General features: G+C 64.7%; 49 protein-coding genes (2 of these 49 running past the window's edge). 28 read left to right on the plus strand and 21 right to left on the minus strand.

Annotated features, from left to right (window positions below):
• The 7 genes from IVB40_RS24880 to IVB40_RS24910 form a co-directional block, all read left to right on the plus strand.
• Positions 1-196: the 3' end of an RsiV family protein gene (locus IVB40_RS24880; RefSeq protein ID WP_247819589.1), read on the plus strand. It extends 575 nt beyond the left edge of the window; 196 of the gene's 771 nt are visible here — the last part of the coding sequence; its start codon lies beyond the left edge, outside the window; its stop codon occupies positions 194-196.
• Positions 197-322: 126 nt separating this feature from the next.
• Positions 323-1,315, plus strand: a complete 993-nt coding sequence (locus IVB40_RS24885; protein ID WP_027569050.1) for a tripartite tricarboxylate transporter substrate binding protein — start codon at positions 323-325, stop codon at positions 1,313-1,315.
• 89 nt (positions 1,316-1,404) lie between these two features.
• The gene (locus tag IVB40_RS24890) at positions 1,405-1,899 is read left to right on the plus strand and encodes a tripartite tricarboxylate transporter TctB family protein (RefSeq protein ID WP_247359885.1); all 495 of its coding nucleotides are present in this window, start codon (positions 1,405-1,407) and stop codon (positions 1,897-1,899) included.
• A gap of 4 nt (positions 1,900-1,903) precedes the next feature.
• Positions 1,904-3,418: a tripartite tricarboxylate transporter permease gene (locus IVB40_RS24895; RefSeq protein ID WP_027569048.1), complete on the plus strand. Its 1,515-nt coding sequence runs from the start codon at positions 1,904-1,906 to the stop codon at positions 3,416-3,418.
• A gap of 51 nt (positions 3,419-3,469) precedes the next feature.
• Positions 3,470-4,459, plus strand: a complete 990-nt coding sequence (gene meaB / locus IVB40_RS24900; protein WP_247816613.1) for a methylmalonyl Co-A mutase-associated GTPase MeaB — start codon at positions 3,470-3,472, stop codon at positions 4,457-4,459.
• On the plus strand, positions 4,456-5,109 hold the full coding sequence (locus IVB40_RS24905) for a pyroglutamyl-peptidase I (protein WP_247816614.1): 654 nt from the start codon (positions 4,456-4,458) through the stop codon (positions 5,107-5,109). The genes meaB and IVB40_RS24905 overlap by 4 nt, the downstream gene beginning before the upstream one ends.
• A 104-nt stretch (positions 5,110-5,213) precedes the next feature.
• The gene (locus IVB40_RS24910; RefSeq protein WP_247399240.1) at positions 5,214-6,584 is read left to right on the plus strand and encodes a TIGR03808 family TAT-translocated repetitive protein; all 1,371 of its coding nucleotides are present in this window, start codon (positions 5,214-5,216) and stop codon (positions 6,582-6,584) included.
• 30 nt (positions 6,585-6,614) lie between these two features.
• On the opposite strand, the gene IVB40_RS24915 is transcribed toward IVB40_RS24910, so the two are convergent.
• The 4 genes from IVB40_RS24915 to IVB40_RS24930 all read right to left on the minus strand — a co-directional run bounded on the left by IVB40_RS24915 (position 6,615) and on the right by IVB40_RS24930 (position 10,739).
• The gene (locus tag IVB40_RS24915) at positions 6,615-7,277 is read right to left on the minus strand and encodes a TIGR03809 family protein (protein WP_247816615.1); all 663 of its coding nucleotides are present in this window, start codon (positions 7,275-7,277) and stop codon (positions 6,615-6,617) included.
• A gap of 479 nt (positions 7,278-7,756) precedes the next feature.
• On the minus strand, positions 7,757-9,463 hold the full coding sequence (locus IVB40_RS24920; RefSeq protein ID WP_247816616.1) for a S8 family serine peptidase: 1,707 nt from the start codon (positions 9,461-9,463) through the stop codon (positions 7,757-7,759).
• Between the two features lie 14 nt (positions 9,464-9,477).
• Positions 9,478-10,173 (minus strand): hypothetical protein, encoded by a 696-nt coding sequence (locus tag IVB40_RS24925; protein WP_027569041.1) that lies wholly within the window; start codon positions 10,171-10,173, stop codon positions 9,478-9,480.
• The gene (locus IVB40_RS24930; protein WP_007593582.1) at positions 10,170-10,739 is read right to left on the minus strand and encodes a sigma-70 family RNA polymerase sigma factor; all 570 of its coding nucleotides are present in this window, start codon (positions 10,737-10,739) and stop codon (positions 10,170-10,172) included. The genes IVB40_RS24925 and IVB40_RS24930 overlap by 4 nt, the downstream gene beginning before the upstream one ends.
• A 434-nt stretch (positions 10,740-11,173) precedes the next feature.
• On the opposite strand from IVB40_RS24930, the gene IVB40_RS24935 reads away from it, so the two are divergent.
• Together IVB40_RS24935 and IVB40_RS24940 are read left to right on the plus strand one after the other, a co-directional pair.
• Positions 11,174-12,331: a GGDEF domain-containing protein gene (locus IVB40_RS24935; RefSeq protein WP_247399247.1), complete on the plus strand. Its 1,158-nt coding sequence runs from the start codon at positions 11,174-11,176 to the stop codon at positions 12,329-12,331.
• A 63-nt stretch (positions 12,332-12,394) separates the two neighbouring features.
• Positions 12,395-13,498: a DUF2336 domain-containing protein gene (locus tag IVB40_RS24940; RefSeq protein ID WP_247467447.1), complete on the plus strand. Its 1,104-nt coding sequence runs from the start codon at positions 12,395-12,397 to the stop codon at positions 13,496-13,498.
• A gap of 10 nt (positions 13,499-13,508) precedes the next feature.
• On the opposite strand, the gene IVB40_RS24945 is transcribed toward IVB40_RS24940, so the two are convergent.
• Together IVB40_RS24945 and IVB40_RS24950 are read right to left on the minus strand one after the other, a co-directional pair.
• Complete coding sequence (locus tag IVB40_RS24945) at positions 13,509-14,147, minus strand: DUF1109 domain-containing protein (RefSeq protein ID WP_247467445.1); 639 nt, start codon at positions 14,145-14,147, stop codon at positions 13,509-13,511.
• 2 nt (positions 14,148-14,149) lie between these two features.
• On the minus strand, positions 14,150-14,695 hold the full coding sequence (locus tag IVB40_RS24950; protein ID WP_027569038.1) for a sigma-70 family RNA polymerase sigma factor: 546 nt from the start codon (positions 14,693-14,695) through the stop codon (positions 14,150-14,152).
• 288 nt (positions 14,696-14,983) lie between these two features.
• Between IVB40_RS24950 and IVB40_RS24955 the strand changes: the two genes are divergently transcribed.
• From IVB40_RS24955 to IVB40_RS24980, 6 genes are all read left to right on the plus strand, one after another.
• Positions 14,984-15,649: a hypothetical protein gene (locus tag IVB40_RS24955; RefSeq protein ID WP_247816617.1), complete on the plus strand. Its 666-nt coding sequence runs from the start codon at positions 14,984-14,986 to the stop codon at positions 15,647-15,649.
• Between the two features lie 162 nt (positions 15,650-15,811).
• Complete coding sequence (locus IVB40_RS24960) at positions 15,812-16,591, plus strand: enoyl-CoA hydratase (RefSeq protein ID WP_247467440.1); 780 nt, start codon at positions 15,812-15,814, stop codon at positions 16,589-16,591.
• Between the two features lie 184 nt (positions 16,592-16,775).
• On the plus strand, positions 16,776-18,206 hold the full coding sequence (locus IVB40_RS24965) for a TolC family outer membrane protein (protein ID WP_247467437.1): 1,431 nt from the start codon (positions 16,776-16,778) through the stop codon (positions 18,204-18,206).
• A 25-nt stretch (positions 18,207-18,231) separates the two neighbouring features.
• On the plus strand, positions 18,232-18,789 hold the full coding sequence (locus tag IVB40_RS24970) for a hypothetical protein (protein ID WP_247816618.1): 558 nt from the start codon (positions 18,232-18,234) through the stop codon (positions 18,787-18,789).
• Positions 18,790-18,840: 51 nt separating this feature from the next.
• Positions 18,841-19,803 carry an amidohydrolase family protein gene (locus IVB40_RS24975; protein WP_247426087.1) on the plus strand — a complete coding sequence of 321 codons (963 nt, stop codon included), beginning with the start codon at positions 18,841-18,843 and terminating at the stop codon, positions 19,801-19,803.
• A 200-nt stretch (positions 19,804-20,003) separates the two neighbouring features.
• The gene (locus IVB40_RS24980) at positions 20,004-20,630 is read left to right on the plus strand and encodes a LysE family transporter (RefSeq protein WP_247816619.1); all 627 of its coding nucleotides are present in this window, start codon (positions 20,004-20,006) and stop codon (positions 20,628-20,630) included.
• A 9-nt stretch (positions 20,631-20,639) separates the two neighbouring features.
• Here the strand turns inward: IVB40_RS24980 and IVB40_RS24985 are convergent, their stop codons facing one another.
• The 3 genes from IVB40_RS24985 to IVB40_RS24995 all read right to left on the minus strand — a co-directional run bounded on the left by IVB40_RS24985 (position 20,640) and on the right by IVB40_RS24995 (position 26,585).
• Positions 20,640-23,756, minus strand: coding sequence for a CusA/CzcA family heavy metal efflux RND transporter (locus tag IVB40_RS24985; protein ID WP_247816620.1), 3,117 nt, complete (start codon positions 23,754-23,756; stop codon positions 20,640-20,642).
• A 38-nt stretch (positions 23,757-23,794) separates the two neighbouring features.
• A complete protein-coding gene (locus IVB40_RS24990) occupies positions 23,795-25,039 on the minus strand; it encodes an efflux RND transporter periplasmic adaptor subunit (RefSeq protein ID WP_247467430.1) in 1,245 nt (414 codons plus the stop codon).
• Positions 25,040-25,184: 145 nt separating this feature from the next.
• Positions 25,185-26,585 carry a CoA transferase gene (locus IVB40_RS24995; protein WP_247816621.1) on the minus strand — a complete coding sequence of 467 codons (1,401 nt, stop codon included), beginning with the start codon at positions 26,583-26,585 and terminating at the stop codon, positions 25,185-25,187.
• Between the two features lie 54 nt (positions 26,586-26,639).
• On the opposite strand from IVB40_RS24995, the gene IVB40_RS25000 reads away from it, so the two are divergent.
• Together IVB40_RS25000 and IVB40_RS25005 are read left to right on the plus strand one after the other, a co-directional pair.
• Complete coding sequence (locus IVB40_RS25000; RefSeq protein ID WP_007593600.1) at positions 26,640-26,927, plus strand: hypothetical protein; 288 nt, start codon at positions 26,640-26,642, stop codon at positions 26,925-26,927.
• 161 nt (positions 26,928-27,088) lie between these two features.
• On the plus strand, positions 27,089-27,859 hold the full coding sequence (locus IVB40_RS25005; protein ID WP_247816622.1) for an SDR family oxidoreductase: 771 nt from the start codon (positions 27,089-27,091) through the stop codon (positions 27,857-27,859).
• A 115-nt stretch (positions 27,860-27,974) separates the two neighbouring features.
• Here the strand turns inward: IVB40_RS25005 and IVB40_RS25010 are convergent, their stop codons facing one another.
• Genes IVB40_RS25010 through IVB40_RS25020 form a run of 3 tightly spaced genes read right to left on the minus strand, consistent with a single transcriptional unit; the run spans position 27,975 to position 33,617 of the window.
• Positions 27,975-31,343, minus strand: coding sequence for an error-prone DNA polymerase (locus IVB40_RS25010; protein WP_247816623.1), 3,369 nt, complete (start codon positions 31,341-31,343; stop codon positions 27,975-27,977).
• The gene (locus IVB40_RS25015) at positions 31,340-32,932 is read right to left on the minus strand and encodes a DNA polymerase Y family protein (RefSeq protein WP_247816624.1); all 1,593 of its coding nucleotides are present in this window, start codon (positions 32,930-32,932) and stop codon (positions 31,340-31,342) included. Before IVB40_RS25015 ends, IVB40_RS25010 begins: the two co-directional genes overlap by 4 nt.
• Positions 32,829-33,617, minus strand: a complete 789-nt coding sequence (locus IVB40_RS25020) for a DNA repair protein (protein WP_027569026.1) — start codon at positions 33,615-33,617, stop codon at positions 32,829-32,831. Before IVB40_RS25020 ends, IVB40_RS25015 begins: the two co-directional genes overlap by 104 nt.
• A 164-nt stretch (positions 33,618-33,781) precedes the next feature.
• Here IVB40_RS25020 and IVB40_RS25025 point away from each other — a divergent pair, with 164 nt between their 5' ends.
• The 3 genes from IVB40_RS25025 to IVB40_RS25035 all read left to right on the plus strand — a co-directional run bounded on the left by IVB40_RS25025 (position 33,782) and on the right by IVB40_RS25035 (position 38,186).
• Positions 33,782-35,017: a putative DNA modification/repair radical SAM protein gene (locus IVB40_RS25025; protein WP_247816625.1), complete on the plus strand. Its 1,236-nt coding sequence runs from the start codon at positions 33,782-33,784 to the stop codon at positions 35,015-35,017.
• Positions 35,017-36,459 carry a UdgX family uracil-DNA binding protein gene (locus tag IVB40_RS25030; protein ID WP_247816626.1) on the plus strand — a complete coding sequence of 481 codons (1,443 nt, stop codon included), beginning with the start codon at positions 35,017-35,019 and terminating at the stop codon, positions 36,457-36,459. The genes IVB40_RS25025 and IVB40_RS25030 overlap by 1 nt, the downstream gene beginning before the upstream one ends.
• 98 nt (positions 36,460-36,557) lie before the next feature.
• Entirely contained in the window at positions 36,558-38,186 is a 1,629-nt protein-coding gene (locus tag IVB40_RS25035) for an inorganic phosphate transporter (RefSeq protein ID WP_247816627.1), read from the plus strand.
• Between the two features lie 75 nt (positions 38,187-38,261).
• Here IVB40_RS25035 and IVB40_RS25040 read toward each other — a convergent pair whose 3' ends face one another.
• Positions 38,262-39,434 (minus strand): M20 aminoacylase family protein, encoded by a 1,173-nt coding sequence (locus IVB40_RS25040; protein WP_027569022.1) that lies wholly within the window; start codon positions 39,432-39,434, stop codon positions 38,262-38,264.
• Positions 39,435-39,634: 200 nt separating this feature from the next.
• Between IVB40_RS25040 and IVB40_RS25045 the strand changes: the two genes are divergently transcribed.
• The 5 genes from IVB40_RS25045 to IVB40_RS25065 all read left to right on the plus strand — a co-directional run bounded on the left by IVB40_RS25045 (position 39,635) and on the right by IVB40_RS25065 (position 44,210).
• Positions 39,635-41,254 carry a GMC family oxidoreductase N-terminal domain-containing protein gene (locus tag IVB40_RS25045; protein WP_247816628.1) on the plus strand — a complete coding sequence of 540 codons (1,620 nt, stop codon included), beginning with the start codon at positions 39,635-39,637 and terminating at the stop codon, positions 41,252-41,254.
• A 188-nt stretch (positions 41,255-41,442) separates the two neighbouring features.
• A complete protein-coding gene (locus IVB40_RS25050) occupies positions 41,443-42,387 on the plus strand; it encodes a metallophosphoesterase (protein ID WP_027569020.1) in 945 nt (314 codons plus the stop codon).
• A gap of 23 nt (positions 42,388-42,410) precedes the next feature.
• The gene (locus tag IVB40_RS25055; protein ID WP_027569019.1) at positions 42,411-42,746 is read left to right on the plus strand and encodes a cupredoxin family copper-binding protein; all 336 of its coding nucleotides are present in this window, start codon (positions 42,411-42,413) and stop codon (positions 42,744-42,746) included.
• Between the two features lie 157 nt (positions 42,747-42,903).
• On the plus strand, positions 42,904-43,452 hold the full coding sequence (locus IVB40_RS25060; RefSeq protein WP_247467401.1) for a sigma-70 family RNA polymerase sigma factor: 549 nt from the start codon (positions 42,904-42,906) through the stop codon (positions 43,450-43,452).
• Positions 43,449-44,210 (plus strand): anti-sigma factor, encoded by a 762-nt coding sequence (locus IVB40_RS25065; protein ID WP_027569017.1) that lies wholly within the window; start codon positions 43,449-43,451, stop codon positions 44,208-44,210. Before IVB40_RS25060 ends, IVB40_RS25065 begins: the two co-directional genes overlap by 4 nt.
• Positions 44,211-44,225: 15 nt before the next feature.
• On the opposite strand, the gene IVB40_RS25070 is transcribed toward IVB40_RS25065, so the two are convergent.
• Entirely contained in the window at positions 44,226-44,630 is a 405-nt protein-coding gene (locus IVB40_RS25070) for a GFA family protein (protein WP_247359912.1), read from the minus strand.
• A gap of 114 nt (positions 44,631-44,744) precedes the next feature.
• On the minus strand, positions 44,745-46,136 hold the full coding sequence (gene hpnO, locus IVB40_RS25075) for an aminobacteriohopanetriol synthase HpnO (RefSeq protein WP_247816629.1): 1,392 nt from the start codon (positions 46,134-46,136) through the stop codon (positions 44,745-44,747).
• 141 nt (positions 46,137-46,277) lie between these two features.
• Here hpnO and IVB40_RS25080 point away from each other — a divergent pair, with 141 nt between their 5' ends.
• On the plus strand, positions 46,278-46,910 hold the full coding sequence (locus IVB40_RS25080) for a DUF2147 domain-containing protein (protein ID WP_247426047.1): 633 nt from the start codon (positions 46,278-46,280) through the stop codon (positions 46,908-46,910).
• Here IVB40_RS25080 and IVB40_RS25085 read toward each other — a convergent pair.
• Complete coding sequence (locus IVB40_RS25085; protein ID WP_247816630.1) at positions 46,878-49,466, minus strand: MMPL family transporter; 2,589 nt, start codon at positions 49,464-49,466, stop codon at positions 46,878-46,880. The genes IVB40_RS25080 and IVB40_RS25085 overlap by 33 nt on opposite strands.
• Before the next feature lie 460 nt (positions 49,467-49,926).
• Between IVB40_RS25085 and ispH the strand changes: the two genes are divergently transcribed.
• Entirely contained in the window at positions 49,927-50,853 is a 927-nt protein-coding gene (ispH, locus tag IVB40_RS25090; protein ID WP_027516858.1) for a 4-hydroxy-3-methylbut-2-enyl diphosphate reductase, read from the plus strand.
• Between the two features lie 35 nt (positions 50,854-50,888).
• Positions 50,889-52,049: an adenosyl-hopene transferase HpnH gene (gene hpnH, locus IVB40_RS25095; RefSeq protein WP_027569013.1), complete on the plus strand. Its 1,161-nt coding sequence runs from the start codon at positions 50,889-50,891 to the stop codon at positions 52,047-52,049.
• A gap of 171 nt (positions 52,050-52,220) precedes the next feature.
• Here hpnH and IVB40_RS25100 read toward each other — a convergent pair whose 3' ends face one another.
• The 5 genes from IVB40_RS25100 to hpnC all read right to left on the minus strand — a co-directional run.
• Positions 52,221-52,970: a phosphorylase gene (locus tag IVB40_RS25100; protein WP_247359916.1), complete on the minus strand. Its 750-nt coding sequence runs from the start codon at positions 52,968-52,970 to the stop codon at positions 52,221-52,223.
• Entirely contained in the window at positions 52,967-54,934 is a 1,968-nt protein-coding gene (shc, locus tag IVB40_RS25105; protein WP_247816631.1) for a squalene--hopene cyclase, read from the minus strand. The genes IVB40_RS25100 and shc overlap by 4 nt, the downstream gene beginning before the upstream one ends.
• Before the next feature lie 76 nt (positions 54,935-55,010).
• Positions 55,011-56,264 carry a hydroxysqualene dehydroxylase HpnE gene (hpnE, locus tag IVB40_RS25110; protein WP_247816632.1) on the minus strand — a complete coding sequence of 418 codons (1,254 nt, stop codon included), beginning with the start codon at positions 56,262-56,264 and terminating at the stop codon, positions 55,011-55,013.
• The gene (hpnD, locus tag IVB40_RS25115; protein WP_247359919.1) at positions 56,264-57,103 is read right to left on the minus strand and encodes a presqualene diphosphate synthase HpnD; all 840 of its coding nucleotides are present in this window, start codon (positions 57,101-57,103) and stop codon (positions 56,264-56,266) included. The genes hpnE and hpnD overlap by 1 nt, the downstream gene beginning before the upstream one ends.
• Positions 57,093-57,671: the 3' portion of a squalene synthase HpnC gene (hpnC, locus tag IVB40_RS25120; RefSeq protein ID WP_247816633.1), read on the minus strand. Its footprint extends 306 nt past the window's final position; 579 of the gene's 885 nt are visible here — the last part of the coding sequence; the start codon falls outside the window, past its right edge — the gene reads right to left on this strand; the stop codon is at positions 57,093-57,095. Before hpnC ends, hpnD begins: the two co-directional genes overlap by 11 nt.

Below are 57,671 nucleotides of genomic sequence, written 5' to 3' on the forward strand. Positions count from 1 at the left end.
GCTCGCGCCCTCAACCGACGCGGGCAAGAGTTCAGGGCTCACCTTCCACTATCCGCCCTACGCAGTCGGCCCCTGCGCCGAGGGCGAATATGTCGCATTCGTGCCGTGGGAAACGCTGAAGCCCTATCTCACCGCGGAAGGCACCCGCATCTTCGGCGGCGCGCGGCCGAAGAGCGACGCGGACGAGCCGCAGTGATCGTGTTGAGCTACAAGTTGCTCGCAGAGCGTTGGTAGCGCTACCTTGCAGGGGCGCTGCAAAGCCGACTAGAATGTCGCCATTGACAAGAGCGCCCGAAATCATGGGCGCCGCTGGGAGGCATTGATGTCCAAGATTACGCGCCGCACCTTTGCGGCTTCATCTGCCGCAGTCGCGGCATCCGCCGCATTCGGCCTCACACCCGCACTTGCACAAGCGTACCCGGCGCGGCCCGTCACCGTGATCGTGCCTTGGGGCGCGGGCGGCGGTACCGACGCGACTGCGCGCATTGTCGCGGCGCTTCTGGAGAAGGATCTCGGCCAGCCCTTCAACGTGGTCAATCGCACCGGCGGCTCCGGCGTCGTCGGCCATACCGCGATCGCGACCGCGCAGCCCGATGGCTACACCATCGGCATGCTCACGGTCGAAATCTCGATGATGCACTGGCAAGGGCTGACCGAGCTGGCGCCGAAGAGCTACACCCCGCTGGCGCTGATGAACGAAGATCCCCCGGGCATCCAGGTCTCCTCCTCCTCGCCTTACAAGACGGTGAAGGAACTCGCCGAAGCCATCAAGGCGGCCCCTCCCGGCAAGTTCAAGGCTTCCGGCACCGGCCAGGGCGGGATCTGGCACCTCGCGCTGGTCGGCTGGATGCAGGCGATGGGCCTGCCCGCCAACCAGGTCGCCTGGGTGCCGTCGAACGGCGCCGCACCCGCGATGCAGGACCTCGCCGCCGGCGGCCTCGACCTGACCACCTGCTCGGTGCCGGAAGCCCGCGCCATCATCGAGGCCGGCAAGGCCAGGAGCCTTGCCATCATGGCGCCGGCGCGCAATCCGATCTTCAAGGACGTGCCGACGCTGAAGGAGGCGATGGGCATCGACTACGCGACCGGCGCCTGGCGCGGCATCGCCGGGCCGAAGAACCTACCGCCGGAGATCGCAACCAAGCTCACCGCGGCGCTGCAGAAGGTCTACGACTCCGCCGAGTTCAAGGACTTCATGAGCAATCGCGGCTTCGGCACCGTGTGGGGCGATGCCGGCCAGTTCGCAAGCTTCATGGACAAGGGCGACGCCCAGATGGGCGAAGCGATGAAGGCGGCGGGTCTGAGCAAGGCGTGACCCTGGAATCATTTCCCGACTACACGCGCTGATCGCCTCTCTCTCCTCCCGCGCGGGGAGAGAGAGAATACCTCACATAGGATTCTCCCATGCGTCTTCCCGACTCGGTCACGGGATCGTTTCTCGTCGTGCTCGGCACAGCAGCCGCCTATGGCGGCTGGCTGCTGCCGCCGGTGCCCGGGCAGCCGGTCGGCCCCAACGTATTTCCGCTCGTGATCGGCATTGGGCTTGCGCTGTGCGGGCTCGCGATCGTGTTCGGGATCGGCCACACCTTCGAGGAGGCGGAAGAGCTGATCCCGCTCGAGGCTGGCCAGGCAGCGGCTGCCCCGCCGCCACAGGGAAAGTTGTACAGCCTGCGCGCGCTGCTGCCCCCGGCGCTGCTGCTGTTCTACGTGGTCGCGGCCGACCGGCTCGGCTTCATCATCACCGCGGCGATCATGGTCTACGTCACCTCGACCGCGTTGGGGGCGAAGTGGAAGCTGGCGCTGCCGCTCGCAGCGCTGTCGCCGTTCGCCATCCACCTGATCTTCGGCAAGCTGCTGCGCGTGCCGCTGCCCGCCGGCCTGTTGCCGACGCCCTGGTGACCCCATGCTGAAAACCCTGATTGAAGCGTTCGCACTGATCTCCACCTGGGAGGTCATCATCGCGATGTTCGCAGCCTCGGTGTACGGGCTCGTGATCGGCTCGCTGCCGGGCCTGTCGGCGACGATGGCAACCGCCCTGCTCGTCCCCGTCACCTTCTACCTCTCGCCGATCGCGGCGATTGCGACCATCGTCGCCGCGTCTTCGATGGCGATCTTCTCCGGCGACATTCCCGGCGCGCTGCTGCGCATCCCGGGAACGCCCGCCTCCGCCGCCTATGCGGACGAAGCCTACGCCATGACCCGCAAGGGGCAGGCCGAGCTGGCGCTCGGGGCCGGCGTGTGGTTCTCGGCCGTCGGCGGCATCGCCGGCGTGCTGTCGCTGATGATCCTGGCGCCGCCGCTGGCCGAGATCGCGCTGTCGTTTTCGACCTTCGAGTATTTCTGGCTGGCGCTGCTCGGCCTGATGTGCGCGACGCTGGTGGCGCGCTCCTCGCCGGTAAAGGCAATCGCCGGCATGTTCCTCGGCCTGCTGGTCTCCTGCGTCGGCATCGAGAATCCCGGCGGCGTGCCGCGCTTCACCTTCGGCCTCACCGATCTGTTCGGCGGCATCGAGCCGATCCCCGCGCTGGTGGGCGTGTTCGCGGTGGCCCAGGTGATGCGCGCAATGCTGACCCCCGAGCCGCCGCCGCTGCCGCGGCGCAAATTCGGAAGCATCATGGCCGGCCAGTGGAAGCTGACCAAGAAATACCATTGGCAGATGACGCGCGGAAACATCGTCGGCATCATCATCGGCGTGCTGCCCGGCGCCGGCGCCGACATGGCCGCTTGGGTGTCCTACGCGATGTCGAAGCGCTTCTCCAAGGAACCGGAAAAGTTCGGCACCGGCCATGTCGAAGGCCTGGTCGAGGCCGGCGCCAGCAACAATGCCAGCATCGCCTCGGGCTGGGTGCCATCATTGCTGTTCGGCATCCCCGGCGACACCATCGCGGCGATCGCGATCGGCGTGCTCTACATGAAGGGGCTGAACCCGGGACCGACGCTGTTCACCGAGAAAGCGTCGAGCATGTACGCGATCTATCTGATGTTCATCATCGCAAACATTTTGATGATCCCGCTCGGCATCGCCATGATCCGGGTTGCCGCCTACATCCTGCTGGCACCGCGCTCCGCTATCATGCCGATCATCATGCTGTGCTGCGCGGTCGGCTCGTTCGCGATCGGCAACAACATGTTCGGCGTCGTCACCGTCGCCGCCTTCGGCGTGATCGGCTATGTCATGGAAGCAAACGGCTATCCCGTCGCCGCGATGGTGCTCGGCATCGTCATGGGCACCATGGTCGAGCAGGCTTTCGTCACCTCGCTGATCAAGTCGGACGGCAGCATTTTGCCGTTTTTCGAACGCCCGGTCGCTGCGATCCTCGCTGCCATGGCGATCGGGGCGCTGCTGTGGCCGGTGATGGTCTGGGCGTGGCGGAAGGTGAAACCGGTGCGGACGGGGGTGGCGGCGACATCCCGGTGATATCGGGCGGGCGGCCCTCGCCTGCCCCGCGGGGGCGTTGTAAAGCAGGGCATGGTTGAGAAAAAGCCTTCACTGGACATCAAATCCCTCGCCCATGACCTTCGCGCCGGCAGCCGCGCGGCGCTGGCGCGGGCCATCACGCTGGTCGAGAGCCGGCGCAGCGATCATCACGCGCTGGCGCGCGAGCTGGTGCAGATGCTCTTGTCCGATACCGGCAGGGCGGTCCGCGTCGGCATCACCGGCTCGCCCGGCGTCGGCAAGTCCACCACCATCGACGCGCTCGGCACCCATCTCATCGAGCAAGGCCACAAGGTCGCGGTGCTCGCGGTCGATCCGTCGTCGGCGCGGAGCGGCGGCTCGATCCTCGGCGACAAGACGCGGATGGCCCGCCTGTCGGCCTCCGACGACGCCTTCATCCGGCCCTCGCCGGCCTCGGGCACGCTCGGCGGCGTCGCGGCCAAGACACGCGAGGCGATGCTGCTGTGCGAGGCGGCCGGCTTCGACGTCGTGCTGGTGGAAACGGTCGGCATCGGCCAGTCCGAGACCGCGGTCTGCGACATGACCGATTTCTTCCTGGCCTTGATGCTGCCGGGCGGCGGCGACGAATTGCAGGGCATCAAGAAGGGCCTGGTGGAGCTCGCCGACATGATCGCGATCAACAAGGCCGACGGCGACAATCTCAAGCGCGCCAACATCACCGCCGCCGATTATCGCGGCGCGCTGCATATCCTGACGCCACGCTCCGAGCACTGGCATCCGCCGGTCGAGACCTATTCGGCGCTGACCGGGGACGGCATCGCGAAGATCTGGCAGAAAGTCCTCGATCACCGCAAGGCGATGAATGCATCCGGCGACTTCGCCGCACGGCGGCGTGAGCAGCAGGTGAAATGGATGTGGTCGATGCTGGAGCAGCGCATGCTGGCACGGTTGCGCAGCGAGGCGTCGGTGCGGACCAAGGTCCGGAAGATCGAGACTGAGGTCGCCGACGGCCATCTCACGCCGGCGCTCGCCGCCGAAAAGATCCTGGAGTTGCTGCAATGAGCGCCAAGCTCCGCATTCTCCTCACCGGCTTCGGCCCGTTTCCCGGCGCACCCTACAATCCGACCCAGCCACTGGTCGCCCGGCTGGCGCAATTGCGCCGACCCGCACTCGACGATGCCGCGATCTCCAGCCACATCTTCCCGGTCACCTATGCTGCGGTAGACCGGCAATTGCCGGAGGTGCTCGCGAAAGAGAAGCCGGATGCGCTGCTGATGTTCGGCCTCGCCGCACGCACACCCTATCTGCGCATCGAGAGCCGCGCGCGCAATGCCGTCACCATGCTCTGGCCCGATGCCGCCAACACCCGCTCGAGCAAGCGCGGCATCGCCGGCAATGCGGACGCGCTGACGTTCGGCCCGCATACCGCAAGGCTGCTGCGCGCCGCGCGCCTCACCGGCATCGACGCGCGCCCCTCGCGAGATGCCGGCGCCTATCTCTGCAATTACCTGAGCTGGCGCGCGATCGAAAACGTCAGGGCCGGCGGGCCGCAGCTTGCGGCGTTCATCCATATTCCCCTGCTCGCGCGCAGTGGCGCCGTGCGCCGCAAGGGCGCGCCGCGGATCACGCTGGAGGAACTGGTGGACGCCGGGGAAGCGATGCTGATGGAGATGGTACAGCTGGCACGGAAGGCTCGGAACACGACTGCGTAAACATTTAACCCTACCGTGAACTATCCTCATGGCCCCAGCCGCGCGGTCCCGTTTTTGCGCTACCTAACCGCTGCGGGCCCCCGCGTCCGCCGGAGGACGCATCCATGGACCTCAATCGCCGCCATCTCATCGGAGCATCGACCGCAGGCATCGCCGGCGCGCTCGCGATACCAGCCGACGCCGCGCGCGCAGCGCCGCTGACGTCGCTGCTCGGCCGCGATGCCACGCAATATGGAGTGCGGCCCGGCAGCAGCGAGGATCAGACCCGCGCGCTCCAGCGTGCGATCGACGAGGCCGCGCGGGCGCAGATGCCGCTGGCGCTGCCACCCGGCATCTACCGCACGGGACTGTTGCGTCTGCCAAACGGCGCGCAACTGATCGGCGTGCGCGGCGCAACAAAATTCGTTTTCACCGGCGGGGCGTCGGCGATCCAGAGCGACGGCTCCGATGCAATCGGCATTTCCGGCATCACCTTTGACGGCAGCGGCATTCCGCTGCCGACGCGACGCGGGCTGATCCAGATCCTCGGCGGACGCGACGTCCGCATCACCGATTGCGCGATCACCGGCTCCGGTGGCAGCGGCATCTGGCTCGAGCAGGTCTCCGGCGACATCTCGGGCAACATCTTTACCAACATCGCGGTGACGGCAGTGGTGTCGTTCGACGCCAGGGGTCTCAGCGTCTCCCACAACACCATCACCGGCACCAACGACAATGGCATCGAGATCCTGCGCACGGCCATCGGCGACGACGGCACGCTGGTCGCTGATAACCGCATCGAGGACATCAAGGCCGGTCCCGGCGGCTCCGGCCAGTACGGCAACGCCATCAACGCGTTCCGCGCCGGCAACGTCATCGTGCGCGGCAATCGCATCAAAAATTGCGATTACTCCGCCGTGCGCGGCAACTCGGCCTCGAACATCCACATCACCGGCAACAGCGTCAGCGATGTGCGCGAGGTCGCGCTCTATTCGGAATTCGCTTTCGAGGCCGCGGTGATCGCCAACAACATCGTGGACGGCGCCGCCGTCGGCGTCTCCGTCTGCAATTTCAACGAAGGCGGCCGCATCGCCGTGGTCCAGGGCAACATCATCCGCAATCTGATCCCGAAGCGGCCGATCGGCACCGCGCCGGATGACGATGCCGGCATCGGCATCTACATCGAGGCGGATTCATCAGTCACCGGCAACGTGATCGAGAACGCGCCGTCCTACGGCATCGTCGCCGGCTGGGGCAAATATCTCCGCGACGTCGCCATCACGGGCAACGTGATCCGCAAGGCACTGGCAGGCGTCGGCGTGTCCGTCGTGCCCGGCGCCGGCACCGCGCTCGTCAACAACAACATGATCTCGGAAACCCCGCGCGGCGCCGTGGTCGGGCTCGATCACGCGCGCGCCGTAACGTCCGACCTGTCGGCGGACGGCGCTCAGCGGTTTGCGCAATTGGTCGTCGGCGGGAATGCGGTGCGGCGGTAGCTGCGGCTCCTCGCCTCTGGCTCTCGAACGCTAGAACGCGTTCCGCAGCAGCGGGTACTTCGCTTCGAGGCCGTCGAGGCTGAAGGTGAACTCAACCAGACGTTCGGGGGCTGCGACAATTTCGGCTGCCGGCGGAGAGAACTGCGGCAGAAGCACCGCCATCGCAGCCAGCGCCTTGGGCGCTGCCGGCACCTTGGGCCCCGTCATCGTGACGGGCGCGGTGGGCGGCGCCATGGCAGCCGGCACTCTGAGCGGTGCCATCGGGGCAGGCGCGGCGACCGGCGCGGTCGGGGCTTCGGTGATTTCGGCGAGAACGCCCGGCTTCGGATCGAGCCTGACCGGGACGGCGGTCTCCGGGGCGATGTGCACGGCCTTCGGTTGCACGGTCTGCGCCTGGGGCTCGCGCGGAAACATGCGGGGCATAGTCGCCGGCGACCAGCCGAATGCGGGCGACACGCTCGCGGCCGCCGTGGCGACATCAGCGCCGGTGGCAAGCGCGCGCCAGGTCTGGACGGCGAGCTTCGCTTCCTGGATGTTTTCGAGAAATGCGATTTCGGAATGATAGCGGCGCCAGCGCCCGGTCTCGAACATCTCGGAGAGATGCACCAGCCGCTGCTCGGCGAGAGCGCACCAGCGTGCCGCAACGTCGCGGCCAATAGCAACGTCGCGAATAGCCTCTTGGCGATGTGTCATAAATCAGCCCGTCAGGAGAAAATACGGACGCGACGCAACGCACACGAATCAATTTAGACGCGACGTGAATATTTTGTGGAAAAGTTTTGACTTGTCCAGCAACGACGATGATTTCGTCGCCAAACTCCGTAGTCGTGCGGAGATTCAAGAGGTTTTGGAGTCAAGCTTCGCACAAGCATAGCGCGCTTGCGGCGTGCCGGCGGAGCGGTAGCGTTGAGTGAGCTACAACCTCTCAACCGGAAGCTGATCTCGCGTAGGGCTTCGAGGAATTGGACGTCCAAAAAGAAAAGACCCGTCCGGGGGGACAACCGGACGGGTCGAGCCATATGGGCGCTTGGGGTGGATGGGCGCTCGCGCCTAATATGACTTATGGGGAGGGATAACCGCTCCCACATAATTTGGTCGTGGCAGCGGGCCGAACGTTCAACGCGGCGTTTGATTTTTCGACCTTCGCGCCGCGCGCAAAGTTGTCGCAGCCGCTATCGCGTCGTCGGCTTATCCGCTTGAGAAACCGTGGCTTTATCCTCGGTGCTCGACAACGAAGGTTGCTCTAATGCGCGGATGCCAGGCTCGTCGCGACGCTTCTCGATATCTTCACGTTTTGTTGTACCGGACGCGGCCGCGACCGGCGTCGCGCCGGCGGCGGGAACGGCCATGACCGCGGCAAACGCGTCGGCCTCGCCATCGCCGAACAGATCGTCACGCCCGGGTGAACCGAGGTCACGCGCCGTCTTTGCCAGCGTCGTGCGCAGCGCTTCCGGCTTCAAGGCGTAGTTGCGCTCGAGCAGCAGCGCCGCGACGCCGGAGACATAGGCCGCCGAGAACGAGGTGCCCGACGTCATCTGGTATTTGCCGTCAGGCGCCGGCAGGAAGATATCGACGCCGGGGGCCGCGACCGCGATGTAGTTGCCGCGGTTGGAGGCGGTGAACAGCCTGTCCTGCTGGTCGGTCGCACTGACCGCTATCACGTTGGGATTGGCGGCCGGATAGAGCGGCGGAGACTTCGCGCCTGCGTTGCCGGCGGCCGCGATCAGCACCAGGCCACGCGCGGCGGTCGCCGCGATGGCCCGCTCGATCACCGCATCCTTCGGACCGGCAAAGCTCATGTTGACGATCTGGGCGCCATGCTCGGCGGCATAGTTCAGCGAGCGCAGGATGATGTAGGACGAGCTCTCGGCCGCGCCGGTGGTGCCGCCGAAGGCGCGGATGGCGATGAGGCGCGCCTCGGGCGCGCTGCCCATCAGCTTGGCATGGGCCACGATGGCGCCGGCAATGCCGGTGCCGTGAATGTGCGGGCCCTCGGCGCTGCCAAGCGCATCGAAATTGTCGGCAATGGAATTGGCAAGTTCCGGATGTTGGACGTCGATGCCGGAGTCGATCACGGCGACCGTCACATTGGCGCCATGCGCGAGAGTATGTGCCTGCGGCAGGCGGAGCTTGGCCAGCGCATATTGCGCGGGATCTCCCTCGGTCGGCACCGACGATTTCTGGTCCTGAAGCAGGTAGCGGAAGTTCGGCTGGACCGAACGCACGCTGCCGTCGGCCGCGAATTCACGCCGCACCGTCGCGGAGGGCCGGCCGTCGGTGATGCGGAACAGTCCGAACGTCGCCCCGATCAGCGGAAAATTCTCGGAGGACACGCGCGTCAGGCCATGGCGACGCGCAAGCTCGTCGGCTTGGCTCAACGACAGCCCGCCGTCGATCTCGGCGACAAATTCGCCGGCAAAGGTGCGCAAATCCGCGGCGACGGGCGTGTTGTTGCCGCGCCCCTTTCCGGCGGTCTTCTTGCCCGATTTGCCCGAGCCATCGCCGCCTGCGTTCTGCTGCGCCAGGCATTCGCCGGCGGCGTCGCGATCGGGCGCGGTACAGGCGGGATAGAGGTTCGGGGAGTAGCGCGCATAAGGCAGCACCGGCGTCGGCCCCATCCGCGCCGAAATCCTCGTCGTCACAATCGGACCGGGACCGCGGCCGACGGCCACCGCTCTGGCGGCAACACCGGGACTGACGCGTGCGGCGATGCCAGGAGAAATCGTCGGCATTCGAGAGGGGACGCTGATCGTCGGCGTGCGCATGATCGCCTGCGCGTGCGCAACCTCGACGCCGAGACAGGCGGCGAGCAGAAGCGCGGCTGCGACCGACGAAGCGCAGGCCCCGGCTCTTACTCCACTTTCAAACTTGCGCGTCATTGGTTGGAAGCGCCTTACGGCGCTGCGACGGCGAGGTTGACGAACTTCTCGCGCTGCATCTTGCCGAGCAGCGAGGTGAGTTCGTCACGGCTCATCGCCTTGTCGAACTGGAGGCGGAACATACCGCCCTTGGCATCACCGATGATCGAAGCCTGGTAGCCGTCGAGCAATGCCGTGATATCGGCGACGCGCGCCTCGGGCGTGAAGCGTACCAGCGCGCGCGCTGGCGGGACGGTCGTGCCGAGGTCGCGGGTGATCGGAGCGCTGGTCGAGAGCGAAGCAGTCTGGAAGGTCGCAGTCTGGGTCTTCGTCAACACGGCGCCGATGATTCCGGCCTGCAGCACGAGCGCGATGGCGCCAAGGCTCGCCGACCAGGCCAGAGTGCGCGGCGACAGGCTCGCAAAGAAGGTGGCGATGCGCGCCGACAGCGGCAGCGAACCGGCCGCCCGCGCAGGCTCAGCGTCGATCGCGGCGAACAGCTTCTGCATCGCACGCGCCGACGGAGCCCCCAGGCTCTCGTTCAGATGGATGGTCTCTTCATACTCGCCGCGGATCGCGGCATATTGCTTCGCGAGCTCGGGATCGCGCGCCAGCGCCTCGTCGACGCGGCGCGCATCGCGCGGGTTCAGCGTGCCGGCGGCGTGCCACGGCAGCAGCAGTTCAATTTCACCGGGCTCTTGCTCCAGCATCTTCTTGCTCAAAGCCATCATGGCCAGCCTCGCTCAATGCCGGCTGCTTTCAGCAGTTCGGCCAATTTCTTGCGCGCATAGAACAAGCGCGTCTTCACAGTGTTCTCCGGGATGCCAACGATTTCGGCCACTTCTTCCACGGACTTCTCGTGGTAGTAGACGAGATCGACGATCTCCCGATGGTCCGGCGAGAGGCCCGTCAGACACTCCCGCAACGCTTCACTGGTATCCTTCTTCTGCACCGCCGTTTCCGGATTGTCGGACGTATCCTCGATCGCGTTCGCGGCGTCGTCGTCCAACTCAAAATCCTTCCTGCGCCGAAGCGCAGACAGGGCCTTGAATCGGGTAATGGCCAGCAGCCAGGTGGAAACGGCGGATCGGCCCTCGAATTTGCCGGCTTGACGCCAGACGTCGAGAAACACCTCGCTGATGAGGTCTTCCGCCGCCTGCTCGTCCCGCACGAGCCGGAGGCCGAACCGATACACCCTGACATGGTGCCGCCCGTACAGCACCTGCATGGCGAGCCGGTCACCTTGAGCGATCCTGGCGATCAGGATCTCGTCCGAAGCCGCTTGTGTCACGCTCAAAGACCGTCTCGCAAGGTTGGTCGGGTCGATGCGGCAGACGGTTCGACGGGAGGGGTAAAATTGTTCAGCCTACCGCAGTCATACGGGAGGCTGTGTGATCTACCACACATACGCGAAATTTCCTGTTGCCACCCGCGGCTGGGCGCCTCGCTCAAGAACGGTAACATAGTAATGAAACACTTTCCTGAGCAATGCCGTCCCAGTAGAGACGGCCCGACGTGCATGGAACCTTAGCAGCCTAGCACGACATATGTCTTCCGAAGCCCTGCTTTGGCTCGACCCCGTCGCACACGATGCCTAATCGCCGGCAAATTCCTGGAGCGATCGACGTCCCCTGCTGCCGCGCTGCACAGCGTGGATTCGGTTTCGAAGGATACCAAACCTAAAGGCTTGCGACGTAGATTTTTGAGCTGACATCCACCACTGGCGGGACCATGAGCACGGCTGCGACGTCCTTTCCCGAGAGGAATGCCGCTGAGGCCGCGGATCTCGCCTTGACGACCGAGGCAGCGGCACCCGAGGTCCTGGCACGCCGGATCCGGCAGCGGCGCCAGATGTATGTCGGCCAGGTGGCGAGCTATTCGCTCGGCGCCTCCGTCCTGCTGCTCTACGCCTTTGACGGCGTGATCTCCATGGGCGTTCCGTCGCTGTTCTGGCTCAGCGGCCTACTGATCATCGGTACCTTCACCGTGCTATCGGAAGCGGGCTTCGGCGACCGGTTCGAGGATCATTACCTCACCGTCTTCCAGATCTCGGCGCATATGACGCTGCAGCTGCTGTTCCTGCTCGCGGTGCCGACAGTCGGAGTCGCGTTCCTGGCCGTGCTGTTTCTGATCTTCGCCTTCGGCACGCTTCGTATGACATCGAGCCAGGCAATGCTCACCTGGGGTCTCACCACTTGCGGGCTCGCGTTGGTCTTCCTCGCCTCGGACTTGCCAATCGGACTGCCGGTTACGACCCAGCTGCAACGGGCGGCATCGATGCTGTGCTTCGTGCTGGTGATCGGCCAGTGCGCCTTCCTTGGCCTGTTCGGCGCCACGTTGCGCAAGATCCTGTACCGGCGCAGCATCGAGCTGAAGGCCGCCTATCGGCGCATCGAGGAACTGGCGGAGCTCGACGAGCTCACTGGCTCCTACAACCGCCGCTGTATCATGCGGCTTCTCGACGCCGAGATCGAAAAATCGCGGCAGACGTCGACCCCTTGCGCGATCGCGCTGATCGATCTCGACTGGTTCAAGCGCATCAACGACGCCCATGGCCATCCCGTCGGGGACGAGGTGCTGCGCACCTTCGCGATCACCATTTTCGCCAACATCCGCCCGGCCGACTGCTTCGGACGCTACGGCGGCGAGGAATTCTTGCTGCTGCTGCCGGGGATGGACGGCGATGCGGCGTCACGCATGCTCGATCGGCTGCGCGGCATCGTCGCCGATCTGGACTGGAGCGCATTCTCCCCGGGCATGCGCGTGACCATTTCCGCGGGCGTCGTGACGCTACGCGACAACGATACTGCCGACACGTTTCTCGTGCGCGCCGATAGCGCGCTCTATTCCGCCAAGGCACAGGGGCGCAACCGCATTGCAACGAGCTGACCAATCCATTTTCTCCCGGCGCGACAGAAGCCGCGGCCGGGCCGAACGCTCCAGGACAGGGCAATGAGATCCAAAGCCGTAAAATCATCCGAGAGTCTGCTCGAGGAATTGCAAACTGCTCTCTCGCACGGCACCGTTGCGCACCGGGTCGAGACGTTGCGCCGCGTCACCGATCTGTTCGTGGGCAACGCGGTGGACTATTCCGACGACCACGTCCGCGTGTTCGACGACGTGTTCCAATGCCTGATCGAGCGGATCGAGACGTCCGCCAGGGCGCTGCTCGCCGACCGCCTCGCATCGATCGCGGCTGCGCCGCCGAAGATCATCCGCACACTCGCGCTCGACGAGGTGATCGAGGTTTCCGGCCCGGTACTGTCGAAATCCGAACGGCTGGACGAGGTGACCCTGATGGAGATCGCACGCACCAGGGGCCAGGCCCATCTCAAGGCGATCTCGCTGCGGCGGGTGCTGTCGGAAGCGCTGACCGACGTGCTGGTGACCCGCGGCAACGAGGATGTGGTGCAATCGACCGTCAGCAATCCGGGCGCGCAACTGTCCGAGGGAAGTCTCGCCGACCTCGTGACCCGCGCCGAACGTGACGACGACCTCGCCAGCTGCATCGGCCTGCGGGCCGACCTGCCCCGCCATCATTATTTGAAGCTGGTCGCGAAGGCCTCCTTGACCGTGCGCCGGAAGCTGGAGGCCGCGCATCCGGAGCTCGCGGACGACGTGTCCAGCGTGGTCCAGGAAGCGGCTCAGCGGATCCGCGCCGCCACCACGACCCGGCAGACCGAGATGGCGCGGGCGCTGGTGAGGTCGCTGCACGAGGACGGCCGCCTGACCGAGCTCCAGGTCGCCACCTTCGCAGAGCAGGGCAAGTTCGACGAAACCAATGCGGGGCTCGCGGCGCTTGCGGGCGTCGCAGTCGAGACCGCCGAGACCATGATGATCGAAAGCCGGGTCGAGGGCGTGATGATCCTCGCCAAGGTCGCGGCCATGCAATGGTCGAGCGTCCGCGCCATCATCGCCCTGCGCGAGAAGCTCTCAGGCGGCCCGCAGACCGACATGCTGACGCTGCGCGACGCTTACGAGGCGCTGCGCAGCTCGACCGCGCAGCAGGTGCTGCGCTTCCACCGCATGCAGCAGGGCGCGGCGCCGGTGGCGTGAAGCTGGCGAGCTAGTAGCGTAGGACCCTCGCCCCCACCAGCGCGCCAATTGCCGTCACCAACGCGGTGGCGAGCGTGTACCAGGTCGCGACGAACAGCGGCGAGTCATCGGTGCAGTGCGAGGCGTACAGCGTCGCGGCAAGGCCCGCCGACACCAGGCCGGCGAGCGCACCGGCGAGCGCGGGGTGCGACGGCGCACCGTGGCGCAGGCCGAACAGGGCCCCCGCAAGCAGCGGCAGCGACATCGCGGGGATTGCGAACAGGCACACCCTGGAATTCTTGCCCATCAAACGCATCGTCATCGGCATGGCCGGCGCCATCATCGCCTCGCTGCCGATCGCCACCGCGAGCAGCCCGACGGGCAGCAGCAGCAGCCAGCCCCAGCCACGCAGCAAAGCCTCGGGACGCGACAGATGCAGGCTGACGATGATTGCCGGGATCGCGAGCGACAGCGTGACCGCGAACTTCATGTCGAAGAACGGGTTGCGCATCGCGCTCATCACGTCGTGACGCACACCGAGAAAGGTGGCGAAGATCAGGATCGACAGCGGCGCGGCGACCAGCAGCGCCATGGTCAGCACCGCGCCGACGCGCGGCGTGCGATGGGCGTTGTCGGCCGCGAGCGAGCGAATGAGTTGATCGGTATCCATAACTAGTGGTCCCGCAGTTTGGCTGTCAGCGCCGCAAGTCCGCGATGCAGCGCGACCCGCACCGCGCCCTCGCTCATCGAATATTTCGCCGCCGTGTCCTTGATCGAGGTGCTGTCGACCGCGATCGACTGCAACACGTCGCGCTGGCGTTGCGGCAGCGTATTGAGCTGGCTGGCGACCTCGCCGGCCGAGACCGTCTCCTGCGGCGCCTCACCCGGCAGGATCTCGGCGAAATCGTCGATGTTGACGAAGATCCGCCTGCCCCGTCGCCGCAGCATGTCGATCAGCTTGTTGCGGCCGATCGCAAACAGCCACGGGGCGAAGGGGGCTTCGCTGTCCCAGGTGTGCCGCTTCAGATGCACCGCCAACAGAATCTCCTGCACGATATCCTCGGCCTGGTCGGGAGGCTGCCCGGCCCGCGCCAGGCCGCGCCTCGCGGCAGCGCGCAGCACAGGCGTGACCGCCTTCAACAGACGATGATACGCCGCGTCATCGCCTGCCATGGCCGACCGCATCAGGTCGGTCCACTCGTCCTCACGTCCGCGCACGCGCGCCCCTCACCATGCAATTCGGCCGTTCTTTCAGTTTGTTACGCCGGCGGCAGCATGATCACGAATTCGTGATCATGCTTGGCCACGCAACCGATACGGCCGTCAGGATCTGCGACGGCTCATAACACCGATCGGTCCCGTACGCACCCGCGGCCGGCCGCGACGGCCAGGGATTGCCGCGCTTTTGCCCGGTGTGGCCCGAAGATTCCCATTTTCTGCCCCGCTGTCGTCACGCGCCAGGGTCTCTGTTCGGTCCGGGACGGGCGGACTTGGGGAGATGTCAACATGATGAAAGCCAGCGGGCGCGCGGCCCTGATTCTCCTGGCCGGGCTTTTCGTGCTGTTCGGGGGCGTTGCACAGGCGGCGCCGAGTTCAGCCGCTAGCAGCAAGTCGGACAATGCGAGCAAACAGGCGGACGAGGTCAAGCCGAGCAAGCAGCGGCGTCACACGTCGCGCCACCGCGACAACACCAAGACGGCGCAGAAATCCGACGACAAGGCCGACAAGAAGGACGCCGCGGCAACGGCCGACGAGGCGAAGGCCGACACTCGTGAGGTCCCGGCCTCGAGCCAGATGCCGCCGGAAGTCGCCAACGCCAATGCGCAGCTCGCCGCCGCCGATACGCCGACCGCGGCTGCCGCCTCAGCAATGACCGGCCGGGCCAACGACAACGTCCAGGCCGCGGCCGATAATACCGCCGCCCCGAACCCCGATAGCCAGGTCGTCGCACCCGATCAGCTCAACGATATCGACCGCGCCCTGCAACAGGACAACGCGCCGGCGCAGAAGGCGGTGATTGCCGCAATCGACGCGCAGCCGCGTCCGGCACCGGTGATGGCAAGCAGCCAGCAGAGCTCGGCCTGGGACCAGAGCTCCCTGATCGGAAAGATCTTCATCGGCGTCGGCACGCTGCTGACGCTGGCCTCCGCCGCGCGCATGTTCATGGCGTGACTTTGGCTTGATTACGGCCTGATCGCCGGCCCGCGGGACCTCGTCCGGAACGCGCATCTCGCCGCGTGTTCCGGCCGTTCCTGCTCCGATGGCTTTAGCGCCTCTTGAAGCCCACCGCGCCAGCGGGCACATTGCCCGCTCAACCAAAAGCGTGGGTGGAGCATGAGCACGTTCGAACACATCATCGTCGAAAGCAAAGGCGCGGTCGGCATCATCAAGCTGAATCGGCCGAAGCTGCTCAACGCACTCTCCTTTGGCGTCTTCCGCGAGATCGCCGCGGCCGTCGACGATCTCGAAGCCGATGACGGCATCGGCTGCATCGTCGTGACCGGCAGCGAGAAGGCATTTGCCGCCGGCGCCGACATCAAGGAGATGCAGCCGAAAGGCTTCATCGACATGTTCTCGGAGGATTTTGCCGCGATCGGCGGCGATCGGGTCGCGCGCTGCCGCAAGCCGACGATCGCCGCGGTCGCGGGTTATGCCCTCGGCGGCGGCTGCGAGCTCGCGATGATGTGCGACTTCATCATCGCCGCCGACACCGCCAAATTTGGCCAACCCGAAATCACCCTCGGCACCATCCCCGGCATCGGCGGCACCCAGCGCCTGACCCGTGCGATCGGCAAGTCCAAGGCGATGGACCTTTGCCTCACCGGCCGCATGATGGATGCAGCCGAAGCCGAGCGCAGCGGCCTCGTCAGCCGCATCGTGCCGGCCGACAAGCTGATGGAAGAGGTGATGGCCGCGGCCGAGAAGATCGCCGCGATGTCACGGCCCGCGGTCGCGATGGCCAAGGAAGCGGTCAACCGCGCCTTCGAGACCACGCTCGCCGAGGGCATGAGCGTCGAGCGCAACCTGTTCCACTCGACCTTCGCGCTGGAGGACCGCTCCGAGGGAATGGCGGCGTTCATCGAGAAGCGGAAGCCGGTGAACAAGAACCGGTAAGGAGGCGAGCGGTCAGGCTGGTGTAAGACTCTGCCTTTCCCGCAGAATCCCTGTGATGTAGCTGCAACAAGCACGGAATACATGGGGGTTTCCCCCGCGGCAGTTTGCCTGCGGGACCTCGGCTGGTTAAACAGTTAAGAGAGCCGCCGTCGGCGGGGGCGGACAGCCAGGATTTGCGGATTACATGATTGGGCGTGCCGCCAGAGCTGGTCGCGTGATGGCGCGGCATCGATCGGGCGTGGCTCCTGTGCTCGCGACATGGACCACGCTTGCGCTCTGTTGCGCCCTGCCCTCCGCCGCACGGGCGGAAGTGCTGCCGGAGGCGCTCGCCAAGGCCTACCAGACCAACCCGCAGCTCAATGCCGAACGTGCGCGGCAGCGGGCCACCGACGAGAACGTGCCGCAGGCGCTCGCCGGCTACCGGCCACAGATCGTGGCAAGCCTCAGCGCCGGGCTGCAATCGGTGCGCAATCTGCTGCCCGACAACACCATCCAGACCGCCAATCTGAAGCCATGGATCATCGGCGTCACCGTGTCGCAGACCCTGTTCAACGGTTTCCGCACCGCCAACAACGTGCGCGCCGCCGAACTCCAGGTGCAGTCTGGCCGCGAGGCGCTGCGCAACGTCGGCCAGGGCGTGCTGCTCGACGCGGTCACCGCCTACACCAATGTCCTCGCCAACCAGTCGCTGGTCGAGGCGCAGCGCTCCAACGTCGCCTTCCTGCGCGAAACGCTCTCGGTCACCCAGCGGCGCCTCAACGCCGGCGACGTCACGCCGACCGACAGCGCTCAGGCCGAGGCGCGGCTCAACCGCGGACTTTCCGATCTCAACGCCGCCGAAGTCGCGCTGGCGGTGAGCCAGGCGATCTACGCGCAGGTGATCGGCAATGCGCCGTCGCAGCTTCGCGCCGCCGAAGTCGTCGACCGCTATCTGCCGAAGAGCCGCGAAGACGCGCTGACGATGGCGATCCGCCAGCACCCGGCGGTGATGGCGGCGGGCTTCGACGTTGATGTCGCCTCCACCAACATCCGCGTCGCCGAAGGCGCGCTGCTGCCGAGCGCCAGCGTCCAGGGCAGCGCCAGCAAGAGCCGCAACAACGACCCGACGCTCGGCACCTTCGCCGAAGATCAGGCCTCGATCGTCGCGAATGTCACCGTGCCGATCTACGACGGCGGCCAGGCCGCCGCACAGACCCGGCAGGCCAAGGAGATCACGGCGCAGAGCCGGCTCGTGCTCGACCAGGTGCGCAACCAGGCGCGCACGGCGGCGGTCAGCGCGTGGGTTGCCAACGAAGGCGCCAAGATTGCGGTCTCGGCGTCGGAGTCCGAAGTGAAGGCGGCGACCGTCGCGCTCCAGGGCGTGCAGCGCGAGGCCGCGGGTGGACAGCGCACGACGGTGGATGTGCTGAACTCGCAGGCCGATTTGATCCAGGCCAAGGCCCGCCTGATCGGCGCCAATCGCGACCGCGTAATCGCCTCCTACACGCTGCTCAGCGCCGTCGGCCATCTCGACGTCAAGACCTTGAGCCTGAACACGCCGGACTATCTGCCCGAGGTGCACTACCAGCAAGTCCGCGACGCCTGGCACGGTCTGCGCACGCCGTCCGGGCAGTAGCTTCAAATCGTCCGCCTTGGTGCCGATGAAAAGCCGCCGCATCCATCTGATGGGAGCCTCCGGCTCCGGCGTGACGACGATCGGTCGCGCGCTCGCCGGCAGGCTTGCGCTGCCGCATCACGACAGCGATGATTATTTCTGGCTGCCGACGGCGCCGCCCTACCAGACGACACGCCCTGCCGCCGAGCGTTTGCGCCCGATGCGCGAGATGTTTTTGCCGCGGCTCGATTGGGTGCTGAGCGGAACGGTCACCGGCCGGGGCGACGAGCTCGTCCCATTCTTCGATCTCGTCGTCTTTGTGACGACGCCGCGCGAGCTTCGCTTGCAGCGCCTGCGTGACCGCGAGGCTACGCATTTCGGAGCGGATGCCGCCGCACAGGGCGGCTGGCGTCATGAGGAGGCGGAGTCGTTCGTCGACTGGGCCTCGCACTACGAAGCCGGCGACCGCGACGGCCGCAGTCTCGCAAAAGATGAAGCGTGGCTCGCGAAGCTGCCTTGCCCGGTCGTGCGCGTCGACGGCTCACGCCCGCTTGCGGACCTCGTCGAGCAGCTATGCAGCGAAGCGCAGCGGCTGCCGGGCTGATGTGATACTGTCCCGACGCCACCGCCAAATAACAAAACGGGGAGAGAAACCATGCTCAGCCGACGCAGCGTCCTGCTTGCCTCCCTTGCCGCCGGAGTTGCCATGTCCAACAAAGCCCACGCACGTGCCGCGCAGCCCGCGACGCCAGTTAATTTCGACGTCCCGGCCCATGCCTGCGACTGTCACACCCACATCCATGGCGATGTCGAAAAATTTCCGTTCTTCGCGGGCCGCGTCTACACGCCGGAGCCGGCTTCGCCGGAGGAAATGGCCGCGTTGCACAAGGCGCTGCATATCGAGCGCGTTGTGATCGTGACGCCGAGTGTCTACGGCACCGATAACGCCTCCACCCTGTTCGGCATGAAGGCGCGTGGCGCGGCCGCGCGCGGGGTGGCCGTGATTGACGACAAAACGACCGAGGCCCAGCTCGATACCATGCAGGCGGACGGCTTTCGCGGTGTCCGCCTCAATCTCGCGACCGGCGGCGTCAACGACCCCAATGTCGGCCGGCCGCGTTTCACCGCCGCAGTCGAGCGCATGAAGGCGCGCGGCTGGCACGTGCAGCTCTACACCACGCTTCCGATGATCTCGGCGATCAAGGACCTCGTCGAGACGGCGCCAGTACCCGTTGTCTTCGACCATTTCGGCGGCCTCGAGGCCTCGCTTGGGCTGGAGCAGCCGGGATTTTCCGATCTGGTCGCGCTGGTGAAATCCGGCAAGGCCTATGTCAAGATTTCCGGCGCCTATCGCTCCTCCAAGCTCGCGCCCGACTATCAGGACATGGTGCCCTATGCCCGCGCACTGATCGCGGCGAATGCGGACCGCATCGTCTGGGGCACGGACTGGCCGCATCCGGATTCGAGCCGTGTCGAGGGACGCAAAGCCACCGACATCGCGCCGCTCTACCAGATCGACGACGGCCGCCTGCTCAACCAGCTTCCGGTGTGGGCGCCGGATGCGGATGTGCGCAAGAAGATCCTGGTCGACAACCCGGCGCAACTTTACGGATTCTGAGTCGCGCCAAGCGCAATTCGGTTCAACGACCGCGACACGGCTCCACAGTGAGGCGTGGAACTGTTGTCGCGAAGGCACAAACCCGTTGGACTCACACGAACGTGTTTGTGCTCTCGTTCGTTTCTCACCCTTCTGGTTGAGGCGGCGATTCTTTTTCAGGGCTACGCACACGCACAGATTTCATTTGTTCGTGCGGGTGCATGCCTTTATCGCATTATCTTGCCGCGCTTTTTTCCGGCATTGGAATTGGTTTCACCGTCGCCGCCCCCATCGGACCGATGGGCATGCTGTGCATTCAGCGCACATTGGCATCAGGAATGGCCACGGGCCTCGCAACCGGCTTCGGCGCGGCGACCGTGCATCTCACTTACAGCGCCCTCGCGGTTTTGGGCCTGGGCTCGCTTGCACAGCCCTGGGTCGAGGCCAATGCCGCCAGCTTCGGCATTGTCTCGGCGCTCACACTGCTGTGGTTCGCGATCCGAACCCATCGCGGCTCGGTCGCACTCCAGGCGACCGACGACATCGACAACGTGCATCTGGCGCGCGCCTATCTCAGCGCCATCGCGCTTGGGTTCACCAATCCGCTGACCGTCATCCTGTTTCTGGCTGCGCTGCAAGCCTTCTCCATGCAGGCCGCGGCAGCCCCGCTGATCGCCGGTGTCTTCGTCGGTTCCGCGATTTGGTGGACCGTGCTCAGCACGATCGTGGCAACGGCGCGGTCACGGCTGACGCCGCGCATGCTGTCGATGAGCAGTCGGTTGGCCAGCCTGATGCTGCTGGGCCTCGGCACCATGATGCTGGTGCGGATCGCGCAGCGGATGCTGTGATTGGCGGCGTCAGCGTGCGCGGCGGGAGAAGAGGGAGATCAACACCGGCAGCGTCACCAGGATCACGATCGGGGCGAGCATCATGCCTGTCACGACGACGACCGCGAGCGGCTTCTGCACCTGCGAGCCGATGCCTTCCGACAGCGCGGCCGGCAACAGGCCGATGCCGGCGACGACGCAGGTCATCAGCACCGGCCGAAGCTGCAATTCGCCGGTGCGTATCACCGCGCTCATGCGGTCCATGCCCTCTTCGATGAGCTGATTGAACTGCGACAGGATGATGATGCCGTCCATCACGGCGATACCGAACAGCGCGATGAAGCCGATCGCCGCCGAGACACTGAAGGCGGTGCCGGTGATCAAAAGACCGAGCACGCCGCCGAAGATCGCCATCGGGATCACGCTCATGGCGAGCAGCGTGTCGGTCATCGAGCCGAAATTGAACCAGAGCAGGACGCCGATCAGCGCCAGCGAGATCGGCACCACGATCGACAATCGCCGGATCGCGTCCTGGAGATTGCCGAATTCTCCGACCCAGTCCATGTGCGCGCCGGGCGGCAGCTGCACCTGATCGGCGATCTTCTGCTGCGCCTCGCGGATGGCGCTGCCGAGGTCGCGTTCACGCACCGAGAACTTGATCGGCAGATAGCGTTCCTGCTGCTCGCGATAAATGTAGGCCGCACCCGAGACGAGGCTGATGCTGGCGACCTCGCTCAGGGGGATCTGCGTGACGGTGCCGTTCGGTCCGGGCGCGCCGATCCGCAAATTCTGGATCGCCTCCGCGCTCCTGCGGAATTCCGGCGCGAGGCGAACGATGATCGGGAAGTGGCGGTCGCTTCCGGCCTCGTAGATGTCTCCGGCGGTGTCGCCGCCGATCGCGACCTTGATGGTGGCGTTGATGTCGCCCGGCGCGAGGCCGTAGCGCGCGGCCTTGGCACGGTTGATGTCGATCTGGATGGTCGGCTGCCCGAGTGAGGTGAACACCGCAAGATCGGTGACGCCCTGCACGGTTGACAGCACCGACTTGATCTTGTTGGCGGTGTCGGTCAGCGCCTGGAGGTCGCTGCCGAACAGCTTGATCGAGTTCTCGCCCTTCACGCCGGAGACGGCTTCGGAGACGTTGTCCTGGAGATATTGCGAGAAGTTGAACTCGACGCCGGGGAAGCGATCGTCAAGCTGCTTGAGCAGTTGCGCCGTCAGCTCTTCCTTGTCACGGGTGCCGGGCCATTGGCTGGCGGGCTTGAGCGGCGCGAAGAACTCGGCGTTGAAGAAGCCGGCCGCGTCGGTGCCGTCATCGGGGCGGCCGTGCTGCGACACCACGGATTCCACTTCAGGCCGCGCGCGGATCACCTTGCGCATCTCGTTGACGTAGGAGTTGCCTTCCTGAAGCGAGATGGTCGGCGGCAGCGTGGCGCGGATCCAGAGATTGCCCTCCTCCAGCTTCGGCAGGAATTCGAGGCCAAGCAACCGGCTGAGCGCAACCGTCATCAGCACGAGGCCGAACGCACCACCGAGCATGAAGCCGCGGTTGGCGACCGCCCAATGCAGCACCGGCATGTAGATCCGATGCAGGATCAGCATCACCTTGGTCTCGGTCTCCCTGACATGCGCGGGCAGGATGATCGCGGACAGCGCCGGGGTGACGGTGAAGGTCGCAAGCAGTCCACCGGCCAGCGCGTAGGCATAGGTGCGCGCCATCGGTCCGAAGATGTTGCCCTCGACGCCGGAGAGCGTGAACAGCGGCAGGAAGGCCGCGATGATGATCGCCGCGGCGAAGAAGATCGAACGGGAGACATCGGCCGCCGCGCTTAGGATGGCGTGGCTTTTCATGCCGAACAGCGTCTCGGACGACATCTGCTCGGATTCCGACATCGGCGTCGTCTGCGTCAGGCGCCGGAAGATCGCCTCCACCATGATGACGGTGGCATCGACGATCAGGCCGAAATCGATCGCACCGACCGACAGCAGGTTCGCCGATTCCCCGCGCAGCACCAGGATGATCACCGCGAAGAACAACGCGAACGGAATGGTGGCGCCGACGATCAGCGCACTGCGGAGATCGCCGAGAAAGATCCACTGCAGCAGCACGATCAGCAGAATGCCGACCACCATGTTGTGCAGCACGGTGTGGGTGGTGAGCTCAATCAGGTCGCCGCGGTCGTAGATGCGTTCGATGCGCACGCCGGGCGGCAGGATGCTGGACTCGTTGATGGTTTGAACGAGCTGGTGGACGCGCTTGATGGTTGGCGAGCTCTGCTCGCCGCGGCGCATCAGGACGATGCCTTGCACGATGTCGTCGGACTCATCGAGGCCGGCAATGCCGAGACGTGGCTTCTGGCCGACGGTGACGGTGGCGACGTCCTTGACTAGCACCGGATTGCCGTTGGTCTGCGAGACCATGGTGTTGGCGAGGTCGTCGATCGAGCGGATCAGGCCGACGCCACGCACCACGGCCGATTGCTGACCGATATTGACGGTGTTACCGCCGACATTGACGTTGGAATTGCCGACCGCCTGGAGCAATTGCGGCAGCGTCAGGCCGTTGGCGACCAGCTTGTTGAAGTCGACCTGGAGCTCATAGGTCTTGCTCTTGCCACCCCAGCCGGTGACGTCGATCACGCCGGGCACGGCACGGAAGCGCCGCTGGAGAATCCAATCCTGGATGGTCTTGAGGTCGAGCACGCTGTAGTTCGGCGGACCGACGAGACGGTAGCGGAAAATTTCGCCAATCGGGCTGAGCGGCGAGATCTGCGGCTGCACGTTGCCGGGCAGCGGCGCGAGCTGCGCCAGGCGGTTCAAGACCTGCTGCAACGCCTCGTCATAGGTGTAGGCGAAAGAGAACTGCAGTTTGACGTCGGAGAGGCCGTAGAGCGAGATGGTGCGAATGGTCGTCACGTTCTTCAGACCCGCGACCTGGGTCTCGATCGGAATCGTGATGTAGCGCTCGATCTCCTCCGCCGACAGCCCCGGGCTCTGCGTCACGATGTCGACCATCGGCGGGGTCGGATCGGGATAAGCCTCGATGTTGAGCTGGTTGAACGCGATCAGGCCGCCGATGAGCACGGCGACGAACATCCCGACCATCAGGAAGCGCCGGTTGACGGCAAGGGCGACGAGGCGATCCATTCAGGTCTTCAGCTTGTCTTTTTTTCTCGGCCCGTCGATCAGCTGCCGGACGCCGCGCGGTCGATGAACAGGCTGCCTTTGGTGACCACCTGCTCGCCGGGCTTCAGATTGCTGGTGACCTCGACGAGATTGCCATTGATGAGACCGATCTTGATCTCGCGCAGCTCGACCGACTTGTCCTCGCGTGCCACCCAGAGGCGGACCTTGTCGGCTTCGTAGATCAAGGCCTGCTTCGGTACCGCCGGCGCGGCGCGGTCGCCGGACGAATAGATCGTGACGTTGGCGAACATCTCCGGCTTCAGCAGACCGTCCTTGTTGTCGATGGTGGCGCGGACCAGCAGGCGGCGGGTGTTCGGATCGATCGCGGCGGCGACGTAGTTGACCTTGGCGGTCAAGGGACGGCCCGGCAGCGCCATCACGTTGACGGTGATGTCCTGCCCGATGCACACGGCAGCCGCATCGCTCTCGCGCACGAAGGCGGTGAGCCAGACCGTGGAGAGGTCGCCGACGACGAAGACCGGATCGCTGGCGCCCGAATTGACGTACTGGCCGGGGCCGATCTTACGCTGCACGACCGTGCCCGCGATCGGCGAATAGATCGTGACTTCCGGATTGATGACGCCCTTGTCCTGGAACGCCTTGATGGTCTCGTCGGTGAAGCCGAGGATACGCAGCTTGTTGCGCGCGGCTTCCAGCGCCGTTGCCGATGAGCGCATGTCGTTCTGCGCCTGAACCTGGGTCGCTTCCGCCTGCTGATAGTCCTTCAGGGGGATGGCATGGCCCTCGTAGAGGTCCTTGGCGCGCTTGAACTGGATGTCGGCAAGATCGATCGCCGACTTCGCCTTGTTCTGCGAGCTCATCGCCGCAATGAAATCGTTCTGGGCCTGCACGGTGTCGGCGGCCTCGATCGTGAACAGCGGTTGACCTTGCTTCAGTACCTCGCCGGGCTTGGCAAGCAGCTTGGTCACCCGGCCCGCATAGGGCGAGAACACTGGCGTCGAACGGTCCTCGTCGACAGCGACCTTGCCCTCGGTGACATACTCGGCGCGGAAGGTCTTGGCCTTGACCGGCTCGATCGTCAGCGTCGCCCATTCCGACGGCGTCGGCGTGAAGTTCTGCGCATTCCTGCGCGACTGGCTGGAGATCTCGGAGTGGTTCTTCTCCTTCGCTCCCGCATGGAGGAAGCCGTAAGCCCCGGCACCGGCAAGAGCTAGTAAAACTACGGATGTAATTACCCGTTGTTTTGTAAGCACCTGCAATCGCTTGGTATTTTCAACTACCATGGGGCCCGGTCATGTCTGCGATGATACCAGCGGATGCCGGCGTCATCGGTCGCGCTAATAGTGCCGAATTGTGATTTCAAACAACCTAAAAAACGCCGCGCGCCTTTCGGTTTGCGTTAAAAATTTGCGACACGTCAGCTTCACGTCAGTTTGTCACCGGCCACTCTGCCGGATGACTGCCGAGCGGCATCGCCGGACGGCTCCATTGCGCCGGCGTCTTCGACAGCAGCGCTGAATGGCGCACCGCCTTCAACGGGCCGAAGCCAGATGGCATGCTCTCGATGAATGCAGCGTGTACGGCCTCGCCCGTAATATCCGGGGTGTTCAAGCCATTTTCGAGCCGTCCGAGATCCCACAGCCAACGCCCGGTCTGCGCCAGCGATACGCGCACGTGCCAGCTGCCGCCTTCGCGGGCCTGGCGAGCCTTGGCCATCATCGCGCCGAACGCCATCAGATAGCCGGTGGCGTGGTCGAGCATCTGCGCCGGCAATTCCTTCGGTCCATCGATGCCGGCAGCCTGTCCCTCGGCATGGTTGAAGCCGGTCGTGGTCTGCACCAGAGAATCGAAGCCGCGCCGCTCCGCCCATGGGCCGGCATGGCCATAGGCCGACAGCGTCACGTAGACGATGCCGGGATTGATTTTTGCCGCGTCCTCCGGCGTAAAGCCGAGAGCGGCGAGCGCGCGCGGGCGATAGCCTTGCGAGAAGATGTCGGCGTCCTTTAACAGCGCGCGCATCTGCGCTCTGCCCGCCTCGCTCTTCAACTCGATGAAGGTGGTGAGCTTGCCGCGGCCGGTGTCGATGGTCAGCCACGGAATGGCCGGCAGTTCGGGGCCTGACACGAGCAGCACATGGGCGCCGTGCGCGGCGAGCGTGCGGCCGGCGATGGGCCCCGCGATGACGCGAGAGAGATCAAGCACGCGCAGGCCCGAGAGCGGGCGATCGCCTTTTAGCCATGGCTTCGGCGGGGCCTCGCCGATCTTCTCGATCGAGACCAGCGGCAATTCGGCGAGCGCGCGGGCCTGCGGCAGCGCCGACCATTCGTCGTAGGAGCGCATCAGGGCAACGACGCCGCCCGCAGCGTAAGCCGCAGTCTCGAAATCCTCGCCCTTCCATTGCATCAATGCGGCCTGCACCTTCTCGCGCTCGGGTTCGCAGCCGAGCACCTTGCAGACGGCGTCGCGATGATGCGGAAAATTGGTGTGACAGCGGACGAAGCGGTTGTCGCCGGTTCTGTAGACGCCGGCGATGGCATCCCAGGCGGGCGGCGGCGGCTTGTCGTCGACGCGCAAGTAGCGCTCGGAGCGGCATTCGGCGACGGCACGGCGCAGTTCGACGCTGACGTCCTGCGCCTCGCCGCTGCGCAATCTCCAGATTTCGGCGGCGGCAAGGCCGGCGGCGGCGATAGTCGTTTGGCCGGCAATTGCGACGCGAAACGAGGACGGGATCTGCGGCTCCTCGCCCGTCAGCCGCACGTGCGCGAGCGCGGCGGCGTCACCGCCAGCGGAGGTCCAGATGCCACTGAGAATTTCTGTGGGGCTTTGCATGACCCTTCTCTCCCTTTAGTTTGCGACCATCGCATTAGCACACAAGGACATGCAATGGCCGCCATCGATCCTCTCACCGCAGGCGCCGTGTTCATCGCAACGGCGGCTACCGACGCGGTCTATGTCATGTTCACCTCGGCCGTGATCGCCCGCAAGCGCGTGCCCGCGGCGAACTGGAGCGCGGTCTGGTACATGCTCTCCTCCTATGCGGTGATCAGCTACACCGAAAACGCTTTCTATGTGGCTTTCGCGGCGATCGGCTCCTGGGCCGGCGCCTACGTCTCACTGACATTCCTGCACCGCCCGCCCGGCGGCCCGCCGGTGGGGGCGGCACCGGAGTGAGGGCCGCTGTTTCCACACGGTCATTGCGAGCGAAGCGAAGCAATCCAGAGTCTTTCCGCGGTGGCAGTCTGGATTGCTGCTCGCAATGACGATGTGGAGGCTTTTGGGCGTCTCTCGAAACAGCTACACTCGCTGCGACCAACAAAAAAGGAAACCAAACAATGGATCTCGGTCTCAAGGGCAAGAACGCCGTCGTACTTGGCGGGACGCGCGGCATCGGGCGGGCGATTGCGGCGACGCTGGCCGGCGAAGGCAGCAATGTCGCGGTGTGTGCACGCAACGCGGATCAGGTTGCCGCCACCATTACGGAGTTGAAGGCGAGCGGGATTCGCGCGACCGGCGGCCCGGTCGACGTCACCGACGGCGCGGCACTGAAATCCTGGATCGAGAATGCTGCAAAGGAGCTTGGCGGCATCGACATGCTGTTCTCCAACGCGGGCGCGATGGCGCAAGGCCATGATGCCGCATCGTGGGAACAGAATTTTCGGCTCGACCTGCTCGGCGCCGTGCACGCGTTCGACGCCGCGCGGCCATTCCTCGAGGCCAGCGGTGCGAGCAGCGGCGACGCCGCCTTCGTGATCATCTCATCGATCTCCGCGGCGCAAGCGGATACGGCGAGCTCCTACGGCCCGATCAAGGCTGCGTTGATCCACATGGCCAAGGGGCTGGCGCGGCAATATGCGAAGAAGAAGATCCGCGTCAACGTGGTCTCGCCCGGCACGGTCTATTTCAAGGGCGGCGTCTGGAATACGATCGAGCAGAACATGCCCGAGCGCTACAATGATGCGATGAAGCGCAACCCCACCGGCCGCATGGCGACGCCGCAGGAGATCGCGAGCGCAGCGGTGTTTCTGGCGAGCCCGGTGTCGGGGTTCACCACGGGCTCCAATCTGGTGGTGGACGGCGCGATCTCGAACCGGGTGAATTTTTAGAATATGCTCGTCATTGCGAGCGCAGCGAAGCAATCCAGTATCTCTCCGCGGTAACAGTCTGGATTGCTTCGCTGCGCTCGCAATGACGGTGTGGCAGCAGAGTGCTCTACTTTCCTCAATGGAAATCCCGCGACGGCGGCAGGATGCGGACGTTGCGGGGGTGGCGAAGTTTTTGCGCGGGCGCATCCGTGTGGGCGCGGGGATCGTCGTTGAGCGGTTCGACCACGGTGGCGCCTGCCGGCACCGGATGCTTGCGGCCGAGGGCGTCGTTGGCGAGGCCGACCAGATCGTGCGAACGGTCGATCATCCGCTGGGCGATCAGATGCGTCACCTTTTCGGGGCTGCTCTGGATATAGCCTTCGACCAGGATGAGGCGTGCGCCCATCACCTCCTTCCGGTACTGCTCCATGATCTTCGGCCACACCACGACATTGGCGATGCCGGTTTCGTCCTCCAGTGTCATGAACACGACGCCGCTGGCGCTGCCCGGCCGCTGCCGTACCAGCACGACGCCGGCACAGCGGACACGGCGCCGCTCGTTGTCATGGTTGATGTCCTTGCAGGCGACGATGCGCTCGCGCGAAAACATCTCGCGCAAAAATTCCATCGGATGCCCCTTCAGCGATAACCGAATGGTCTGATAGTCCGCAACCACCTGTTCGGCCCGCGGCATCACCGGCAACGGCCTGGCGTGCTCGTCCGGCTGCTCGCATGCGGTGGCCACCTCGAACAGCGGCAGCGGCACATCGCCGGGCAGGCGCCGCACCTGCCACAGCGCCTCGCGGCGGTCGAGCCCGAGCGAGCGGAACGCGTCGGCATCGGCGAGCAAGATCAGCGCGCGCTTGGGCAGACCGGTGTCGCGGGCGAAATCTTCCAGCGAGGTGAAGGGCCGGCGGTTGCGCGCGGCGACGATGCGGTCGGCCCAGTCCGGCGCTCTCTCCACATACTCATTCCGAGGCGCGCCTCTTTTCAGCCTTTCCTCATCCTCATCGAGCCAATGAAAACCGTCGATCTGGCGGAAGCCCAGGCGCACGGCGCAATATTTGCCACTTCTTTCTTCCAGCGTGTTCTGCGCAAAGCTGTAGGACACATCGATATCGCGCACCTCGACGCCGTTCTTGCGAGCGTCGCTGACGATCTGCGCCGGGGCGTAAAAGCCCATCGGCTGCGAGTTCAGGAGGCCGCAGCAGAATGCATCAGGGTGATAATGCTTCAGCCATGAGGAGATATAGACAAGCTGCGCGAAGCTTGCAGCATGGCTCTCCGGAAAACCGTAGCTGCCAAAACCCTTGATCTGTTCGAAACAGTTTCTGGCAAAATCCGGCGCATAACCGCGTGCGATCATGTTGCCGATCATCTTGTCTTCGAACTTGCCGATGGTGCCGACATTGCGGAACGTTGCCATCGCACGGCGCAGGCCGTTGGCCTCCTCGGCCGTGAACTTCGCGGCCTCGATCGCGATCCGCATCGCCTGCTCCTGGAACAGGGGCACGCCGAGGGTCTTGTGCAGCACTCTGTAAAGTTCGTCCTTGTCGCCATGCTCCGGTGACGGCGATGGATAGTTCACTTTTTCCAAGCCGTTCCGCCGCCGCAAATACGGATGCACCATGTCACCCTGGATCGGCCCCGGCCGCACGATCGCGACCTCGATGACGAGATCGTAGAAGGTCCGTGGCTTCAGCCGGGGCAGCATGTTCATCTGCGCGCGGCTCTCGACCTGGAATACGCCGAGCGACTCCCCGTCGCACAGCATGTCGTAGACTTTGGAATCATCCTGCGGGACGCTCGCCAGCATCCAGCGTTCGCCCTTGTGCTGCTCGATCAGATCAAAGCACTTGCGGATGCAGGTCAGCATGCCCAGCGCGAGCACGTCGACCTTCATCATGCTGAGCGCGTCGACATCGTCCTTGTCCCATTCGATGAAGGTGCGATCGTCCATCGCGGCATTGCCGATCGGCACATAGGTGTCGAGCCGGTCCTGCGTGAGCACATAGCCGCCGACATGCTGGGACAGATGACGGGGAAATTCGATCAGCTCGGTCGCGAGCTCGACTGCGAGGTTGATCATTGAATTTTGCGGATCGAGGCCGGCCTGCCTGACCTGCATGTCGTTGAGGCCCTTGCCCCAGCTTCCCCAGACGGTGTCGGCGAGGGCCGCGGTGACGTCCTCGGTCAGGCCCAGCGCCTTGCCGACGTCGCGGATGGCGCTGCGCGGGCGATAATGAATGACGGTGGCGATGATCGCGGCGCGATGGCGGCCGTAACGGCGATAGACATATTGCATCACCTCCTCGCGCCGCGAATGCTCGAAATCGACGTCGATGTCGGGCGGCTCCAGCCGCTCCTTGGAGATGAAGCGCTCGAACAGCAGATCGACCTTGGTCGGGTCGACCGAGGTGATGCCGAGCACGTAGCAGACCGCCGAATTCGCCGCCGATCCCCGCCCCTGGCACAAAATGTTCTGGCTGCGGGCGTAATGCACGATGTCGTGCACGGTGAGGAAGTAATGCGCGTATTTCAGATCGGCGATCAGTGCGAGTTCTTTCTTCAGGGTGGCGCGCAGCTTGTCGTCGATCTTGCCGCCGAAATATTTGTCGACACCGGCCCAGGTCAGATCCTCCAGATGCCCCTGCGCGGTCTTTCCCGGCGGCACCGGCTCATCCGGATACTGATATTTGAGCTGATCGAGCGAGAAGGTGATCTTATCCGCAAAGCGCATGGTCTCCGCGATAGCTTCGGGGAAATCGCGGAACAGCCGCGCCATCTCCCTGGGCGTCTTCAGAAATCGCTCGGCATTGGCTTCCAGCTTCCGGCCGACCGCCTCGATCGTGGTTTTCTCCCGGATGCAGGTCAGCACGTCCTGGAGGGGACGGCGCGCGGGGTGGTGATAGAGCACCTCGTTGGTCGCAAGCAGCGGCACTTTTGCTTTTGCGGCGAGATCATCGAGCTGCGCCAGGCGGCGGCGGTCGTCGCCACGATAGACCAGGCTCGCCGCCAGCCACACGCCCTCGGCACGACTTGCCTTCAGCTTGGCGAGGATGTCCTGCGTCTGCGCCGCATCGAAGCGATGCGGCAGCGTCAGGATCAGGAGCTGGCCTTCGGAAAACGCAAGGAGATCGGCGAAGGTGAGATGGCACTCGCCCTTCGCAATCCGCGTGATACCGTCGCCGCGCTTGCCCCGGGTGAGAAGCTGGCACAGCCGGCCATAGGCGGCGCGATCACGCGGATAGACCAGGATATCGGGCGTGCCGTCGATGAAGACGATGCGGGTGCCAATCAAAAGCTTCGGCTTGTGCAGCACCTCGTCATTGTCGAGCTCCTTGTAGGCGCGCACCACGCCGGCGAGCGTGTTGTGATCGGCAATGCCGATCACGGGAATGCCGAGGATGCTGGCCTGGTGCACATAGGCACGCGGATCCGAGCCGCCGCGCAGGAAGGAGAAATTCGTGGTGATGCCGATCTCGGCATAAGCAGGCGTGTTCATGCGAAGAGACCGTGCACATACCAACCGGGAGGAGCGGGCTTGCCGTCGCCGTCGAAGCACTCCCCCTCGTAAAGACCGTCGCGAAAGATCCAGAAGCGCAAGCCTTCGGCATCCTCGATGCGGAAATAATCCCGCGTCAGTTGCTTGCCGTCCTGCCGCCACCATTCCATGGCGATGCGCTCGGGGCCTTCCACCCGCACCACCGCATGCTGCGCGCGGCGCCAGGTGAATTGATGCGGCGGCCCGTCGGGCACGGTCGCAAACGGCACATTGATCGGCTCAGGCTTGTCGAACAGCCGCAACGGACGCAGCGGCGGCTCAGTCTCGGTGCGCGCGGGCCATTCGGCCTGCATGGCCACGGCGAGATGATGCTGCGCCGGTGCGGCCAGCACCGCACATTCGGGGATATGGGTATCCTCAGGCAGATGCACGACGACGCGCTTTCCGCCGATGCGCGCGGCGATGCGGTCGATCAGCGCGGCAAGCTCGTCATTGTCGTGGACATGGGCGTCGAGATCGCGCTGCTCCTGCACCACGATCTCGGTGCGGCTTGCCGACAGCCGCACCATGTCAAAGCCGAAGCCGGGATCGAGGGGATCGGCGAGTGCATCGAGACGCTCGCGGAACAGCCGGTCGATGACTTTGCTTTGCGTCACGGGACGTCCGGTCTCGACCATAATCGCGCGCACCGCGCCGTCGGTGCGGAAGAAGGCTGCTTCCAGGCGGCGCGCGCCCTTGCCCTGCTTCTCCATCGACGCAATCAGCGTGTCCGCCAGGCGCGACAGCGTCATCGCGATCATGGTGTCGGTCGCGATCGGCTCGGCAAAGCGTTTCTCCACGATGTAATCGGGCAGCGGCTTTCGTGGATTGATCGGCGCATCGCCCTGCCCCAGCGCATGCGCGAGCAGCGTGGAGAACCGCGCACCGAACCGCGCCGTGATTTCGCTCGGCGTGCGCGAGGCGACATCGCCGATGGTCTTCAGGCCGGCGCGTCGCAGGCCGGTGCTGATGGCCTCACCCGCGCCAAGCGCTGACACCGGAAACCGGCTGATTGCCGCCGCCTCCCCGCCATCGGCAACGATGGTCCCTGAAGATTGCCGCGTCAACGTGCGCGCGCAGACCGAGGTGCCGGCGATCGCCGCGCTGACGGCAAAGCCCTGTCGATCAAGGGCACGGACAAGGGTTTGCAACAGCGCAGCCTCGCCGCCGAACAGATGCGCGCAGCCGGTGATGTCGAGGAACAGCCCGTGCGGCGGATCGAGTGCCACCAGCGGCGTGAAACGATCGCACCAGTCGGCGATGTCGCCGATCGTCTTGGCATCGGCCACGGCATCGGCGTCGAACACCTTTAAATCAGGACACATCGCCCGAGCATTGGCCAAGGGCTGGCCGATATGCAGACCGAGGCGCTCGGCCGCCTCGTCCAGCGCATGGATCACCAGCGCGTTGCTGTCCTTGGCAACGACGATGCTGGGCGCATTATTTTCATGCAGTCCGACGTTGCCGAAGAACCGCTGGATCCGATCGATGGGCAGGCGCGGCAGCCACAGGCTGAGGATACGCCGACGATTCAGAGAACTGGCACTCATCACATTTCCATTCCATGATCCACCGCCCGCACGGGCCATGACGATTGCGCAGGAGCTCGGCATCGAAGCGCGGCGCCCCCCAAGCGCTCCACATGGCGCCCGGCGGCGAATGCGCCGCGCGCAGCATCCATCTGGTCTCGGCGGTTGAGGGTAAAGGTTGCGCGGCCATCCGCAGCAACAGGCCGGTGACACCGGAAGATTGCGCAGCCAGCGTCAGCTTGCGGCTCGCCACCAGATCGAACTGCCTCGTCTCGCCCCAGAGCTCGAGCACGACGGCGCCCAGCGCGTCGCAGGCGAGCGCATCGGCCGACGTCCGCAGCGCACTCTCCACATCGGCGGCGCGCACCATCACCATGCGGCGCGGATCGAGACCGATCTCGGTGAGCCCGCTCATCGACAGCGCACCGGTTTCAATTTCTGAAAAATCCTGCCGCACCCACAGCAGCGGTTTTCGCGCCGTCACGCGCCCCGCAAGTCCGGTGACAAAGCCCGTCGCGGCCGCGCCCTGACGTCCCTCGCAAAATACCTCGTGGATTGCCGCGCGCGCGAGCCCGCCCTTTAGCGCGTTGTCGGCCTCGCGATGGCCGAGCGCGACACGGTCGCGATGATGCACGACCTCCGCCGTCTCGATGCGCTCGATCTGACCGCGCAAGGCTGCAAGCGCGCTGATGCGTGCGCCGCTCATGGTCGCCGCTCCTTGAAGGGGTGATTGCCGTGGCTCCTCAAAAAGAGAACCAACGGCTGGCTCAATTGTTCATGGTATGTTCTAATATAAAGCTAACGGCGCCTGGAGAGTCAATCGAATTGGCACTCTTCGGGATTCATGAGCTGAATCAAAGGGATTCCAATATGGACGTGCAACGCAAGCTGGAAATCCTGGCGGACGCCGCCAAGTACGACGCGTCCTGCGCCTCCAGCGGCACCGAGAGGCGGGATTCCAGCGACGGCAAGGGCATGGGATCGACCGCGCCCGGCATGGGCATTTGCCATTCCTACGCGCCGGACGGCCGCTGCATCTCGCTGCTCAAGGTGCTGCTGACCAACGCCTGCAATTACGACTGCCTCTATTGCGTCAACCGGGCCTCCTCCAACGTGCCGCGTGCCCGCTTCACCATCGACGAAATCGTCAAGCTGACGCTCGACTTCTACCGGCGCAATTACATCGAAGGACTGTTTCTCTCCTCCGGCATCATCCGCAACCCCGACTACACCATGGAGCAGGTGGTAAGCGTCGCGCGCAAACTGCGCGAGGAGCATCACTTCCGTGGCTACATCCATCTCAAAACGATCCCCGAGGCCGACGATGCATTGATCTCCGAGGCCGGCAAATATGCCGACCGTCTCTCCATCAACATCGAGATGCCGCAGGAGACGAGCCTGCAGCAATTCGCGCCCGAGAAGGACGTGCGCGCGATCCGCCGCACCATGGGCCGGCTGCGGCTGAAGCTGGACGAGGCCGAGGAAAGCCGCAACGCGAACACGAAAGCCAAGCCGCAGCGCTTCGCGCCGGCCGGCCAAAGCACGCAGATGATCGTCGGCGCCGACGCGGCCTCCGACCACACCATCCTCCACACCAGCGCCAATCTCTACGGTTCATACAGGCTGAGGCGCGTCTACTATTCCGCGTTCAGCCCGATCCCCGATGCCAGCCGCGCGCTGCCTCTGCGCGCGCCGCCCTTGCTGCGCGAGCACCGACTCTACCAGGCCGACTGGCTGATGCGGTTCTACGGTTTTGACGTCGGCGAGATCGTCGACGACAGTGCGATGCTGCCGCTCGACATCGATCCAAAACTCGCCTGGGCATTACGCCACCGCGACCGCTTCCCGCTCGACGTCAACCGCGCCAGCCGCGAGGAGTTGTTGCGCGTGCCGGGCTTCGGCACCAAGGCGGTCGATCGCATCATCGCAACGCGGCGCACGACCACGATCCGCGTCGCCGATCTCGCGCGGCTGCATGTGCCCCGCAACAAGGCGCTGCCGTTCATCGTCCTCAGCGACCACCGTCCCGCGCCGCACCGCCTCGACGAGGCACGGCTGATCGAACGGTTCAAGCCGAAGGCAACGCAACTGGGATTTGGCTTCTGATGCAATATATCACCCTCGAGAACGAAACCGATTTCGATGGCTGGCGTAAAGCCGCGCGTAGCCTCGTGCTTTACCAAATGAAACCGGCCGATGTCACCTGGGCCGTGCAGGGCGGCGAAGCGGAGCTGTTCGCGACGCCCTCGCCGTCTCCGCTGCCGGCGGGTGGCGACGGCACCTTCAACGTGCCTGCAAAATTCGTCGAGCTCGCCAAGGCCGCGATCCTCCATCGCGATCCCGAGCGTTTCGCGATCCTCTATCGCCTGCTGTTTCGGCTGAAGGACAACCACGATCTCATCAAGGTCGCGACCGATCCCGATGTCGCGCAAGTCACGGCCATGGCAAAGGCGGTCTATCGCGACGAACACAAGATGCACGCCTTCGTGCGCTTCCGCGAGATCGGCAGGGAACGCGAAGCACACTATGTCGCCTGGTTCGAGCCGGAGCATCATATCGTCGAGCTCGCCGCGCCGTTCTTCGCCCGGCGCTTTGCCGACATGCCCTGGTCGATCCTGACGCCGGATTTGTGCGCGCATTGGGATGGCCACGCGCTCTCGTTCACATCAGGCGTCAGCAAGAGCGAGGCGCCGAGCGAAGACCGGCTGGAGGAAACCTGGCGACGCTACTATGCCAGCATCTTCAATCCGGCCCGCCTGAAGGTGAAGGCGATGCAGGCCGAGATGCCGAAGAAATATTGGAGGAACCTGCCCGAGGCTTCGATCATTAAGCCCTTGATTGAGGACGCCGAGCGCATGACCGGCGCCATGATCGCCAATGCCGCAACCGATCCGCACAAGCCTCAAAAGCGGCCGGAGGCTCCGATGAAACGCAAGACCGCTGCCGACGATCTCGAAGCGCTCCGCGAGGAGGCCGCCCACTGCCGCGCCTGCCATCTCTACAAGGACGCCACCCAGACCGTGTTCGGCGAGGGCCCGAAGTCAGCCAATATCATGCTGGTCGGCGAGCAGCCTGGCGACAAGGAAGACCTCGCGGGCCATCCCTTCGTCGGTCCGGCCGGCCAGATGCTCGACAAGGCACTGCAGGAGGCCGGCGTCGACCGCAAGAAGGTCTATGTCACCAACGCGGTGAAACACTTCAAATTCGTGCCGCGCGGCAAGATCCGCCTGCATCAGAAGCCGAATACGCCGGAGATAAAAGCCTGCCGGCAGTGGTATGAGCGGGAAGTCTCCGTCATCCAGCCCGATCTCATCGTTGCGATGGGCGCGACCGCCGCGCAGAGCGTTTTCGGCAAGATCACCCCTGTAGGCAAGACCCGCGGCCGGCTGATCGACCTTCCCGACGGTCACAAGGCGCTGGTGACGGTGCACCCGTCCTATCTGCTGCGGTTGCCCGATCCGGAAGCCAAGGTGCTGGAATATCAGCGCTTTGTCGAAGATTTGAAGATCGTCGCCGGTTTGCAGAAGAAAGCCGCGCGCGCCGCCTGAATACGGGCGGGAAAACCCCTTTCATGCGCCGTCTGTCATCCAGCCTTCAAATCCATCGGGGACAATAGCCCTTACAGAAAGCTAAGGGGCGTCCAGACATGACCGATGTTGCATTCGACCGCGCGGTAGCCGATCCCGCGCCGATCCAGCCGGCTTCGCGGCCAAATCTCGACAAGGGCTTCAATCCGCTGACACTGATCCTGTTCTTCGGCATTCTCGCCGCGGGCCTGCTCTATGTGGCCTACAGCATCTATTCGGATGTCGATGCGACCGGCACGCGGGTCACGAGCTACCTGCCCTATATCCTCCTTATCGTCGCCCTCCTGATCGCGCTCGGCTTCGAATTCGTGAACGGCTTCCACGACACCGCCAACGCGGTAGCGACCGTGATCTACACCCATTCGCTGCCGGCCGAGGTCGCGGTGATGTGGTCAGGCTTCTTCAACTTTCTCGGCGTGCTGCTCTCGTCTGGCGCCGTGGCCTTCGGCATTGTCTCGCTGCTGCCGGTCGAGCTGATCCTGCAGGTCGGCTCCAGCGCCGGTTTCGCGATGGTGTTCGCGCTGCTGATCGCGGCGATCCTTTGGAACCTCGGCACCTGGTATTTCGGCCTGCCGGCCTCCTCCTCGCATACGCTGATCGGCTCGATCATTGGCGTCGGCGTCGCGAACGCGCTGATGCGCGGACGCGACGGCACCTCGGGCGTGGACTGGGGCAAGGCCACGGAGATCGGCTATGCGCTTCTGCTGTCGCCGCTGGTCGGCTTCGTGTGCGCCGCCGGCCTGCTGCTGTTGCTCAAGCTGATCGTCAAGAACCCAGCGCTCTATGCCGCTCCTGAGGGTCACAAAGCCCCGCCGATCTGGATTCGCGGCCTGCTGATCCTGACCTGCACCGGTGTCAGCTTCGCCCACGGTTCGAACGACGGCCAGAAGGGCATGGGCCTGATCATGCTGATCCTGATCGGCACCGTGCCCACGGCCTACGCGCTCAACCGCGCATTGCCGGAGTCGCAGGTCGCCCAGTTCGCGAAGGTCTCGGATGCCGCCTCCAAGGTGGTTGCGGCCAAGGGCGCCGGCCATGCGATCATCGGCGATCCCCGTCCTGCGGTGACGCAGTACGTCACCTCGCATCACATCAGCGAAGGCACCTATCCTTCTCTGTCAGTGCTGGTGAAGGATGTCGGCGAGCAGGTCTCGAAATACGGATCGCTGAACAAGGTGCCGGCGGAAGTCGTCGGCAACACCCGCAACGACATGTACCTGACCTCGGAAGCGATCCGCTTCCTGATGAAGGACAAGGAAAATGATCTTAGCAAGGAAGAGGTCGCGACCTTGAACGCCTACAAGGGCGGCCTCGACAGCGCGACCAAGTTCATCCCGACCTGGGTGAAAGTGGCCGTCGCGATCGCGCTCGGCCTCGGCACCATGATCGGCTGGAAGCGCATCGTCGTCACCGTCGGCGAGAAGATCGGCAAGACCCATCTCACCTACGCGCAGGGCGCTTCCGCCGAGCTCGTCGCCGCCGCCACGATCGGCGCCGCCGACGTGTTCGGCCTGCCGGTCTCGACCACCCACGTGCTGTCGTCCGGCGTCGCCGGCACCATGGCCGCGAACGGTTCGGGTCTCCAGGTCGCCACCATCAGGAACATGGTAATGGCCTGGGTGCTGACCTTGCCCGTCGCTATCCTGTTGTCGGGCACGCTGTACGTGATCTTCTCGCGGATCTTCTGAAGCCGATCGCGTCACTCAAAAACAAAGGGCCCGTGCGATGCGCGGGCCCTTTTCGTTTGTGCTTTCGGCTTGACCTTACGACGCCGCGAGCGATTGCTCGACCAGCTTGACCCAGTACGACGTGCCGTAGACGATCGCCTCGTCGTCGAAATTGTAGGCGGGGTGATGCAGACCGGCGCTGTCGCCGTTGCCGCAGAAGATGAACGCGCCGGGGCGCGCCTCCAGCATATAGGCGAAATCCTCGCCGCCCATCAGCGGCGACATCTCGAGCACGTTGGCCTCGCCCGCAACTTGCCCCGCGATGCGACGCGCAATCTCGGTCTCCGCAGCGTGGTTGTTCACCACGGGATAATTCCGCTGGTAGCGCAGGTCGATCTTGGCGCCGGTGATCTGCGCCACACCCGCCACGACCTCGTGCACGCGCTTCTCGACCAGCTTGCGCACCTCCGGCGACAGCGTGCGGATGGTGCCCCTCAGTGTCGCGGTTTGTGGAATCACGTTGCGGGCATTGCCCGCGTGGAACTCGCAAATCGAGATCACGGCCGATTCCAGCGGATCGACGCTGCGCGCGACGATCGACTGCAGCGCCGTGATCACCTGTGCGCCGACCAGAACGGAATCGACACATTTGTGCGGCCGCGCGGCATGGCCGCCCAGGCCTTCGATCATGATATCGACCTCGTCGGTCGCCGCCATGATCGGACCCGGCCGGATCGCGAACGAGCCCACCGGAATGCCCGGGCCGTTGTGCATGCCGTAGACCTGCTCGATGCCGAAGCGCTCCATCATTCCGTCCTTGACCATCGCCAAGCCGCCGGCGCCACCCTCCTCGGCCGGCTGGAAGATCACCACCGCATCGCCGGCGAAGTTGCGGGTCTCGGCGAGATAACGCGCAGCACCGAGCAGCATCGCAGTGTGGCCGTCATGGCCGCAGGCGTGCATCTTGCCCGGGGTCTTCGAAGCGTAAGGCAGGTTGGTCTGTTCCTCGACCGGCAGCGCATCCATGTCGGCACGCAGGCCGATGGCCTTGAGGCCCTCGCCGGCCGGCTTGCTGCCCTTGATCACGCCGACCACGCCGGTCTGGCCGATGCCCGTCACGACCTCATCGCAGCCGAATTCGCGCAGGCGGTCCGCGACGAATGCTGCGGTGCGGTGGACGTCATAGAGCAGCTCCGGATGCTGGTGGATGTCCCGGCGCCAGGCCTGAATATCGGGTTGAAGGTCGGCGACGCGGTTCACGATGGGCATGGAGGGTCTCAAGCTTTGTTGAAAATGCAGGCCTGTCTACCATGCAAGCACCAGTCCACCCAACTGGCGGGGGCTCCGGGTAGCTCTGTCCTCTCATCATGGCCGGGCTTGTCCCGGCCATCCACGTCTGACTATTAGAACGGAAAGCGCGTGGATGCCCCGGACAAGCCCGGGCATGACGCCCGTTGGGTGGAAGCAGAATGCCAAGGCGGCTCGAAGGTGAGTTTGACTACATTGTCGTTGGGGCCGGTACGGCGGGCTGCATCCTCGCCAACCGGCTGTCCGCCGTTTCCAGCAATCGCGTCCTCGTCCTCGAAGCCGGCGGCGACGACAACTGGATCTGGTTCCACATTCCCGTCGGCTATCTCTTCGCTATCGGCAACCCGCGCTCGGACTGGATGTTCAAGACCGAGGCCGAGCCCGGCCTGAACGGCCGCTCGCTCGCCTATCCCCGTGGCAAGGTGATCGGCGGCTCTTCGGCGATCAATGCCATGATCTCGATGCGTGGACAGGCCGCCGATTACGATCACTGGCGCCAGCTCGGCATGACCGGCTGGGGTTACGACGACGTGCTGCCGCTGTTCAAACGGCTCGAGGATCACTTCCTCGGCGCGAGTGAGCATCACGGCGCCGGCGGCGGCTGGCGCATCGAGGCGCCGCGGCTGTCCTGGGACGTGCTTGATGCCGTGGGCGACGCGGCCGAGGAGATGGGCATCAAGCGCATCCCGGATTTCAATACCGGCAACAACGAAGGCACGAGCTATTTCCACGTCAATCAGAAGCGCGGCCGGCGCTGGTCATCGGCGCGCGGCTTCCTCAAGCCGGTATTGAACCGCCCGAACCTGCGGCTCGAAAAGCATGTGCTGGTCGACCGTCTGATCATCGAGCAGGGCCGCGCCGTCGGCGTGCGCTTCATCCAGAACGGCGAAATCATCGAGGCGCGTGCGAAACGCGAGGTGGTCCTCTCGGCGGGCGCGATCGGCTCGGTGCAGGTGCTGCATCGCTCCGGCATCGGACCTGCCGACTGGCTGTCACCGCTCGGCATCGACATCGTGATGGATAAGCCCGGCGTCGGCCGCAATCTGCAGGACCATCTCCAGCAGCGCGCGATCTACAAGGTCGAGGGCGTGCGCACCCTGAACGAGACTTATTACAATCTGGTTCGACGCGGCCTGATGGGCCTCGACTACGCCTTCCGCCGCCGCGGGCCGCTGACCATGGCGCCGTCGCAGCTCGGCATCTTCACCCGCTCCGATGCGACGCGCGCGCGCGCCAACATCCAGTTTCACGTGCAACCGCTGTCGCTCGACAAGTTCGGCGATCCCCTGCACCGCTTCCCCGCGATCACGGTGAGCGCCTGCAATCTCCAGCCGACCTCGCGCGGCACCGTACGTCTGCGTTCGGCGACGCCGGACGAGAAGCCGATCATCGCGCCGAATTACCTTTCAACGGATGACGACCGTCAGGTCGGCGCCGATGCCATCCGCACCACCCGCCGCCTGATGCAGCAGAAGGCGCTGGCAAAATACCGCCCGAACGAATATCTGCCCGGCCCTGCCGTCGGCGACGACGATGCCTCGCTCGCGAAGGCCGCCGGCGACATCGGCACCACCATCTTCCACCCCGTCGGCACGGCGAAGATGGGCGCGGTGAGCGATCCGATGGCGGTGGTCGACGAACGCCTGCGCTTCTACGGTCTCGGCGGCCTTCGCATTGTCGATGCCTCGATCATGCCGACCATCACGTCGGGCAATACCAACACGCCGACCGCGATGATCGCCGAGAAGGGTGCGGCGATGATTTTGGAGGATGCGAAGTGAATGCGTAGCCTTGATCGGGCGTAGCGAAATCCAGGGAGAGGACGCTCGATAGGTCCCGTATTCCGCTACGCTCCATACGGGCTACGCGTCCAACCACCTCACGAAAACGTCATCGCGTCCGGGAATAACACCCCCGCTCCCCCAATCACCTCCCCGAAGCCCAATTCCGGGCGAAGTGGAGCTGCGCGATGAGCGGACACGATCACGGCGAGGACGGCTTAAGCCGCCGCAAGGTGTTGGAATGCATGACCTGGGCCGGCACCGGGGTGCTCTGGACCATCACCGGTGGCGTCCCGCGCTCGCTCGGCATCATCGATTCCGCGCAAGCTGCGACCGCGGCCGCGCCCGGAATGACCTTCCTCCAGATCAGCGATAGCCATGTCGGCTTCGACAAGCCGGCCAATCCCAACGCGCTCGGCACGCTGGAGGAAGCCATCAACAAGATCAACGCGATGCCGGTCAAGCCGTCCTTCATGATCCACACTGGCGACATCACGCATCTCTCCAAGGCCGCCGAGTTCGACAATGCCGATCGCATCATCTCGCAGAGCAAGCTCGACGTGCATTACGTGCCCGGCGAGCATGACTTCCTCGACGAGGACGTGAAGTTCTATCGCGAGCGCTACGGCCGCGGTACCAAGGGCGCAGGCTGGTATTCGTTCGACGCCGGCGGCGTGCACTTCATCGGCCTCGTCAATGTCGTCGACCTCAAGGCCGGAGGCCTCGGCAATCTCGGTGCCGAGCAGCTCGCGTGGCTCGAGGACGATCTGCGCGGCAAGTCGAAATCGACGCCGATCGTGCTGTTCGCCCACATCCCGCTCTGGACCGTCTACCCCGAATGGGGCTGGGGCACTGAGGACGGCGCCCGCGCGCTGGAACAGGTGAAGGGCTTTGGTTCAGTCACCGTGCTGAACGGCCACATTCACCAGGTGATGCAGAAAGTCGAAGGCAACGTCACCTTCCACACCGCACGCTCCACCGCCTTTCCGCAGCCGGCGCCGGGAGCTGCCCCCTCGCCCGGACCGATGAAGGTCGAGGACGCAAAGCTCCGCGCGATGCTCGGCGTTGCCAGCATCAACTTCAAGCAGAACGAGCAGCGGCTCGCGATCATCGACACGCCGCTCCAGGGTTGATGCAGGGCGAACGGAAGCTGACAATGAAGACTCTCAATCGCCGCGACTTCGGTGTCGCCTTCGGTCTCGCTTGGGCCGCGGCCATGCTGGTACCCGCCACAACCGCCCGTGCCGACGACATGGAGGTGCATATCGACAATTTCGTCTTCCAGCCGGCCGAGCTCAAGATCAAGGTCGGCACCACCGTGACCTGGACCAACCGGGACGACATCCCCCATACCGTTGTGTCGGCCGGGAAGTTCAGATCCAAGACCCTGGACACTGACGACAAGTTCTCGTTCACCTTCACCAATGCGGGCGACTACAAATATTTTTGTTCTCTGCACCCGCACATGACGGGGATGATCAAGGTTGAGTAACGTCTCGAACCAAGGCATCAACGTCTTGCCCGGCCGGTGGTCCCACGCCGGCCGGGCTCGTGTGCCTTCGGTCACACACAGGGACGAAACGAACAGGGACGAAACGAGCAACGACGAGACGAAGCAACGATCAGAACAAGAGGCAAAGCGAGGAGCGATGCCCGCCAACGACGATTTGCAGAAGGCGCAACGCTTCCGCGAGGCGGCGCTGCCCTATCTCGACGACGTCTACACCCTCGCGCGCTATCTCTTGCGTGATGCCTCCGATGCCGAGGACGCGGTGCAGGAGTGCTATCTGCGCGCGCTGAAGCATTTCGACAGCTATCGCGGACCGGCGATGAAGCCCTGGCTGTTCGCGATCCTGCGTAACGTCTGCAATGCCGAATATGCACGGCGCGCGCACAGGCACAGCGCGATCGACGATACGCCCGGCGCTGCCGAGCAGACGCCGATCTGGCAGGAGACCGAGGCCAGTCCCGAGACCGAAGTGCTGCGCAGCCGCGATGCGGGCGCGATCCGCAAGCTGATCGACGCGCTCGCCGAGCCGTTCAAGGAAACATTCGTGCTGCGCGAGATCAACAACCTGTCCTATCGCGAAATCGCTGAGGCCGTCGGCACGCCCGTCGGCACCGTGATGTCCCGCCTCGCCCGCGCCCGCGCCATGCTGCGCGCGGCCTGGACGGCGGATGAGGAGCAAGCAAGATGACCTGCGACGAAGCAAGAATCCTGCTTCACGCGCTGCTCGACAACGAGCTCGATGCCGGCCATGCGCGCGAGGTCGAAGCCCATATCGCGAGCTGCCCGGCCTGCGCTGCGGAGCTTTCGGCCCAACGCGACATGCAGCGCGTGCTCGCGGACGCCGATTTGCGCTACACCGCACCGGCGAGCCTGCGTGCGCGTATCGAGGCTTCGCTGCCGCAGCCGCAGCCGCAGCGCCAACAGCCGAGCCGCCGCTCCGTGCTGCGCGGCTTTGCGATGGGCTCGGCAGTCTCCGCGCTCGCCGCCTCCGGCGTCGTTGCATTGGTGCTGCGCCAGGACGACCAGCAGCGCATCCTGTCGGAGGTCGTCTCCGCGCATCTGCGCTCGCTCCAGGCCGGCCACCTCATCGACGTGGTCTCGACCGACCAGCACACGGTGAAGCCGTGGTTCAACGGCAAGCTCGACGTCGCCCCGCCCGTGATCGACCTCACCGCACAAGGGTTTACGCTGGTGGGAGGGCGGCTCGACTATATCGACGCCCGCGCCATCGGTGCGGTCGTCTACAAGCGCCGGCAGCACGTGGTGAATTTGTTCGTGTCGCAGACATCGAACGCGGAATACCGCGCGCCCAAGACCGAAACCATGCAGGGCTTCAACTGCCGGCGCTGGGGCAATCGCGGCCTGAACTTCTGGGCCGTCAGCGATCTCGCCCCCGACGAGCTTGCCGAATTCGTCGACAAGTTCGAGGCGGCGATGAAGGGTTAGCCTCTGCGCATCCAGTCATTCGAGCGGAGGAAATCGTTCGAAGACGGGCAGTTCGTGAGCCCGCTCCATCCAGCCAATCCGCTCGGCGACCTGAATGTGCATCGTCGCCGGAACGGCATCGGGGTCATCATAGGTCCCGCTCTGGATATCGATGATATCGGGCATCAGGTTTTCGTTGATGTAGAACAGCCCAGTGCCGCAATCGGCACAGAAGTGACGTCGTCCATGTTCGGATGATTGATAGATCTTCGGCTGACCGCGCACGACTTTGACGGCTTTGAGCGAATACATCGCCCAGCCGACCATCGGTGCCCCGGAGTGGCGGCGGCAATCCGCGCAATGGCAGAGCGCGTGCACCATCATGTCGCCGTTGACTTCGTAGCGGATCGCGCCGCAATGACAGCCGCCAGTCAAAGGCATCGCCCACTCCTCTCCCGGTCAGGTCAATGCCGGAAATAAGCGTCGATTTGGAATTTCGGGAGACGGACTGCTTCAGCAGGCCGCACGTCGCGACATCAGGCCGCAGCACAGGCCTTACGCCGATCGCCTCACCGCGTTGTCCACCAGCGTCTTGCCGAGCGACCAGATCGCGCCGGGGACCTTGTGGCTGCCGGCGATGACGTCGTCGAAGGCGCGCTCGATCCAGCCGCAATCTTCCTCGGTGATGGTGAGCGGCGGCAGAAGCTTGATGGTGTGGCTGCCGTGGCCGGCAACCTGCGTGAGGATCTTGTGGTCCTTGAACAGCGGCACGGTGATGAGCTGGCAGAACAGACCCTTGTTGGCCGCCTCCAGCACGTTCCAGGACGCCCGCAGCCGCAGCGATTTCGGCGGACCGAACTCGACGCCGATCATCAGACCCTTGCCGCGGACTTCCTTCATCAGCTCGTAGCCGGGCACCATGCGCGTGAGCGCGAGGCGCAGCTCGGCACCGCGCTTGGCGGCGGACTCGATCAGCTTCTCGGACTCCATGACGTCGAGCGTGGCGATGCCCGCGGCCATCGCCAGGTCGTTCTTGGAGAAAGTCGAGCCGTGCACGACTGCACGGTCCATCTGGTTGAAGATCTTGTCGAAGATGCTCTTGCGCGTCAGCACCGCGCCGACCGGCACATGGCCGCCGGACAGCGACTTCGACAGCAGCACCATGTCGGGCTCGACATTCCAGTGCTCGACCGCGAGGAAGCGGCCGGTGCGGCCCATACCGGTCTGGATCTCGTCGGCGACGAACAGCGTGCCGTATTTCTTGCAGAGCGCGGACGCACCCGGCAGGAACTCGTCGGTGGGCATGTTGACGCCCTTGCCCTGGATCGGCTCGACGACGAAGGCCGCCACCTCGCGCGAGGCCAGCGCCTTTTCGAGCGCGGCGAGATCGTTGAACGGGATCGAGGTGCAGCCCGGCAGCAGCGGCTCGAAGCCGGTGCGAAAGTTCGAATCACCCGTCAGCGAGAGCGCGCCATAGGTCAGGCCGTGATAGCCGTGGGCACAATAAACGATCCCCGGACGGCCGGTCGCGCCGCGGGCGAACTTGATCGCCGCTTCGACGCATTCGGCGCCGGAATTGGCGAAGAACGCCTTGTCAAGATAGGGGACGTACTTCAAAAGCCGCTCGGCAAGCACGCCGGCAAGCACCGAGACGTCAAACTGGACGAGGTTGGGCAGGTCGGCATCGAGCACGCTCTTGAGCGCCTCGCGCATGACCGGATGATTGCGCCCGATCGCAAACACGCCAAAACCGGACAAGAGGTCGAGATAGCGTGCCCCGTCGCGGTCGTAGAGGTACTGTCCCTGCCCCTTCTGGAAGCCGACATCGTAGCCGATGGTCTTCAGAACCCGAACGAACTGCTCGTTCAGATGCCGATTATGCAGGGCGCTGCGCTGGGCCTGGCGGTCCGCGAACAGCTGAGACATGTCTGGATTTGGGCTGTGCATCCGCTACATACTTCGGTTGAGGGCCGTCTCGTCAACTGAAAACGGAACGTCGCTGAAAACGGTCTGTGCGGCCTTTTGCCCTTTTTCGGACCATCTTCGCAAGCAGAGCTTTAGACCATGTTGCACTGCCAAGGAACTATCATGCGTTTAGCCCTTTACACCGGACTAATACTGGCTGGCGGTTACACCTGCCTGAACCCGGCGCTCGCGGCCGATCCGACCGGCGACTGGCGGGTTGCCGACGGCGTCGCCAACATTCGTGTCGCCCAATGCAATGGCAGCATGTGGGGCGCGGTTTCCTGGGAAAAACAGCCCGGCGGCCGCGACGAGAACAATCCGGACGCGTCGAAAAAGACCCGGCCCACGCTGGGCATGGCGACCCTGATCGACATGAAGAAGAAGCCCGGCGCCGATCAATGGGAAGGTCAGGTCTACAACGCCAAGGACGGCCAGCTCTACAGCGCGACCATCACGCCGGTTGGCACCGACCAGCTCGAGATCAAGGGCTGCGTGATGGGGTTCCTGTGCGGTGGCGAGACCTGGACCCGGGTCAGTCCCCCGATTCCCTTGAGCCCCGCCAACGCCATGGCCAAGGGCGCGCCCAAGCCCACCGGCGCGGCGCCGAAAGCCCCGGCAACGACCGGCGCTACAGCGGCGCAGGCTGCGCCCGCAGCCCCGAAGGCCACCGGCACTGCCAAACCCGGTCAGAAGGGCGCCGCCGACCAGGTCGGCGACATCTGCCTACTCCCTGAGATTGCGGGGTTTGCCCATTAGGGCGGGCTGAAACAGCAGCACGGCGGCAAGCGTCGTCACCAGCGACAGCGCGAGCAGCTTGCCCATGCTGGACGTGCCGGGATGGCTCGACAGCCAAAGGCTGCCGAACGCGGTCGCCGTTGTCAGCGCGCTGAAAAAGATCGCGCGCGTCAGGCTGGTCTGGAGCAGGTTTGTCCTGCCCGAGCGCCAAGCCACGACATAGTAGATCTTGAAGGCCACGCCGACGCCGAGCAGCAGCGGGAACGCGACGATATTGGCGAAGTTGAGCGGCAAGCCGATCAGCACGCAGATCTCGAGCGTCACCGCGCCGGCCACCAGCAGCGGCACCAGCGTCATCAGCACGTCGACGAACCGGCGCAGCGTGACCCACAGCAACAGGCCGATCACCAGCAGCGCATAGATTCCGGCATGGATGAACGCCTTCACCACGGTGTCGCCGGATTTCAGGATCGAGACCGGACCGCCAATCGCGGTCGGCTCGGCAACGAGTACCGCCGCCGCAAATTTGCGCAGCGTGTCGTTGTCGTTGGGATCGCCCTTCGGCAGCGCCTCGACGCGGATGATGCCGTCCTTGCTCTTCCAGGCGCTGACGAGATCTGCCGGCAATGACTTCAGGGTGACCGGCTCGGCCTGCATCGCGTTCCGGAGCTGGTCGAACACAATTTTCATCGGCGCGACGAACACGTCCTGCGCCTTGTTCCGCGTGGCCTCGTCGCCATTGGCGAGCTTTTCCAGCGCGTCCGCGAGCCGACGCGAGGCGACCGCTCCCGGGCCCTTCGCATCGCCTGCGGTCCGGCGCAGATTGTCGACCGAGGATTTCAGCGCATCGACGTTTTCCTTGTCCGACGGCGCGGCGTCGATCTGGTCGGGATTGAGCGCTGGGTTCAGCACCTTGGCGCCCTGCGCGAGCAGCTTCAGCTTCGGCGGCTGGTCTTCAGGAACGAAGCTGTTGAGCGACATCACGCGCAACACCTCCGGCACCTTCTCCAGCTTTGCCTCCACCTGCTTTGCCTGCTCTTCCGACGTGGTCATCACGTTGATGGCATTGGCGCCGGTGTTGGGATCCTTGCGCAAATCGAGGAAGGTCGCGATCGACTCTGCCTTCGGGTTGCGCAGATTCATCGGGTTGAAGTCGAACTTCATGAAATAGAGCAGCGGCAGGCCGGCGACCGCCAGAAACATCGTGCCACCGACGACCAGCACGCGGTGCTTCTCCAGGAAGTGATCGAGCGGCGCCAGGAAGGCATAGCCGACCGGCTCTTTCTCACCGGGCGGGTTCAACAGCTTCAGCATCGCCGGGAGCACGGTGATGCTGGTGAGGAACGCGACCAGCATGCCGACGCCGGCGATCTGGCCGAGTTCGGCGATTCCCTTGTAGTCGGTGGGGATGAAGCAGAGGAAGCCGGCCGCGGTCGCCATTGCCGCCAGCGATAACGGAATAGCCGAGCGCTTGGCAGCGAGGATCAGCGCCCCCGAGAGATCGTTGTGCTTGTAGCGCTCGGAGCGATAGCGGACGCTGTACTGAATGCCGAAATCGACGCCGAGGCCGACGAACAGCACGGCGAACGCGATCGACAGCAAATTGAGCGAGCCCACCATCATCAGGCCGGCGGCCGTTGTCAGCGCAAGACCTACGAAGAGATTGACGAACACCGCGAAGATGATCTTCGCCGAATGCAGCGCCAGCCACAGGATGAGCAGCACGACGAGAACCGTGCCGATGCCGTTAACGACGGCGCCTTCCTGGACGGTTGCATATTCCTCGTTGGCGATCGGGACCGGTCCAGTCAGCCGGACCCGCGCCTGGTATTTGGTGGCAAAATCCAGATCGGCTGCGGCCTTGCGGATCGCGTCGGTGGCGCCCTTACCGGGCTCCAGCGCGTTGTAGTCGAGGATCGGCTTGAACTCGATGAAGGCGCGCTTGTCCGAATCCGTCAGCGGCTCGTCACTGACGAGCTGGCGCCAGGAGAAGGTCGCATTGCCCTTGTTGAGCACGGTCTCGACCGTTTGCGCGATCTGGTTGAAGGGCCGTTCGGTGTTGTCGAGCTTGACCTGCCCGCGCTTGACGCCGGCAAGTCCGGTTTCCAGCGCGCCGGTCAGGCCACGGATCGAGGGATCGCCCGCCATGATCTCGATCAGGGGCGCGGCGGATTCGAACTGGCCGGTTACCTTGGCGACTTCCTCTGTCGGCAGGAACAAGAGGCCATTCTTTTCGAAGAACTCGCCGGTGCCGAGCTGCTGCATCGACTGGAAGTCGGTCTTGTTGTCCTTCAGCTTGGCATAGAGCGCGTCCGACGCCGCGGTCGCCATCTCCGGCGTCTTGGCTTCGACCACCGCCGTAATCGTCGCATCGCGGTCGAAGGCGCGATCGAACTGCTGGTCGCGTTGGCGCCAGTCCAGATTTTGGGCAATCAGCGAGTTGATGTCGGTGTTGATGGCGAAATGCTGGGACGTGTAATAGCCCGCCCCCACCGCCAGCAGGAGCCCGAGAACGACGACGAGGGAGGCAAACCGGGTGCAGGCCCTGACGATGGCAACGACGACGCTTTGCAGCACTACTTTTCTTTCTGCGGTTAACAGCTTGCCGGAAACGCCCGCTGTTTAACGGAGTTCCCGGCCGAAACCTATTGCTGTTTTGAGTGGTTATCGCCGTCAGAAGGTTCGAGGTAAACGGCGGAAGACCATGGCAAAATCATGCGGGCCGTCGGTATAGCCGAGGAGTTGAGGCGGGAAAGTGACGAAGCGTGCGCACAAATGTCGCCACTTTGCTGCCACGGGCATTCTCTACTATAATACCGCGAAACTGATCCGGCACGGAACCAAAGTTCATTCCACCTTTCCTTACTGCCGATTTTTTGACACAAAGTACTGCGCCTCCATGCACCGGGGCCCCGGCAGGGGTGGGCGGCTACCGCGTGCGCGAACCGATGGTGCGGATATTGCAACTCATTGGTTCGTATCGGGGTGTCCCCTGAACTTGAGAGCGGATTGGTGCAACTTGCGTGATGGGCGTCCAATGGAAGTTTATCTGGCGCAACCGCGCGGCTTTTGCGCGGGAGTGGTGCGTGCGATCGAGATCGTGGAACGGGCGCTGGAGAAGTACGGCCCGCCCGTCTACGTGCGCCATGAGATCGTGCACAACAAGTACGTCGTCGAGAGCCTGAAAAACAAAGGTGCGATCTTCGTCGAGGAGCTGTCGGAGGTGCCGCCCAAGGCCGTGACGGTCTTCAGCGCCCATGGCGTCGCCCGGAGCGTCGAGGAAGAGGCCGCTGCGCGCGACCTTCCGGTGCTCAATGCCACCTGCCCCCTGGTCACGAAAGTTCACAATCAGGGGAAGCGCTACATCGCCAGGGGCCGCACCCTGATCCTGATCGGCCATGCCGGCCACCCCGAGGTCGAGGGTACGATGGGCCAGGTTCCCGCCCCCGTACTGCTGGTCCAAAGCGTTGAAGAGGTTAAGGCCCTTGAGCTGCCGGCGGATACGCCAGTGGCCTATATCACCCAGACCACCCTGTCCGTGGATGACACAAAAGACATCATTTCGGCCCTGCAGGCCCGCTTTACAGATATTCAAGGCCCGGATATCCGGGATATCTGCTATGCGACACAGAACCGCCAATCTGCGGTAAGGGACTTGAGCAAGCTGGTCGACGTGATCTTGGTGGTGGGCGCTGCCAATAGCTCGAATTCGAACCGGCTCCGCGAAATCGGCACTGAAGCCGGTGTCGCGAGTTATCTGATTGCCGACGGCAGCGCGCTCAATCCGGAGTGGTTGAAAGATGCCAGGATCGTCGGCGTCACGGCCGGCGCTTCGGCGCCCGAGGTACTCGTGGATGACGTGATCGAAGCGATGCGGCGGATCGGACCGGTCAAGGTCTCGGTGCTTCCGGGCCGCGAGGAAAACATCGAATTCCGGCTTCCGGCCCAACTGGCTGCGAGCTGACCCACCCGAATTTCAAGCCCAGAAAGAAACTTGTAATGGCTATCCCCTTCTTCAAGGAAATGCGTATCGGCGGCTATTTGATCAAGCAGAAGCTGCTTGGCCGCAAGCGCTATCCGCTCGTGCTGATGCTGGAACCGCTGTTTCGCTGCAACCTCGCCTGCGTCGGCTGCGGCAAGATCGACTATCCGGATGCGATCCTCAACCGCCGCATGACCGCACAGGAGTGCTGGGACGCGGCCGACGAGTGTGGCGCGCCGATGGTCGCCATTCCCGGCGGCGAGCCGCTGATCCACAAGGAGATCGGCGAGATCGTGCGCGGCCTCGTCGCGCGCAAGAAGTTCGTCTCGCTCTGCACCAACGCGTTGTTGCTCGAGAAGAAGCTCGATCTGTTCGAGCCTTCGCCCTATCTGTTCTTCTCCGTGCATCTCGACGGCCTGAAGGAGCACCACGACAAGGCCGTGTCGCAGAAGGGCGTGTTCGACCGCGCCGTCTCCGCGATCAAGGCGGCCAAGGCCCGCGGCTTCACCGTCAACGTCAACGCCACCATCTTCGACGGCCATCCGGCCGAGGAGATCGCGAAATTCCTCGACCTCACCGTCGAGCTCGGTGTCGGCGTCTCGATGTCGCCCGGCTACGCTTATGAGCGCGCGCCCGACCAGGAGCACTTCCTCAACCGCACCAAGACCAAGAAGCTGTTCCGCGACGTCTTCGCGATGGGCAAGGGCAAGAAGTGGAATTTCATGCATTCCGGCCTGTTCCTGGACTTCCTCGCCGGCAACCAGGAATACGAGTGCACGCCTTGGGGCATGCCCGCGCGCAACATCTTCGGCTGGCAGAAGCCCTGCTATCTGCTCGGTGAAGGCTACGCCAAAACCTTCAAGGAGCTGATGGACACCACCGATTGGGAAACCTACGGCACCGGCAAGTACGAGAAGTGCGCCGACTGCATGGCCCATTGCGGCTACGAGCCGACGGCGGCGACCGCAGCCATCAACAACCCGCTGAAGGCGATGTGGGTGTCGCTGCGCGGCGTCAGGACCACGGGCCCGATGGCCCCCGAGATCGACATGAGCAAGCAGCGCCCGGCGCAGTACATCTTCTCGGCGGAAGTGCAGAAGCGTCTGTCGGAGATCCGCAAGGACGAGGCCGCCGCCGCGCAGGAGAAGGCCGCACGGAAGGCGTCGACCGCCGCGTAAGCGCGATGCCCTGTAGCCCGGATGGAGCGCAAGCGAAATCCGGGACGGGGCCCTCCGCGTTGAAGACGTCGGATTGCGCTCCGCTCCATCCGAGTGACGCACACTGAAACAGAAAAGGCCCGATCGCCAATGGCGACCGGGCCTTTTGTTTTTAATGATCGCAGAAACCGCTCAGGCCGCCTCTGAAACCAGCGCCTCGCTCTCGACGAGCTCGGTGCCGATCAGGAAGTCGCGGCAGCCGCGAAGTGAGCGCAGCGCGCGGTTGAAGTCGAGGCCGGTCGAGACCAGTCCGTGCAGCGCGGTCGGGTTGCGCGCGATGCCGCGCAGCACGGCCAGCACGTCGATCTGGCCGTTCGGCTTGATGGCGGCGCGGGCGAGCGCCGGCAGCGCGCGATGGGCGGGATCGCTGATGACGCGGACCGCGGCGAACGGCAAGCCGGCCTCGGCGGCGTAGGCGGCCGCGATGTGGCTTTCCATGTCGACGGCGGCCGCTCCGGTCTCCGAATGCAGCGCCGCCTTGCAGGACCGCCCCGTGACCACTTCCTCGGCACCGGCGAGGCTGCCGCGCACCACGCGGCGGCGTCCAGACGTCAGGCGGTCGATCAGGTCGTCGCCGAGCGAGAGGCCAGCGGCCCAGCGGGTATCGCCCGCGAGCACCTCGGTCGCCAGCACGACGTCGCCGGAGCGCAGCGTCGGGTCGAGCCCGCCGGCCACGCCAAAGGAGATCACGCCGCGAATCGTCTCGGGATCCAGCACCGTCAACAGCGCCCGCAACTGGGTCGGGCTGCTCGATGAGCAAATGACCGCCATGCCGGGCCCGGCCGCGATTCGGGCCTCCTGAACCAGTCCCGTCACGATCAATATCGGCCGCGGATCAACGGTTTGACCCGCGGTAAGATAGTCCCCCGTCCCCAAAGTCACATTCCGACCCCTACCACCCTGCTGTTGGTGTTCCGCAAGTTCCGATACCGCGCCAATGCCCACAGCGGGAAGAACTTCGGATAACCATGGTACCGTAGATAGAATACACGGGGAAAGCCTGTGGCGGTGTACCGCTGTTCGTCCCACAGTCCTTTTTCGTTCTGTGTTGCAATCAGGTACTCCATCCCGCGGGCGACGGCCGGGTGATCAACCTCGCCAGCAGCCATAAGGGCAAGCAAGGCCCATGCCGTTTGCGAGGCGGTCGAGGGAGCAGCCTCCCAGCCCTGGTAGTCCAGCCGGTAGCTGACGGCATCCTCGCCCCAGCCGCCGTCCTGGTTCTGGATCGAGGCCAGCCAGCCGGCCGCCTTGCGCATCATCGGATCGTCGTGGCGGACGCCGGCCATGTTGAGGGCGCACAGCACCGACCAGGTTCCGTAGATGAAGTTCATGCCCCAGCGGCCGTACCAGGACCCTTCGGGGTGCTGGGTCTTGCGGAGGTAGGCGATCCCGTCCGCGACGTGCTTGCTGGTCTTCGCGGTCTCGCCGAGCTGGGCGAGCATCGAGATGCAGCGCGCGGTGACGTCCTCCGTCGGCGGGTCGAGCAGCGCGCCATGGTCCGAGAATGGGATGTTGTTCAAATAATATTCGAGATTGTTGACGTCGAAGGCGGCCCAGCCGCCGTCGTCGCTCTGCATGCCTTCGATCCACTCCCGGGCACGGTCGATCGCGGCGTCATAGCCGGTCGCACCGTGCTCCCGGCGCATCCGGTCCATCGACATCACGACCACCGCAGTGTCGTCGAGATCGGGATAATGGGCATTGTTGTACTGGAAGGCCCAGCCGCCCGAGCGCACGTCGGGCCGCTTCACCGCCCAGTCGCCCTTCACCTCGAGCTCCTGCTTCGGGATCAGCCAGTCGAGACCCTGCTTGGCCGCCGGCACCGCCTTGTCACCGCCGGCTTCGAGCAGCGCGTGGGCGGTCAGCGTCGTGTCCCACACCGGCGAGACGCAGGGCTGGCAATAGGCTTCGTCGTCCTTGATCACGAGCAGCTTGTCGATACCCCGGCGCGTGATCGCGCGCGGCGGGAAGTTCTCGTCCTTGCCGAGCGCGTCGTACATCATGACGATGTTGGCCATCGGCGGATAGATCGCGCCCATGCCGTCCTCGCCGTTGAGCCGCTCCTCGGTGAAGGCGAGCGCGGCGTCGATGGCGCGCTTGCGCAGGCTCTTGGGAAACATCGGCTCGACCACGCGCAAAATGCCGTCAAGCGCGCGGAACAGCACGAACCAGGCCATGCTCTGGTGTGGCGCCTTGGCGGTCATGCCGATCGAGCGCGGATCCTGCAGGAACAGTTCGTCGATGCCGACGCCCTTGGGATTCTTCGCCCGTGGCTTCAGCGCGGCGATGACCATCAGCGGCACCATGGTGGTCCGCGCCCAGTAGGAAATCTTGTTGATGTGGAACGGCGACCAGAACGGCAGCAGCACGATCTCGATCGGCAGCACCGGTACCGCGCGCCAGGTCACGATGCCAAACATCGCAAGCATGAAGCGCGTGAAGACGTTGCTGTGAATGGCGCCGCCGCGGGAATGGATCGCCTCGCGCGCACGCACCATGTGCGGCGCGTCGATGGAATCCCCGATCATTTTCAGCGCGAAATATGCCTTGACGCTGGCGCTCATGTCGAACTCGCCGTCATGCACCAGCGACCAGCCGCCATGGGCGCCCTGCACGCGGCGAAGATAATTGGCGATCTTGGCTTCGAGCACGGCATCGACCGGCTCGGCGAGATAGTGGCGCAGCAGGACGTATTCGGCCGGAATCGTGCAATCGGCCTCGAGCTCGAATACCCAATGGCCGTCGGGTTGCTGGAAGCCGAGGACGCCTCCGGTGGCCGACGCAATGCTCGATTCCAAGTTCCTGAATTCTTGGGCTTCGCCGCTGGTCGCGTTCACGGAATCCATCTCGCTCGATTGCTCCGATAGTCGATTGAATGGGCCGAAATTGACCGGGACAAATGCCCGTCAGGGCCGCCTGTCACTATCCCTTGGCGGCCAGAACCAGATCGGCGGCGCGATCACCGGATCGGACCGATCCCTCGATGGTTGCAGGCAATCCCGTAGCAGTCCAATCGCCTGCAAGAAACAGGTTTTTCAGCGCAGTGACCGGCCCTGGACGCAGGGCATTCTGCGCCGGCGTCGCCGCAAATGTGGCGCGGCGCTCGCGTACGATCTGCCAGGGGGGCAGCTCGCCGGAAACACCGCCCGCCTTGCAGACGTCGTTCCAGATCGCCTGCGCGAGTTCCTCGCGCGGCATGTCGACCAAGCGGTCGCCGTTGCTGATGGTGACGGACAGCCGGTTCGGGAACGCAAACAGCCATTCCACGACGCCGCCGATCACGCCGAGGATCGGAGCAGATCCCGCCGGCGGCTCGACGCGGAAATGCGCATTCACGATGGCGCGGAATTCGGTCGGCGTCTTCAGGCCCGGCAGCAGGTTGGAGGCAGCGCGCGGCGGCACCGCCATCACGACGACATCGCCCGCGCCGATCTGGATCACATCCTCGCCGCCGAAATTCAGCGCGCCGACCTTGCCGTGATGGGTCGCAAACGAGCGCAGCTCATGGCCGAGCTGAACGCTGTGCCCGCGCTCCTGCAGGAACGTCACGGCAGGCTCGATCAGTACCGCGCTGAGCCCGTCGCGCGCGATCAGGGGACGGCAGGCCTGCCCGCCGGCGAGCAGCGTCTCGCGCACGATCGCGCCGGCGAGCCCCGCCGAGCCTTCGGGGGGATCGACGTTGAGCGCCGCGAGCAGCAGCGGCTGCACCAGGCGTTGATAGAGGACGCCTTCGCACGGAATTGACTTGCCGACCAGCGTCTCTTCCGATGCCCAGATCAGCGGCGCCAGCTTCAGATAATCGGTCAGCCCGGTGTCGGGGACGCGGCGGCTCTCGTCGAGCACCCAGGTCGGGAGCCGGCCGTCGCCGAGGTCGATCTGCCAGCGCTGCCCGGTCTTGAGATCGACGAAGGGAAACTGCGCGCGCTCCGGACCGACGAGGCCCGCCTCGGTGCCGATCGAACGCGCATAGGCGCGCGCATGACTGTTGCCGGACAGCAGCAGATGGTTGCCGTTGTCGATGGTGAGATTGGTGGCGCCGTCGAAATAGGAACGGCAACGGCCGCCGGCCTGCTGCGTCGCCTCGTGCACGGCGGCCTTGAAGCCGGCATTAGCAAGCCGCACGGCGGCGGAAAGGCCGGAGATTCCAGCACCGATGATGTGAGCTGTTTTTTGCATCAGATGAGAGCGTAACGGAGCAGGATGGCGATGCGTGTGACCTTCGACACACGCACCGGTTCGCGCGGCGCGTTGAACCCGCGCGCGATCAGGAGATCCAGAATGGCATGATAGTATTTCGACATCATCCGCGGCGCGCGCACCGCGCGGCGGCGGTTGCGGTTCATGATCTCGTCCGACTTCTCGAAATACACCTTTGCGCGCTGCGCCAGCGGCAGGCAGACCTTCGGCAGCGCGCGCTCGACGATCACGCGGTCCGGATCGTTGGAGGTGATGCCGGCATGCAGCAGCGCTTCGCGCGGCAGATAGAGCCGGCCGAGGCCCGCGTCCTCGTCGATGTCGCGCAGGATGTTGGTGAGCTGGAGCGCGCGGCCGAGATGATGGGCGAGCTCGATGCCGTCTTCTTCCGGCAGGCCGAAGACCCGGACCGACAGCCGCCCCACGGCGCTCGCGACGCGATCGCAATAGAGATCCAGCGTCGCCATGTCGGGCGCGCGGATGTCCTGCGGCACGTCCATCTCCATGCCGTCGACGATCGCGAGGAAATCCTCGCGCTTGAGGCCGAAGGTCTTCACCGAGGCGACGTAGTCCTTCAGCCGCGGCGGCGGATTGCCCTGGTAGAGCGCATCGATGTCGTTGCGCCACGCCTGAAGGGCGGCGAGCCGCTCGTCGCGCGGACCATCGGAATCGGCGATGTCGTCGACCTGGCGGCAGAAGCTGTAGATCTGGAACATCGCTTCGCGCTGGTCGTGCGGCAAGATGCGCATCGCGGCGTAGAACGAACTGCCGGATGCGGTCGAGCCATAATTGGCGCTGGGCGAGGTCGCCTCAAGCGTCATGTGCAGTCCCCGGTCTGGAAATGGCCTTGCGTCCGACCGCGCGGTGGCCGACTTCGCCGATCATGCCGGCGAGGCTGAAGGTGAGGAGCTCGAGCTTGTTCAGGTGCACGCGTTCGCGCAAGGGATCGCGCACCTTCAACAGGCGCACGATGCGGTCGGCATAGGCCTGGATCACCGAGACCTCGACGCCGAGGCGGAAATCCCTGATTTCCGCGCTGAGCGACCTGCCCTCGTCCAGCAGCGCTTCGTTGCGCACGGCGAGAGCCTGAAGGCAGGCCAGCATCGCCGGCGGCGACTGCGCCAGTCCGAGCTGCTCGACCGAGGCGCCACTCGCGGCCAACGCGTCGCGCGGCAGATAGACGCGGTTGAGCTCGCGGAAATCCTTGCCGCAATCCTGAAGGTGATTGTTGATCTGCAGCGCTGCGCAGAGCGCATCCGACGCGGCCCAGGTGGAGGTGCTCTCACCATGGACGTCGAGCATGAAGCGGCCGACCGGCATCGCCGAGTAGCAGCAATAATGGATGACCTCGTCCCAATTCTCGTAGCGCAACTTGGTCACGTCCATACG

Origin of the sequence: Bradyrhizobium sp. 40 (assembly GCF_023100925.1) — a bacterium.
Taxonomy (GTDB): domain Bacteria; phylum Pseudomonadota; class Alphaproteobacteria; order Rhizobiales; family Xanthobacteraceae; genus Bradyrhizobium.

Coding starts and splice junctions, on each gene's coding strand:
- IVB40_RS24985 (WP_247816620.1), bottom strand. CDS start 23,756: ATGGATCGCCTCGTCGCCCTTGCCGTCAACCGGCGCTTCCTGATGGTC.
- meaB (WP_247816613.1), top strand. CDS start 3,470: ATGGTTGAGAAAAAGCCTTCACTGGACATCAAATCCCTCGCCCATGAC.
- hpnO (WP_247816629.1), bottom strand. CDS start 46,136: ATGCACAGCCCAAATCCAGACATGTCTCAGCTGTTCGCGGACCGCCAG.
- IVB40_RS25070 (WP_247359912.1), bottom strand. CDS start 44,630: ATGCCTTTGACTGGCGGCTGTCATTGCGGCGCGATCCGCTACGAAGTC.
- IVB40_RS24955 (WP_247816617.1), top strand. CDS start 14,984: ATGATGAAAGCCAGCGGGCGCGCGGCCCTGATTCTCCTGGCCGGGCTT.
- IVB40_RS24970 (WP_247816618.1), top strand. CDS start 18,232: ATGAAAAGCCGCCGCATCCATCTGATGGGAGCCTCCGGCTCCGGCGTG.
- IVB40_RS24905 (WP_247816614.1), top strand. CDS start 4,456: ATGAGCGCCAAGCTCCGCATTCTCCTCACCGGCTTCGGCCCGTTTCCC.
- IVB40_RS24920 (WP_247816616.1), bottom strand. CDS start 9,463: ATGACGCGCAAGTTTGAAAGTGGAGTAAGAGCCGGGGCCTGCGCTTCG.
- IVB40_RS24895 (WP_027569048.1), top strand. CDS start 1,904: ATGCTGAAAACCCTGATTGAAGCGTTCGCACTGATCTCCACCTGGGAG.
- IVB40_RS25000 (WP_007593600.1), top strand. CDS start 26,640: ATGGCCGCCATCGATCCTCTCACCGCAGGCGCCGTGTTCATCGCAACG.
- IVB40_RS24965 (WP_247467437.1), top strand. CDS start 16,776: ATGATTGGGCGTGCCGCCAGAGCTGGTCGCGTGATGGCGCGGCATCGA.
- IVB40_RS25025 (WP_247816625.1), top strand. CDS start 33,782: ATGGACGTGCAACGCAAGCTGGAAATCCTGGCGGACGCCGCCAAGTAC.
- IVB40_RS24940 (WP_247467447.1), top strand. CDS start 12,395: ATGAGATCCAAAGCCGTAAAATCATCCGAGAGTCTGCTCGAGGAATTG.
- IVB40_RS25030 (WP_247816626.1), top strand. CDS start 35,017: ATGCAATATATCACCCTCGAGAACGAAACCGATTTCGATGGCTGGCGT.
- IVB40_RS24890 (WP_247359885.1), top strand. CDS start 1,405: ATGCGTCTTCCCGACTCGGTCACGGGATCGTTTCTCGTCGTGCTCGGC.
- IVB40_RS25060 (WP_247467401.1), top strand. CDS start 42,904: ATGCCCGCCAACGACGATTTGCAGAAGGCGCAACGCTTCCGCGAGGCG.
- ispH (WP_027516858.1), top strand. CDS start 49,927: ATGGAAGTTTATCTGGCGCAACCGCGCGGCTTTTGCGCGGGAGTGGTG.
- IVB40_RS25010 (WP_247816623.1), bottom strand. CDS start 31,343: ATGAACACGCCTGCTTATGCCGAGATCGGCATCACCACGAATTTCTCC.
- IVB40_RS24935 (WP_247399247.1), top strand. CDS start 11,174: ATGAGCACGGCTGCGACGTCCTTTCCCGAGAGGAATGCCGCTGAGGCC.
- shc (WP_247816631.1), bottom strand. CDS start 54,934: ATGGATTCCGTGAACGCGACCAGCGGCGAAGCCCAAGAATTCAGGAAC.
- IVB40_RS24885 (WP_027569050.1), top strand. CDS start 323: ATGTCCAAGATTACGCGCCGCACCTTTGCGGCTTCATCTGCCGCAGTC.
- IVB40_RS25080 (WP_247426047.1), top strand. CDS start 46,278: ATGCGTTTAGCCCTTTACACCGGACTAATACTGGCTGGCGGTTACACC.
- IVB40_RS25065 (WP_027569017.1), top strand. CDS start 43,449: ATGACCTGCGACGAAGCAAGAATCCTGCTTCACGCGCTGCTCGACAAC.
- IVB40_RS24910 (WP_247399240.1), top strand. CDS start 5,214: ATGGACCTCAATCGCCGCCATCTCATCGGAGCATCGACCGCAGGCATC.
- hpnE (WP_247816632.1), bottom strand. CDS start 56,264: ATGCAAAAAACAGCTCACATCATCGGTGCTGGAATCTCCGGCCTTTCC.
- hpnH (WP_027569013.1), top strand. CDS start 50,889: ATGGCTATCCCCTTCTTCAAGGAAATGCGTATCGGCGGCTATTTGATC.
- IVB40_RS24980 (WP_247816619.1), top strand. CDS start 20,004: ATGCCTTTATCGCATTATCTTGCCGCGCTTTTTTCCGGCATTGGAATT.
- IVB40_RS25015 (WP_247816624.1), bottom strand. CDS start 32,932: ATGAGTGCCAGTTCTCTGAATCGTCGGCGTATCCTCAGCCTGTGGCTG.
- IVB40_RS25045 (WP_247816628.1), top strand. CDS start 39,635: ATGCCAAGGCGGCTCGAAGGTGAGTTTGACTACATTGTCGTTGGGGCC.
- IVB40_RS25040 (WP_027569022.1), bottom strand. CDS start 39,434: ATGCCCATCGTGAACCGCGTCGCCGACCTTCAACCCGATATTCAGGCC.
- IVB40_RS24925 (WP_027569041.1), bottom strand. CDS start 10,173: ATGATGGCTTTGAGCAAGAAGATGCTGGAGCAAGAGCCCGGTGAAATT.
- IVB40_RS24960 (WP_247467440.1), top strand. CDS start 15,812: ATGAGCACGTTCGAACACATCATCGTCGAAAGCAAAGGCGCGGTCGGC.
- IVB40_RS25005 (WP_247816622.1), top strand. CDS start 27,089: ATGGATCTCGGTCTCAAGGGCAAGAACGCCGTCGTACTTGGCGGGACG.
- IVB40_RS24995 (WP_247816621.1), bottom strand. CDS start 26,585: ATGCAAAGCCCCACAGAAATTCTCAGTGGCATCTGGACCTCCGCTGGC.
- IVB40_RS24975 (WP_247426087.1), top strand. CDS start 18,841: ATGCTCAGCCGACGCAGCGTCCTGCTTGCCTCCCTTGCCGCCGGAGTT.
- hpnD (WP_247359919.1), bottom strand. CDS start 57,103: ATGACGCTTGAGGCGACCTCGCCCAGCGCCAATTATGGCTCGACCGCA.
- IVB40_RS25050 (WP_027569020.1), top strand. CDS start 41,443: ATGAGCGGACACGATCACGGCGAGGACGGCTTAAGCCGCCGCAAGGTG.
- IVB40_RS24990 (WP_247467430.1), bottom strand. CDS start 25,039: ATGGTAGTTGAAAATACCAAGCGATTGCAGGTGCTTACAAAACAACGG.
- IVB40_RS25020 (WP_027569026.1), bottom strand. CDS start 33,617: ATGAGCGGCGCACGCATCAGCGCGCTTGCAGCCTTGCGCGGTCAGATC.
- IVB40_RS25055 (WP_027569019.1), top strand. CDS start 42,411: ATGAAGACTCTCAATCGCCGCGACTTCGGTGTCGCCTTCGGTCTCGCT.
- IVB40_RS24915 (WP_247816615.1), bottom strand. CDS start 7,277: ATGACACATCGCCAAGAGGCTATTCGCGACGTTGCTATTGGCCGCGAC.
- IVB40_RS24945 (WP_247467445.1), bottom strand. CDS start 14,147: ATGGATACCGATCAACTCATTCGCTCGCTCGCGGCCGACAACGCCCAT.
- IVB40_RS25035 (WP_247816627.1), top strand. CDS start 36,558: ATGACCGATGTTGCATTCGACCGCGCGGTAGCCGATCCCGCGCCGATC.